Source organism: Microbacterium sp. Root280D1 (assembly GCF_001428975.1).
Lineage (GTDB): Bacteria > Actinomycetota > Actinomycetes > Actinomycetales > Microbacteriaceae > Microbacterium.
Window position 1 is genome coordinate 110,065 of sequence record NZ_LMJK01000001.1, and the last position, 55,261, is coordinate 165,325.

General features: G+C 68.3%; 58 protein-coding genes (2 of these 58 running past the window's edge). 32 read left to right on the forward strand and 26 right to left on the reverse strand.

Annotated features, from left to right (window positions below):
- Positions 1-577, reverse strand: partial view of an ABC transporter substrate-binding protein gene (locus tag ASE34_RS00580; protein WP_056275420.1) — the 5' end (the start) only. 767 nt of this gene lie to the left of the window's left edge; the window shows 577 of its 1,344 coding nt (coding positions 1-577); it begins with the start codon at positions 575-577; its stop codon lies off the left edge, out of view.
- Between the two features lie 101 nt (positions 578-678).
- On the opposite strand from ASE34_RS00580, the gene ASE34_RS00585 reads away from it, so the two are divergent.
- Together ASE34_RS00585 and ASE34_RS00590 are read left to right on the forward strand one after the other, a co-directional pair.
- The gene (locus tag ASE34_RS00585) at positions 679-1,899 is read left to right on the forward strand and encodes an ROK family protein (RefSeq protein ID WP_056275423.1); all 1,221 of its coding nucleotides are present in this window, start codon (positions 679-681) and stop codon (positions 1,897-1,899) included.
- Positions 1,900-1,903: 4 nt separating this feature from the next.
- Positions 1,904-2,443 carry a 2'-5' RNA ligase family protein gene (locus tag ASE34_RS00590; RefSeq protein WP_056275426.1) on the forward strand — a complete coding sequence of 180 codons (540 nt, stop codon included), beginning with the start codon at positions 1,904-1,906 and terminating at the stop codon, positions 2,441-2,443.
- Here ASE34_RS00590 and ASE34_RS00595 read toward each other — a convergent pair.
- The 5 genes from ASE34_RS00595 to ASE34_RS00615 form a co-directional block, all read right to left on the reverse strand.
- Complete coding sequence (locus ASE34_RS00595; RefSeq protein WP_056275429.1) at positions 2,434-3,348, reverse strand: aldo/keto reductase; 915 nt, start codon at positions 3,346-3,348, stop codon at positions 2,434-2,436. The two genes, ASE34_RS00590 and ASE34_RS00595, sit on opposite strands and share 10 nt — an antisense overlap.
- A 67-nt stretch (positions 3,349-3,415) precedes the next feature.
- Positions 3,416-4,771: a dihydrolipoamide acetyltransferase family protein gene (locus ASE34_RS00600; protein ID WP_053098139.1), complete on the reverse strand. Its 1,356-nt coding sequence runs from the start codon at positions 4,769-4,771 to the stop codon at positions 3,416-3,418.
- A gap of 36 nt (positions 4,772-4,807) precedes the next feature.
- Positions 4,808-5,788, reverse strand: a complete 981-nt coding sequence (locus tag ASE34_RS00605; RefSeq protein WP_056277558.1) for an alpha-ketoacid dehydrogenase subunit beta — start codon at positions 5,786-5,788, stop codon at positions 4,808-4,810.
- Positions 5,789-5,903: 115 nt separating this feature from the next.
- Positions 5,904-7,031 carry a pyruvate dehydrogenase (acetyl-transferring) E1 component subunit alpha gene (gene pdhA / locus ASE34_RS00610; protein WP_053099303.1) on the reverse strand — a complete coding sequence of 376 codons (1,128 nt, stop codon included), beginning with the start codon at positions 7,029-7,031 and terminating at the stop codon, positions 5,904-5,906.
- Positions 7,032-7,127: 96 nt separating this feature from the next.
- Entirely contained in the window at positions 7,128-8,201 is a 1,074-nt protein-coding gene (locus ASE34_RS00615) for a histidinol-phosphate transaminase (protein WP_171821958.1), read from the reverse strand.
- A 52-nt stretch (positions 8,202-8,253) separates the two neighbouring features.
- On the opposite strand from ASE34_RS00615, the gene ASE34_RS00620 reads away from it, so the two are divergent.
- Positions 8,254-8,658 carry a phage holin family protein gene (locus tag ASE34_RS00620; RefSeq protein WP_053098140.1) on the forward strand — a complete coding sequence of 135 codons (405 nt, stop codon included), beginning with the start codon at positions 8,254-8,256 and terminating at the stop codon, positions 8,656-8,658.
- Positions 8,659-8,685: 27 nt separating this feature from the next.
- Here the strand turns inward: ASE34_RS00620 and ASE34_RS00625 are convergent, their stop codons facing one another.
- Entirely contained in the window at positions 8,686-9,963 is a 1,278-nt protein-coding gene (locus ASE34_RS00625) for a hypothetical protein (protein ID WP_056275433.1), read from the reverse strand.
- Positions 9,960-10,223: a hypothetical protein gene (locus ASE34_RS00630; RefSeq protein WP_056275436.1), complete on the reverse strand. Its 264-nt coding sequence runs from the start codon at positions 10,221-10,223 to the stop codon at positions 9,960-9,962. Before ASE34_RS00630 ends, ASE34_RS00625 begins: the two co-directional genes overlap by 4 nt.
- A 230-nt stretch (positions 10,224-10,453) precedes the next feature.
- Here ASE34_RS00630 and ASE34_RS00635 point away from each other — a divergent pair, with 230 nt between their 5' ends.
- Positions 10,454-10,930, forward strand: coding sequence for a low molecular weight protein-tyrosine-phosphatase (locus ASE34_RS00635; protein WP_230100954.1), 477 nt, complete (start codon positions 10,454-10,456; stop codon positions 10,928-10,930).
- Positions 10,927-12,309: an adenylosuccinate lyase gene (gene purB, locus ASE34_RS00640; protein ID WP_056275439.1), complete on the forward strand. Its 1,383-nt coding sequence runs from the start codon at positions 10,927-10,929 to the stop codon at positions 12,307-12,309. The genes ASE34_RS00635 and purB overlap by 4 nt, the downstream gene beginning before the upstream one ends.
- A 197-nt stretch (positions 12,310-12,506) precedes the next feature.
- On the opposite strand, the gene ASE34_RS00645 is transcribed toward purB, so the two are convergent.
- The 3 genes from ASE34_RS00645 to ASE34_RS00655 all read right to left on the reverse strand — a co-directional run bounded on the left by ASE34_RS00645 (position 12,507) and on the right by ASE34_RS00655 (position 15,026).
- Positions 12,507-13,940 carry an MFS transporter gene (locus tag ASE34_RS00645; RefSeq protein WP_056275442.1) on the reverse strand — a complete coding sequence of 478 codons (1,434 nt, stop codon included), beginning with the start codon at positions 13,938-13,940 and terminating at the stop codon, positions 12,507-12,509.
- Between the two features lie 85 nt (positions 13,941-14,025).
- A complete protein-coding gene (locus ASE34_RS00650; protein ID WP_053098147.1) occupies positions 14,026-14,379 on the reverse strand; it encodes a hypothetical protein in 354 nt (117 codons plus the stop codon).
- Positions 14,376-15,026, reverse strand: a complete 651-nt coding sequence (locus ASE34_RS00655) for a hypothetical protein (RefSeq protein WP_053098148.1) — start codon at positions 15,024-15,026, stop codon at positions 14,376-14,378. The genes ASE34_RS00650 and ASE34_RS00655 overlap by 4 nt, the downstream gene beginning before the upstream one ends.
- A gap of 304 nt (positions 15,027-15,330) precedes the next feature.
- On the opposite strand from ASE34_RS00655, the gene ASE34_RS00660 reads away from it, so the two are divergent.
- A complete protein-coding gene (locus tag ASE34_RS00660; RefSeq protein WP_056275446.1) occupies positions 15,331-16,239 on the forward strand; it encodes a hypothetical protein in 909 nt (302 codons plus the stop codon).
- Positions 16,240-16,272: 33 nt separating this feature from the next.
- On the opposite strand, the gene ASE34_RS00665 is transcribed toward ASE34_RS00660, so the two are convergent.
- Positions 16,273-17,109: a sulfurtransferase gene (locus ASE34_RS00665; protein WP_056275449.1), complete on the reverse strand. Its 837-nt coding sequence runs from the start codon at positions 17,107-17,109 to the stop codon at positions 16,273-16,275.
- Between the two features lie 134 nt (positions 17,110-17,243).
- On the opposite strand from ASE34_RS00665, the gene ASE34_RS00670 reads away from it, so the two are divergent.
- The 3 genes from ASE34_RS00670 to ASE34_RS00680 are packed head-to-tail and all read left to right on the forward strand — an operon-like array spanning position 17,244 to position 19,308.
- On the forward strand, positions 17,244-18,131 hold the full coding sequence (locus tag ASE34_RS00670) for a DMT family transporter (protein ID WP_056275452.1): 888 nt from the start codon (positions 17,244-17,246) through the stop codon (positions 18,129-18,131).
- A 44-nt stretch (positions 18,132-18,175) separates the two neighbouring features.
- Positions 18,176-18,835 carry a GTP cyclohydrolase II gene (locus ASE34_RS00675; RefSeq protein WP_053098152.1) on the forward strand — a complete coding sequence of 220 codons (660 nt, stop codon included), beginning with the start codon at positions 18,176-18,178 and terminating at the stop codon, positions 18,833-18,835.
- Positions 18,835-19,308, forward strand: a complete 474-nt coding sequence (locus tag ASE34_RS00680; protein WP_053098153.1) for a MarR family winged helix-turn-helix transcriptional regulator — start codon at positions 18,835-18,837, stop codon at positions 19,306-19,308. The genes ASE34_RS00675 and ASE34_RS00680 overlap by 1 nt, the downstream gene beginning before the upstream one ends.
- Before the next feature lies 1 nt (position 19,309).
- On the opposite strand, the gene ASE34_RS00685 is transcribed toward ASE34_RS00680, so the two are convergent.
- The gene (locus ASE34_RS00685) at positions 19,310-20,182 is read right to left on the reverse strand and encodes an aldo/keto reductase (protein ID WP_198032420.1); all 873 of its coding nucleotides are present in this window, start codon (positions 20,180-20,182) and stop codon (positions 19,310-19,312) included.
- A gap of 92 nt (positions 20,183-20,274) precedes the next feature.
- On the opposite strand from ASE34_RS00685, the gene ASE34_RS00690 reads away from it, so the two are divergent.
- Both ASE34_RS00690 and ASE34_RS00695 read left to right on the forward strand, forming a co-directional pair.
- Positions 20,275-21,162, forward strand: coding sequence for a helix-turn-helix transcriptional regulator (locus ASE34_RS00690; protein ID WP_053098155.1), 888 nt, complete (start codon positions 20,275-20,277; stop codon positions 21,160-21,162).
- 57 nt (positions 21,163-21,219) lie between these two features.
- On the forward strand, positions 21,220-21,576 hold the full coding sequence (locus tag ASE34_RS00695; protein WP_056275455.1) for a helix-turn-helix domain-containing protein: 357 nt from the start codon (positions 21,220-21,222) through the stop codon (positions 21,574-21,576).
- 178 nt (positions 21,577-21,754) lie between these two features.
- On the opposite strand, the gene ASE34_RS00700 is transcribed toward ASE34_RS00695, so the two are convergent.
- Both ASE34_RS00700 and ASE34_RS00705 read right to left on the reverse strand, forming a co-directional pair.
- Positions 21,755-22,348, reverse strand: a complete 594-nt coding sequence (locus ASE34_RS00700) for a ClpP family protease (protein WP_056275458.1) — start codon at positions 22,346-22,348, stop codon at positions 21,755-21,757.
- Complete coding sequence (locus tag ASE34_RS00705; protein ID WP_056275461.1) at positions 22,345-22,959, reverse strand: ClpP family protease; 615 nt, start codon at positions 22,957-22,959, stop codon at positions 22,345-22,347. The genes ASE34_RS00700 and ASE34_RS00705 overlap by 4 nt, the downstream gene beginning before the upstream one ends.
- A gap of 169 nt (positions 22,960-23,128) precedes the next feature.
- Between ASE34_RS00705 and ASE34_RS00710 the strand changes: the two genes are divergently transcribed.
- Positions 23,129-23,596 (forward strand): acyl-CoA thioesterase, encoded by a 468-nt coding sequence (locus tag ASE34_RS00710; protein WP_072592111.1) that lies wholly within the window; start codon positions 23,129-23,131, stop codon positions 23,594-23,596.
- Between the two features lie 191 nt (positions 23,597-23,787).
- The gene (locus ASE34_RS00715) at positions 23,788-25,497 is read left to right on the forward strand and encodes an AMP-binding protein (RefSeq protein WP_056275464.1); all 1,710 of its coding nucleotides are present in this window, start codon (positions 23,788-23,790) and stop codon (positions 25,495-25,497) included.
- Positions 25,498-25,504: 7 nt separating this feature from the next.
- Here the strand turns inward: ASE34_RS00715 and ASE34_RS00720 are convergent, their stop codons facing one another.
- Positions 25,505-25,897 carry a hypothetical protein gene (locus ASE34_RS00720; RefSeq protein ID WP_157538028.1) on the reverse strand — a complete coding sequence of 131 codons (393 nt, stop codon included), beginning with the start codon at positions 25,895-25,897 and terminating at the stop codon, positions 25,505-25,507.
- A gap of 119 nt (positions 25,898-26,016) precedes the next feature.
- A complete protein-coding gene (locus tag ASE34_RS00725) occupies positions 26,017-27,489 on the reverse strand; it encodes an MATE family efflux transporter (protein ID WP_056275468.1) in 1,473 nt (490 codons plus the stop codon).
- A 146-nt stretch (positions 27,490-27,635) separates the two neighbouring features.
- On the opposite strand from ASE34_RS00725, the gene cycA reads away from it, so the two are divergent.
- Both cycA and ASE34_RS00735 read left to right on the forward strand, forming a co-directional pair.
- Complete coding sequence (cycA, locus tag ASE34_RS00730; RefSeq protein ID WP_056275470.1) at positions 27,636-29,096, forward strand: D-serine/D-alanine/glycine transporter; 1,461 nt, start codon at positions 27,636-27,638, stop codon at positions 29,094-29,096.
- Positions 29,097-29,280: 184 nt separating this feature from the next.
- Entirely contained in the window at positions 29,281-30,267 is a 987-nt protein-coding gene (locus tag ASE34_RS00735; protein WP_056275472.1) for an aldo/keto reductase, read from the forward strand.
- Positions 30,268-30,277: 10 nt separating this feature from the next.
- Here the strand turns inward: ASE34_RS00735 and ASE34_RS00740 are convergent, their stop codons facing one another.
- The 6 genes from ASE34_RS00740 to ASE34_RS00765 form a co-directional block, all read right to left on the reverse strand.
- A complete protein-coding gene (locus ASE34_RS00740) occupies positions 30,278-31,156 on the reverse strand; it encodes a hypothetical protein (RefSeq protein ID WP_056275475.1) in 879 nt (292 codons plus the stop codon).
- Between the two features lie 2 nt (positions 31,157-31,158).
- A complete protein-coding gene (locus ASE34_RS00745; RefSeq protein WP_235567397.1) occupies positions 31,159-32,202 on the reverse strand; it encodes an arginase family protein in 1,044 nt (347 codons plus the stop codon).
- 146 nt (positions 32,203-32,348) lie between these two features.
- Positions 32,349-34,097 carry an ABC transporter ATP-binding protein gene (locus ASE34_RS00750; RefSeq protein WP_056275479.1) on the reverse strand — a complete coding sequence of 583 codons (1,749 nt, stop codon included), beginning with the start codon at positions 34,095-34,097 and terminating at the stop codon, positions 32,349-32,351.
- Entirely contained in the window at positions 34,094-35,593 is a 1,500-nt protein-coding gene (locus ASE34_RS00755) for an ABC transporter transmembrane domain-containing protein (RefSeq protein WP_056275481.1), read from the reverse strand. Before ASE34_RS00755 ends, ASE34_RS00750 begins: the two co-directional genes overlap by 4 nt.
- A gap of 222 nt (positions 35,594-35,815) precedes the next feature.
- Positions 35,816-35,983, reverse strand: a complete 168-nt coding sequence (locus tag ASE34_RS17700; protein WP_157538030.1) for a hypothetical protein — start codon at positions 35,981-35,983, stop codon at positions 35,816-35,818.
- A gap of 56 nt (positions 35,984-36,039) precedes the next feature.
- A complete protein-coding gene (locus ASE34_RS00765; protein WP_056275485.1) occupies positions 36,040-37,158 on the reverse strand; it encodes a hypothetical protein in 1,119 nt (372 codons plus the stop codon).
- 477 nt (positions 37,159-37,635) lie between these two features.
- Here ASE34_RS00765 and ASE34_RS00775 point away from each other — a divergent pair, with 477 nt between their 5' ends.
- The 9 genes from ASE34_RS00775 to ASE34_RS00815 all read left to right on the forward strand — a co-directional run bounded on the left by ASE34_RS00775 (position 37,636) and on the right by ASE34_RS00815 (position 47,291).
- Positions 37,636-38,289: an IMPACT family protein gene (locus ASE34_RS00775; RefSeq protein WP_056275489.1), complete on the forward strand. Its 654-nt coding sequence runs from the start codon at positions 37,636-37,638 to the stop codon at positions 38,287-38,289.
- Between the two features lie 51 nt (positions 38,290-38,340).
- On the forward strand, positions 38,341-39,270 hold the full coding sequence (locus tag ASE34_RS00780; protein ID WP_053098165.1) for a J domain-containing protein: 930 nt from the start codon (positions 38,341-38,343) through the stop codon (positions 39,268-39,270).
- A 150-nt stretch (positions 39,271-39,420) separates the two neighbouring features.
- Positions 39,421-40,413, forward strand: a complete 993-nt coding sequence (locus ASE34_RS00785; protein ID WP_056275491.1) for a LacI family DNA-binding transcriptional regulator — start codon at positions 39,421-39,423, stop codon at positions 40,411-40,413.
- Between the two features lie 35 nt (positions 40,414-40,448).
- Positions 40,449-41,717 (forward strand): extracellular solute-binding protein, encoded by a 1,269-nt coding sequence (locus ASE34_RS00790; protein ID WP_056275494.1) that lies wholly within the window; start codon positions 40,449-40,451, stop codon positions 41,715-41,717.
- Between the two features lie 10 nt (positions 41,718-41,727).
- On the forward strand, positions 41,728-42,693 hold the full coding sequence (locus tag ASE34_RS00795; RefSeq protein ID WP_082586444.1) for a carbohydrate ABC transporter permease: 966 nt from the start codon (positions 41,728-41,730) through the stop codon (positions 42,691-42,693).
- Between the two features lie 2 nt (positions 42,694-42,695).
- Positions 42,696-43,535, forward strand: a complete 840-nt coding sequence (locus ASE34_RS00800; protein ID WP_053098169.1) for a carbohydrate ABC transporter permease — start codon at positions 42,696-42,698, stop codon at positions 43,533-43,535.
- A 15-nt stretch (positions 43,536-43,550) separates the two neighbouring features.
- Entirely contained in the window at positions 43,551-44,534 is a 984-nt protein-coding gene (locus ASE34_RS00805) for a glycoside hydrolase family 130 protein (RefSeq protein WP_053098170.1), read from the forward strand.
- A 4-nt stretch (positions 44,535-44,538) separates the two neighbouring features.
- Positions 44,539-46,578, forward strand: a complete 2,040-nt coding sequence (locus tag ASE34_RS00810; protein ID WP_056275498.1) for a hypothetical protein — start codon at positions 44,539-44,541, stop codon at positions 46,576-46,578.
- Between the two features lie 47 nt (positions 46,579-46,625).
- A complete protein-coding gene (locus ASE34_RS00815; protein WP_082298058.1) occupies positions 46,626-47,291 on the forward strand; it encodes a histidine phosphatase family protein in 666 nt (221 codons plus the stop codon).
- Positions 47,292-47,321: 30 nt separating this feature from the next.
- Here the strand turns inward: ASE34_RS00815 and ASE34_RS00820 are convergent, their stop codons facing one another.
- A complete protein-coding gene (locus ASE34_RS00820; RefSeq protein ID WP_056275501.1) occupies positions 47,322-47,852 on the reverse strand; it encodes a hypothetical protein in 531 nt (176 codons plus the stop codon).
- 94 nt (positions 47,853-47,946) lie between these two features.
- On the opposite strand from ASE34_RS00820, the gene ASE34_RS00825 reads away from it, so the two are divergent.
- The 3 genes from ASE34_RS00825 (at position 47,947) to ASE34_RS00835 (ending at position 50,777) form a co-directional block, all read left to right on the forward strand.
- A complete protein-coding gene (locus ASE34_RS00825) occupies positions 47,947-48,369 on the forward strand; it encodes a Fur family transcriptional regulator (RefSeq protein ID WP_053098173.1) in 423 nt (140 codons plus the stop codon).
- 63 nt (positions 48,370-48,432) lie between these two features.
- A complete protein-coding gene (locus ASE34_RS00830; RefSeq protein WP_053098174.1) occupies positions 48,433-49,884 on the forward strand; it encodes a catalase in 1,452 nt (483 codons plus the stop codon).
- A gap of 83 nt (positions 49,885-49,967) precedes the next feature.
- Complete coding sequence (locus tag ASE34_RS00835) at positions 49,968-50,777, forward strand: alpha/beta fold hydrolase (protein WP_056275504.1); 810 nt, start codon at positions 49,968-49,970, stop codon at positions 50,775-50,777.
- 190 nt (positions 50,778-50,967) lie between these two features.
- Here the strand turns inward: ASE34_RS00835 and msrA are convergent, their stop codons facing one another.
- Both msrA and msrB read right to left on the reverse strand, forming a co-directional pair.
- Entirely contained in the window at positions 50,968-51,513 is a 546-nt protein-coding gene (msrA, locus tag ASE34_RS00840) for a peptide-methionine (S)-S-oxide reductase MsrA (RefSeq protein WP_053098176.1), read from the reverse strand.
- Entirely contained in the window at positions 51,510-51,977 is a 468-nt protein-coding gene (gene msrB / locus ASE34_RS00845) for a peptide-methionine (R)-S-oxide reductase MsrB (RefSeq protein ID WP_053098177.1), read from the reverse strand. Before msrB ends, msrA begins: the two co-directional genes overlap by 4 nt.
- A gap of 151 nt (positions 51,978-52,128) precedes the next feature.
- On the opposite strand from msrB, the gene ASE34_RS00850 reads away from it, so the two are divergent.
- From ASE34_RS00850 to ASE34_RS00870, 5 genes are all read left to right on the forward strand, one after another.
- Positions 52,129-53,046, forward strand: a complete 918-nt coding sequence (locus tag ASE34_RS00850; RefSeq protein WP_053098178.1) for a DUF808 domain-containing protein — start codon at positions 52,129-52,131, stop codon at positions 53,044-53,046.
- Positions 53,047-53,077: 31 nt separating this feature from the next.
- The gene (locus ASE34_RS00855; RefSeq protein WP_056275508.1) at positions 53,078-53,482 is read left to right on the forward strand and encodes a hypothetical protein; all 405 of its coding nucleotides are present in this window, start codon (positions 53,078-53,080) and stop codon (positions 53,480-53,482) included.
- Positions 53,479-54,006, forward strand: a complete 528-nt coding sequence (locus ASE34_RS00860; protein ID WP_056275511.1) for a GNAT family N-acetyltransferase — start codon at positions 53,479-53,481, stop codon at positions 54,004-54,006. Before ASE34_RS00855 ends, ASE34_RS00860 begins: the two co-directional genes overlap by 4 nt.
- On the forward strand, positions 54,003-54,734 hold the full coding sequence (pnuC, locus tag ASE34_RS00865; RefSeq protein ID WP_187249190.1) for a nicotinamide riboside transporter PnuC: 732 nt from the start codon (positions 54,003-54,005) through the stop codon (positions 54,732-54,734). The genes ASE34_RS00860 and pnuC overlap by 4 nt, the downstream gene beginning before the upstream one ends.
- An 80-nt stretch (positions 54,735-54,814) precedes the next feature.
- On the forward strand, positions 54,815-55,261 hold the start of the coding sequence (locus ASE34_RS00870) for an LLM class flavin-dependent oxidoreductase (protein ID WP_056275515.1). Its footprint extends 939 nt past the window's final position; only the first 447 of its 1,386 coding nucleotides appear in the window; it begins with the start codon at positions 54,815-54,817; the stop codon falls past the right edge of the window.

Here is a 55,261-nt window from a genome sequence, read left to right on the forward strand (position 1 = left end):
TCCAGTCGTCCTTGAAGGTGGCGTAGAAGGGGTCGATCCCCGCCTGCTTCAGCTGATCGCACACGGCGAGCAGCTCGTCCCACGTCTGCGGGACCTCGAGGCCCTGCTCGTCGAAGATCTGCTTGTTGTAGATGACCGACGCGCCCATCACCGAGTACGGCAGCGCGCTCGTGCGCCCCTCGCACGAGCCGTACTGCTCCATGAGCGGCTGCAGGTCGTCGCGGATGGTCGAGGCGGCCTCGGTGTCGGAGAGATCCGTGAGCGCGCAGCGCTGCACGAACCGGGCGATCTCGTAGTTGTAGTTGGCCAGCATGATGTCCGGCGGGTTGCCGCGCACGAAGCTCGCCGACACGACGTCGACACCCGAGGTGTCGATCTCGACGCGCACCTTGTCCTGCGAGGAGTTGTACTCGGCGACGAGCTCTGTCATGAACTCGATCGCCTCGCGTTTGCTGAACGTGAAGCGGATGGTCTCGGTTCCGCCGGCCGTCGAGCAGCCGGTCAGAGCCGCTCCGACCAGGGCGAGCGCGGCCGCACCGGCCACCAGCTGCGCCGGGCGTGGGGGTTTCACAGACACCGTCGTCCTTTCGTCCTGTAGATCCGCAGACTAAATCTAGTGAGCGAATTTACTTCGATGAACGGTACTCTCTCATCTGGACGAGAGTGAGGTCAAGGCCCGTGACAGAAGTCTCCGCAGGTCTCGGCACCGGACGAGCCAGCGTCGGCGCCATCCTCGACTTCGCCTGGGCGGCCGGGGAGTTCACCGCGACCGAGGCGATGGCGAGCACCTCGCTGACCCGTTCGACAGCGATCGACGGGATCGACACCCTCGTCGATGCCGGGGTGCTGCGCGAGCTGCCCAACGCCCGCGCCGCCGGAAGCTACCGCGCAGGACGCCCGGCGCGACGTTTCGTGCTGGCATCCGACCTGGGCGTCGTCATCGGGGTGGATGCCGGAGACACCCACCTCGCGGTGACCGTCGCCGACCCCACCGACCACACTCTCGTGCACCACCGCACCGACCTCGACCCGACGCAGACCGCGGCGGCACGCCGCGCCACGATCCTCGACCAGATGCAGCACGCGCTCGCCGAGGCCGAGGTCTCGCGCGAGGCGGTGCTCGCGATCTGCGTCGGCGTCGCCGCGCCCGTCGACCGGGCGGGCATCTCTCCGCCGCATCCCGAGGGCTTCTGGGAGCGCACGAACCCCGGTCTCGCCGAGGCGCTCGCCGACTGGGCCCCCGTCGTGGAGATCAAGAACGACGCACAGCTCGCCGCGATCGCCGAGGGCTCGGCCGGCGCAGCCATCGGATGCCGTGACTACGTCGCCCTGCTCGCGAGCGAACGCTTCGGCGGCGGCGTCGTGGTCGACGGGCACGTGCTGCACGGCGCTCACGGCGGAGTCGGCGAGGGTGTCGTGTTCGACCACATCATCGGCGTCGGCTCGGCCTTCGGTCTGCGCTACGCCCTGCAGGATCAGGTGCGGGCGGCGGTCGAGAGCGGCGAGATCTCCTCCGAATCCCCGATCGGGCGGCTCGCACGCGAGGAGCGCATCGACCCCCGCGCCGTGCTGACGGCGGCGGCAGCCGGCGATGCCGATGCGCTCCTGGCCACCTCCCGCGTCGGCGCGACGCTCGCCCGTGTGGTCGGCGTGCTCGGCAGCATGTACGACCCGTCCCGCGTGATCGTGTGCGGGGCGGTGGCCGAGAGCATCGCCCCCGTTCTCACGGCTGCGCGCGAGGTGCTGCCTGCCCAGCTGCACCTGCCGGCACCCGAGATCCTCGCCTCGACGCTGGGCGCCGAGGTCGTCTCGATCGGCGCCGTCGCGACCGCGCGCAGGGCGGCGCGCGAGGTGGCCGTGCCGCTGCTCGCGGAGCGGCGGCTCAGCGCGGTGAGCTGACGTCGTGCGAGAACCAGAGCCGCAGCGCTCCCCGTCATCGATCGAACTGCTCCTCGACGCAGAGGCCGAGGCCGCGGTCCGGGCCGAATGGAATGCTCTCGCGGCGCGCGGCCTGTCGAGCCTCGCGGGGCACACGTCGGCGAGCAACCGCCCTCACATCACGCTGGTCGCACGCGTCGACCTGTCACCGCCCGGACCAGATGTCTTCGCCGGCATCCCGTCGTTCCCGATCACGCTGGGCGCTCCCCTGCTCTTCGGCTCCGGAGATCGCCGTGTGCTGGCGCGGAGCATCGTTCCCCGTGCGGAGTTGATCCACCTCCGCGAGACGATCCTCGCCGCCGTCGGGCCGGGTGACGATGCCCCGCATACCGCGCCGGGCGAGTGGATGCCGCACGTCGCCCTCGCCCGCCGGTTGCGGATCACCGATCTGGCGGACGCGCTGGATCTCATCGGCGGCGACATCCACGCTCACGCGCGCAGTGTGCGGCACTGGGACCCCGGCGCCGCGCAGATCACTGCTCTCGCGGAGCTGCGTCAGGCGTAGTCGCCGTCGTCCACCGGGGAAGGCGCCGACCCCAGGCTCGCGATGGCGCCCCACAGCGCCTCCGGGACCTCCGCCTGCTCCAGCTCGTCGAGCTGCTCACGACGATGCGGTCTCGACACCCCGACGACTGTGGAGTCGACCAGCGGGGACCGCAGCGAGTAGTGCAGCGCTGCGGCAGCCATCGACGTTCCATGGTCGGCGCAGACGCGCTGCAGACGCTCGGTCCACCTCAGCAGCTCCTCGCCGGCAGGTCGATAGGCGTACTGCGCACCGGAATGCGGCCCCTTGACGAGCAGTCCCGAACCGAAGGGCGCAGCGTTGAACACGGCCATGCCGCGTGCCTTGGCGTCGGCGAACACACTCTCAGCCGAGTGATCCACGAGCGTGAATCGGTTGTGGATCAGCACGGCGTCGAACACCCCCGTCTCGACGTACTTCGCCATCAGCGGGACCGGAGCCGCCGCCACACCGATCGCGTCCACCACGCCGGCGCTCCGCAGTTCGATGAGCCCCTGCACCGCGCCGCCGATCGAGATCGTGTCCTCGAACGACACCGAATACGGGTCGTGCAGGTGCAACAGTGGAAGCCGGTCGACCCCGAGCCGCGCGGTCGTCTCCTCGAACGAGCGGAGGACGCGGTCTCGGTCGAACACGCCCGTCTCAGGGTCCTGATCCACCTTCGAGATGACTCGCGAACCGTCCATCCCCAGCTCGCGCAGCGCGATGCCGATGACGGCTTCGGATCGACCGGCCGAGTAGTTGTTCGACGTGTCCACGAACCCGTGCCTGCTCGTGAGCAGGTCGATGGCGACATCGACGGCCGCTCTCTCCTCGGCGGATCCCGGCTCCGAATGCCGGCCGAGGCCGGAGGTTCCGAGGGTGATGGCAGTCGGTTCGATCCTCATCCGCGTTGAGTCCGTTCTGTCGGGGCGGTCATCACGGTTCTCCGCCACTGTATCCCCGCTGTCCGCCTCACTCCACGAGCAGTGCGGGCTCCTCGAGCACGGATGCCACGTCGGCGATGAAGCGGCTCATTCCGTCGCCGTCGATCACGCGGTGGTCGAACGAGCCTGCGACCGTGGTCACCCAGCGGGGGCGCACCTCGCCGTCGACGACCCACGGCTTCTGGCTGATCGTGCCCATGGCCACGATGCCCGCCTCGCCGGGGTTGATGATCGGGGTACCGGCATCCATCCCGAACACACCGATGTTGGTGATCGTGATCGTGCCACCCTGCTGGTCGGCGGGGCTGGTCTTGCCCTCGCGCGCCGTCAGGGTGAGCCTGTTCAGAGCGCGGGCGAGGTCCTTCATGCTGAGGTCCTGCGCGTCCTTGATGTTCGGCACGAGCAGACCGCGAGGCGTCGCCGCGGCGATGCCGAGGTTCACGTAGTGGCGCACCGCGATCTCCGCGCCGCCCTCGGTCTCGATCCACGCGGCATTCACCATCGGGGTGCGGCGGGCAGCCCAGATGACGGCGCGGGCCATGATCAGCAACGGCGAGACGCGGATGTCGGCATAGTCGGGCGATGCCTTGAGCCTCTTGACGAGCTCCATCGTGCGGCTCGCGTCGATCTCCTTCCACACGGTGACGTGCGGAGCGGAGTACGCGCTCTGCACCATCGCCGACGAGGTCGCCTTGCGCACGCCCTTCACAGGGATCGACTCGGTGCGGTCGTCGGACACCGGGGCGGATGCCGGCGCTGCCGACACTCCACGGGCGAGGCCCGCCGGCGTGCTCTGCGGTGCGGGCACGGTCTCTTCGCGCACGGCGCCCCACTCGGGCGTCTCGATGTTGCGGAAGACGCTGGCCTGCGAGGCGTGGGTCATCACGTCGTCGCGGGTCACCTCGCCGTCGGCTCCGGTGGGCGTGACCGTGGTGAGGTCGACGCCCAGGTCGCGGGCGAGCTTGCGGATCGGCGGCTTCGCGATCACGCCGACAGACGAGCGCACCGGGCGCTCCGCCGGACGCTTGCGCCGCGACGTCGCACCGCCGCCCGTGCCGTAGCCGACGAGAACCGACCCGCCGCCCTCTTCCGGCGCGGGGGCCTCCGCGGTGGCGATCTTGCCGGGTCCGGCGTCGTCGCGCGCATCGGTCACGAAGGTGATGATCGGCGAGCCGACCTCGACGGTCGCGCCCTCGGCGGCGAGCAGCTCGCCGACGACTCCGGCGTGCGGCGACGGCAGCTCGACGAGCGACTTGGCGGTCTCGATCTCGCAGATGACGTCGTTGATGGCGACGGAGTCACCCGGCGCGACCTTCCATGCCACGATCTCGGCCTCGGTCAGGCCCTCGCCCACATCGGGGAGGTTGAAGTTCTGCGTGCTCATGTGCGGTCCTTTCGGAACGGTGAGATCAGGGTGAGATCAGTAGGCGAGCGAACGGTCGACGGCCTCGAGGATGCGGTCGGCGTCGGGGAGGTAGGTGCCCTCGAGCTTCGCGGGCGGGAACGGAGTGTCGTATCCCGAGACGCGGAGCACGGGAGCTTCGAGCGCATAGAAGGCGCGCTCCATGACGGTCGCGGCGATCTCGCTGCCGATGCTGACGAAGCCCTGGGCCTCCTGGGCGTAGACCATGCGTCCGGTCTTGCGCACCGAGCTCAGGATGGGCTCGTAGTCGACCGGAGACAGCGACCGCACGTCGACGACCTCGCAGCTGGTGCCCTCGGCCTCGGCGAGCGCGGCCGCCTGCAGCAGGGTCGTGACCATGGCTCCGTGTCCGACGAGCGTGACGTCGGATCCCGTGCGCACGACGCGAGACGAGTGCAGCGGGGCGGCGGACGCGTCGAGCTCGACCTCGCCCTTCTGCCAGTAGCGGCTCTTCGGCTCCATGAAGATCACCGGGTCGTTCGACGCGATGGCCTCCTGGATCATCCAGTAGGCGTCGTTGGGCGTCGACGGCGAGACCACGCGAAGACCGGGGGTGTGCGCGAAGTACGCCTCCGGGCTCTCCTGGTGGTGCTCGACGGCGCCGATGTGCCCGCCATACGGGATGCGGATCACGATCGGCAGGCTCAGCCTGCCCTCGTGCCGGTTGGTGAGCTTGGCGAGCTGCGTCGTGATCTGGTCGAAGGCCGGGAACACGAAGCCGTCGAACTGGATCTCGATGACCGGGCGGAACCCTGCCATCGCGAGTCCGATCGCGGTGCCCACGATGCCGGACTCGGCGAGGGGCGTGTCGAGCACTCGCTTGTCGCCGAAATCGCGCTGCAGGTGCTCGGTGACGCGGAAGACACCGCCGAGCTTGCCGATGTCCTCGCCCATGAGCAGGACCTTGGAGTCGTCTTCGAGCGCCCGGCGCAAACCTGAGTTCAGCGCCTTGCTGAGGGGCATCGTCTCGAGGGTCATGCGTGCACCGTCCTCGACGTCGTGAACTTCTGCGGCCATACGCACGTTCGGCGGCCACTGCGCGCAGCGCGGGCCGCGAAAGTCGCTCCTGGCCGAGAATCCTGAAGGCAGTCCATCACTTGCCGTCTCCTTCGAACGATGCCTCGTAGCGCGTGTGCCAGGCCTTCTGCTCCGCCACGAGCGGATGCGGGTCGCTGTACACGTGATCGAAGATCTTGTCTGCGGTCGGCGATCCGAGCTCGACGCTGCGTGAACGCAGGTCCTCGGCGGCGTCGGCCGCCTCGGCATCCACGTCGGCGAAGAACTGCCCCGCCGCTCCCCTGTTCTCGAGGAAGGCGCGCATGCGGTCGATCGGGTCTCGCAGCGCCCACGACTGCTCTTCGTCGGAGCCGCGGTACTTCGTGGGATCGTCGCTGGTGGTGTGCGCGCCGAGACGGTACGTGACCGCCTCGATCGCCCGGGGACCCTGGCCGCTGCGGGCTTCATCGAGAGCGACGCGCGACACGGCGTAGCTGGCGAGGACGTCGTTGCCGTCGACGCGGACGCTGGGGATGCCGTAGCCGGCGCTGCGCTCGACCAGCGGCACCCGCGACTGCGTCGCGACCGGCACCGAGATCGCCCAGTGGTTGTTCTGCAGGAAGAAGACGGTGGGAGCCTGGTAGCTCGCGGCGAAGACCATCGCCTCGTGCACGTCGCCCTGGCTCGACGCCCCGTCGCCGTAGTAGACGATGACGGCTTCGTCCTTGTCGACGTCGCCGGTGCCGGATCGACCGTCGAAGTTCAACGCCATCGCGTAGCCGGCTGCATGCAGCACCTGCGAGCCGAGAACCAGGGTGTAGAGGCGGGTGTTGCCGTTCTTGGGGTCTGTCGGATCCCAGCCGCCGTGCGAGACACCGCGCATCAGCTTGATGATGTCGACGGGGTCGACGCCGCGGATGCGCGTCACGGCGTGCTCGCGGTACGACGGGAAGAGCGTGTCCTGGGCGCGGGCGGCGCGGGCGGACCCGACCTGGGCGGCCTCCTGCCCACGGCTCGGCGGCCACAGCGCCAGCTGTCCCTGTCGCTGCAGGTTGGTGGCCTGGGTGTCGATCGCGCGGATGACCACCATGTCCCGGTAGAACTGCTCGAGCTCGGCGTCGCTGATCGCCTCGATCAACGACAGATACTGCTCAGCAGCCGGACTCGGCGTGAAGCGGCCATCCTGATCCAGGACGCGGACGAGTTCAGTCTCTGACGAGGTCACGACCCCCACGCTACCCGCGCGCGCATGCCCGGTCACGCATACCTAGGACGTCCTCGCATCTGCCGGGAACCCGGAGAAACGGCGGAACGGCGCGGATCAGCGCAGTGACGATGCGACCTCGAGCACGCGCGCCACGGACGCCTCCTCGCCCACGGAGATGCGGATGCCGTCACCCGGGAACGGGCGCACGATGAGGTCGGCGGCGACGAATGCGGCGGCGACCTCGTCGGTGCGCTCGCCGGTGGGCAGCCAGATGAAGTTGGCCTGCGAGTCGGGCACGTCCCAGCCCTGCCGACGCAGCCCCTCGAGCAGGCGCGTGCGGCGCTCGACGATCACCGCGACGCGCTCGAGCAGCTCGGACTCGGCGTCGAGGCTCGCGATCGCGGCGTTCTCGGCTGCCGACGTGACAGAGAGCGGGATGCCGGTGGTGCGCGCGGCATCGAGGACCTTCTCGTTGCCGATCGCGTATCCGATGCGCAGGCCCGCGAGTCCGTAGGCCTTCGAGAAGGTGCGCAGCACGACGACGTTCGGATGCCGCTCGAACACCCGCTCGGCGAGACCGTCGACCGCCCCGGGCACCGTCACGAACTCGGCGTAGGCCTCGTCGAGGACGATCAGCACATCGGCGGGGACGCGCTCGACGAACGTCGCGAACTCGTCGCTCGTGATGATCGGACCGGTCGGATTGTTCGGGGTGCAGAGGATGACGGCACGCGTGCGCTCGGTGACCGCCTCAGCCATCGCGTCGAGGTCGTGACGGGAGTCGGGCGTGAGAGGCACCTGCACCCCGGTCGCGCCCGCGACGAGCGGCAGGCTCGGATAGGCCTCGAACGAGCGCCAGGCGTAGACGACCTCGTCACCCACGGAGGCGGTCGCGAGGATCAGCTGGTGGAGGATCGAGACGCTGCCCGCAGCCACGTGCACCTGGTCGGGCTCGACGGCGTACCGTGCACCGAGTCGTACGCGAAGGCGGCCGGCGGTGGCATCCGGGTATCGGTTGATGGGCGTCGTGTGCTGCAGCGCCGCGGCGACCGACGGAAGCGGCTCGAACGGGTTCTCGTTGCTCGAGAGCTTGAATGCGTCGGGGCCCGCCTGCTTGCCCTGTCGGTACGGCGCCAGGGCGGCGATGGCGGGACGGATGCGCGGAAGGATCGGGTCGGTCACAGTCATGAGTCTAGATTCCGCGGCGCTCCCGCGCCCCACATGGAAGACTGGACGGACTATGCGCTTCATCATCCGAGTCGTCGTCAACGCGTTCGCCCTCTGGGTCGTGACGCTGATCCCCGCCCTGCAGGTGCAGATCAGGGCGTTCGCGCCGGGCGAGACCCTGCAGCTCGTGCTGACCCTGCTCGCGGTGGCCGCGATCTTCGCGCTCGTGAACACCGTCATCGGCACGGTGGTGAAGATCGTCGCGTTCCCGCTGTACATCATCACCCTCGGACTGATCGGCTTCGTGATCAACGGCTTCCTGCTGTGGCTCACGGCGTGGATCACGAGCGGGTTCGGCTGGGGTCTCACGGTCGGCAGCTTCTGGTGGGGCGTGCTCGCCGCGCTCATCATCTCGCTGATCAACGGTGTCTTCGGCTTCATCCTGCGTCCGCAGAGCAAGAAGCAGCGTCGGGACTGACGCCTGCCTGCGCACCTCGCGCGGCCGTCATCCGACACGCTCGGCCTGATACTCGGTGCGCTCGACCACCTCGGCGGTGTCGAGCTCGCGCCAGAACTCGTGCATCGCATCGATTCGCTGGTCGCTGAGCTCATCGGCCATCTCCGCGGTGTCGATGTACGTGTCGAGGTGGTGCGCATCGACCGTCAGGTCCCCGAGGGTGTCCTGCGGGGTTCCTTCAGTGAGCAGGGTGATGCTGTCATCCGACCCGGTCCCCTCGGGCGATCCTCCGCCGGCCAGCCCGGAGACCATGTCGTCGGAATGACGCAGCTGGATGATGGTCTGGTCGTCATCCAGGGTCGGCTCGACCGGGCTTCCCGCCGTGATCTGCATCTGCACGTCGAACGGACTCTCCATCGCGAGGTGAGCGGCGACCATGGCCGATTGCGAATGGGCGACGACATCGACCTCATCGCCCGGCTGCGCCCCCGCCGCCTCGAGCGCCTCGATCGTCGCCTGATACGACGCGGATCTCTTCCCGGTGTAGAGCTCGGCGTTGGACTTGGAGTCCCACGGCTGCGCACCTCCCCACGCGACGCTCTGCGTTCCTTCCAGGTAGGCGACGAACTTCGTGGTGCCGTCGGCGAAGGAGTACTTCTCTACGGCGACCTGCGCTCCGACGGCGACCGGCATGCGCCTCAAGGCTCCCGCCAGGCCCGAGGGCGCCCCCTGGGGCGACGACGTCTTCACCGGCGAGACCGTGACGGGGTCGGCCGTGCCCTGCAGCCTCTCGCCGGGGAGCACCTTGCCGAACCCCGAGAACGCCCCGACGAGCGCCGCGGTCCCGAAGACGTGGTCGTACAGGGCGGGCGTCACGAGGTTGCCCGTGAGGCCTTCGAATCGTCTGGCGCGCCACTGAGCGACGAGGTCGTCGGCCATCTTCGAGATGCGTTCGTCCGACGCAGCAAGACGATCGGCTCGTCGTGTCAGCCGCTGCGCCGTGCTCGGATCGGTCTGCGCGAGCATCTCGGCCTCCGCTCGCAGCTCGACGTATTCGTAGGCATCGGCCATGAGAAGGGTGGACTCGGCGGTCTCCTGGCACTCGGAGTGGAGTCGAGCTACGCGCTCGCCCGACGCCCACAGCCCCACCGTGTCGACGTGCTCGCTGAAGCCCGGTGTGTCGACGATGATCCGATGCGCTCGCATGATGGCCGAACGCGCATCGTCATAACGGGAGGCGACGGCATCGATGCGGTGAGCGACATCGCGCAGCACGTCGGGGTCGACGGCGATCGCTCCCCCGTGGTCGATCGTCAGCCCTGTCATGAGACGTCGATCCGTTCGGCCTCTGACTCACGGCTGCGCATCTCGGATGCCTCGACGCGTGTCCTCCGTCGGAGATCGTCGAGCGAGTGCTCCATCGCGCGCACCCCGTCGGAGTGCCAGTCGGTGTCGGCGGTGAGGACGGCGAGCGATGCGCGCACGTCGTCGAGCGCCTCGACGGCGCTGCGAAGCGCTGCCACGGCGCGGGACTGGGCCCAGGCGGTGTCTGCGGTGCCGGTCTGTGCGAGTGCGAAGGAGTACATGCGCCCAGCATCCGCGATCCACTGCCGCTGCGATGTGCGGACGACCCTCGGATCTCGGGCCTCGTGAGCAGTTGGCTCGGTCGCGGCACCGGTGCAGAACGGGTGCGCCCGACCGGCCCCGGATCTCCGGCATCGCGCGATCGGGCTGCGACCGGCAGAATAGGACGGTGACATCCCCGGATCCCTTCCGCGTGATCTTCGTGTGCACGGGGAACATCTGCCGCTCTCCGATGGCGGAGGTGGTGTTCCGCGATCTCGCGGAACGTCAGGGTCTCGGCTCGCGGATCGTCTCCCGCAGCGCGGGAACAGGCGATTGGCACCTCGGCGAACGGGCCGACCACCGCACTCTCGATTCCCTCAGCCGCCGCGGCTACGACGGCTCACTCCACCGCGCGAAGCAGTTCACCTTCTCCTCCTTCTCGGAGAACGACCTCGTCGTCGCCCTCGACCGCACTCATGAGCGCATCCTGCGCGAGTGGGCCGCCAACGAGGACGAGGAGGGCAAGGTCACCCTGCTGCTCGCCTTCGACCCCGACGCGCACAGCCAGGATGTCCCCGACCCCTACTACGCCGGCGCCGAGATGTTCGATTCGGTGCTCGGTATGATTGAGACCGCGACTCGCGGGCTGTTCCGCCAGCTCGAGCCGGCTCTCCGCCAGCCCCGCACGCCCCGCACTCCCGGGGCCCGATCAGGAGGACTCCCCTGACTTTCCAGCCTTCGCTCCCGCCCCAGCCGCTGAGCCCCCTCGACGGTCGCTACCGCGGCGCCGTCACCGGCCTCGCCGACTTCCTCTCGGAGGCCGGCCTCAACCGCGCCCGTGTCGAGGTAGAGGTGGAGTGGCTGATCGCGCTCACCGACCGCTCGCTCTTCGAGACGAGCCCCCTGTCGGATGCCGACAAGGAGCGCCTGCGCGCCCTCTACCGCGACTTCGGCCAGGCCGAGATCGACTGGCTCGCCGAGAAGGAAGCCGTCACGCAGCACGACGTGAAGGCGATCGAGTACCTCGTGCGCGACCGCCTGTCGGCCCTCGGCCTCGACGCGATCGCCGAGCTCACCCACTTCGCCTGCACAAGCGAGGACATCAACTCCGCGTCCTACGCCCTGACCGTCAAGCGCGCGGTCGAGGAGGTCTGGCTGCCGGGTCTCGACGTCGTGATCGCGAAGCTCCGCGAGCTGGCCGCCGAGCACGCCGACGCCGCGATGCTCTCCCGCACCCACGGTCAGCCGGCCACTCCGTCGACCATGGGCAAGGAGCTCGCCGTCTTCGCGTGGCGTCTCGAGCGCGTGCGCGCGCAGATCGCAGCATCCGACTACCTCGCCAAGTTCTCGGGCGCGACCGGCACCTGGTCGGCGCACATCGCCGCCGACCCCGACGCCGACTGGCCCACCATCTCGCGCGAGTACATCGAGGGCCTGGGTCTGGGTTTCAACCTGCTGACGACGCAGATCGAGTCGCACGACTGGCAGGTCGAGCTCTACGATCGCGTGCGTCACGCCGGCGGGATCCTGCACAATCTCGCCACCGACATCTGGACGTACATCTCGCTCGGCTACTTCGCGCAGATCCCCGTCGCGGGCGCGACCGGATCGTCGACGATGCCGCACAAGATCAACCCGATCCGGTTCGAGAACGCCGAGGCCAACCTCGAGATCTCCGGCGCCCTGCTGGCATCCCTCGGACAGACCCTCGTCACCAGCCGACTGCAGCGCGACCTCACCGACTCGACGACGCAGCGCAACATCGGCGTCGCGTTCGGCCACTCGCTGCTCGCGATCGACAACCTGCGTCGCGGTCTGAACGCCATCTCGCTCTCGCGCGACGTGCTGCTCGCCGACCTCGACGTGAACTGGGAAGTCCTCGCCGAAGCAATCCAGACCGTCATCCGCGCGGAGGTCGTCGCCGGCCGCTCGTCGATCAGCGACCCCTACGCGCTGCTGAAGGAGCTCACCCGCGGTCACCGCGTGGGCGCCGCGGACCTGGCGGAGTTCGTCGAGGGACTCGAGATCGGGGATGCCGCGAAGCAGCGTCTGCTCGCCCTGACCCCCGCCTCGTACACCGGCATCGCCGAGCAGCTCGCGAAGTAGGCGCGAACGCGCGGGTGCCGCTGAAGCATCCGCGCGTTCGGTGCGGGGCCAGAAACGCACCGCGCGCGCGATGCGGGTCCAGAAACGCACCGCAATCGGCCGAATCGGATGCGAAAGTGACCCCGCAGCCAAGCGACCCGCAGCGAAGCGACCCCGCACGAATCTGACCCGGCGCCGGGTCACGAACGCCGTGCGGGCTAGGGGCGGGGCTCTCCGGAGTGCGCGCCCGCCGGATCCCGCGGCATGAACGCCGCGGCGATCAAGGTGAGCACGGCCACGACGGCGGCAGCGATGAACACCCAGACGGATGCCGAGATGATGGTTGCCGGGTCCTCGGGCCCCGCGCCCTGCGCGATCACCGAGTTCGAGATCGCGCCGAACACGGCCACCCCGAGCGCGCTGCCGGCCGAGCGGGCGAAGGCGTTCATGCCGGTCACGGCACCGCGCTCGCCCCAGCCGACCGAGGCCTGAGCCGCGATCAGCGTCGGGGCGGCGCTCCAGCCGAGGCCGAAGCCCAGGACGAATGCCACGGCGGCGATCGAGAACGGATTGGGCCAGGGAGAGACCACCGCCAGAGCGATCGCCGCGACCGCGGTGATCGACATGCCGGTGAGCGCTGTGCGTCGGAAACCGATCCGTATGTACAGCCGGCCCGCGTTCGCGGCGGCGAGCGGCCAGCCGAGGGTGAGCGCCGCGACGGCCAACCCCGACAGCAGCGGCGCGATGCCGATGGACCCTTCCAGATATGCGGGTGCGAAGCTCGTCACGCCGGTCATCAGGGCGCCGATGCCCAGGGAGACGATCGTGGTCGTGAGGATCAGCGGCCGCGCCGCCAGGCGCAGGTCCACGATCGGCTCGGCTGCGCGACGCTCAACGAGGCCGAAGGCCACGAGCGCCGCGGCGCCGAGTCCGAAGCAGACGGCACTGGGGATCGACAGCCACGCCCAGGCGTTGCCGCCCTCCAGCATCCCGAGGATCAAGCCCGTGAGTCCGACCGTGAGCAGCACGGCACCGGCGTAGTCGATGCGATGACGCTGCGTCTGCTTCTCTTCGTGATATCGCCGCAGCAGCATCCATCCCGCGATCAGACACAGCGGGATGTTGACCCAGAAGATCCACCGCCAGGCGTCGAGCTGGGCGAAGATGCCGCCGAGCGCCGGCCCGACGACAGAGGAGATCGCCCACACCGAGGCGATGTACCCCTGCACCTTGGCGCGCTCGGCGACCGTGTAGATGTCGCCGACGATCGTCATCGACATCGGCGCGACGGCACCGGCGCCGAGGCCCTGGATGATGCGGAACACGATCAGGGCGGTCATGCTCCAGGCGAAGCCGGAGAGGACCGACCCGAGCAGGAACAGCGCGATGCCGAGCAGGATGATCGGCTTGCGGCCGACGGTATCGGCGAAGCGCGAGTAGATCGGCACGCTGACCGCCTGTGCGAGCAGATAGACCGAGAAGAGCCAGGGGAACTGCTGGTAGCTGCCCAGATCGCGCACGATGCTGGGCACCGCGGTCGCGAGGATCGTCGCGTCGATCGCGATCAGCCCCGTGGCGAGCATGAGGGCCCCGAGCACCGGGCCTCGTTCCGACCTGAGTCCGATGGAGGCGCGGTCGATCGAGGCAGTCACTACAGGGACAAGCCGTCGCAGCCCGGGACTATTCCGGTCGCGATGGCGAACCTTGCGATCCGGTCAGGAGGAGCTTGCGATCCGGTCAGGAGGAGGACGTGCGGCCCGGCTTGTCGGCGCCCGGCTCGTCGGGAGTCTCGGGGTCGAACAGCACGGGGCGGTCGACCTTCTTGGTGACCTCGGCCGGGTCGACCACGAGGATCAGCATCGCGAGGAACAGCAGCGTGACGATGAATGCGCCGCCGCCGACCACCAGGCCGAGAGCGATCGGCGTGAGGCCGTCGTAGGTGCCGTTCGCGATGGCGTTGTTCACCCGGGCGGTGAAGGCGCCGGTCGACACGAGCGTCACCACCGCGGCGAAGACACCGCAGCCGAGAGCGATGCCCAGCAGGTGCAGCGGGCGCAGAATGTCGCGTCGGGTGGGCTTCTCGTCGCTCATCGCTCTCCTCCGTGCCCGGCGGGGGCGGGGTCGTTCTCGATCGTGGTCCCGGCGGCGACAGCATCCGCTCGCTTCGGGGTCAGACCGGCGATGCCGAGGAAGACCGCGACGATGGCCGCGTATCCGCCGAACATCCCGACGCCGAGGATGATGCCGGTGAGCTCGAACGCACCGGCTCCCTCGATGGCGTACGGCTGCACGAAGCCCGCCGGGATCGCGATCAGGAGCACGGCCAGCAGCAGGCCGAACGCGCCGAGGGTGATCGAGTCCCGTGCGGTCGCATCGCCGGCTTTGCGAGCACGGAGTCCGACGACGAGCTCGAGGATGCCGGTCGAGACCGCCCAGGCGATCACGACGACGAAGAAGAGGTCTTCGGTACGCCATGCGGGCACACCGGCGGTCATCCCGGCGACGAAGCTCAGCAGGGCGAACACGACGGACGGCCAGCGCTGACCGGCCGGGTAGACGAGCCATGCGGCGACGATCATCACGAGGCCGGTGGTGAGCACGAAGCCGCTGAAGACGGAGAGACCGACGGCCGCCGAGTGATCGGGCGAGAAGGTGATCATCACTGCAGCGGCGGCGGCGAAGAGCGCGCGCAGCAGCTGAAGATGACGCACGGTGAACGCGCGGGCGGTGGCAGACATGAAGATCGAGGGTCCTCCGGGGGTGTTCCCCCCAGTCTACGCGGGGGCGCTGAGTGGGCGCCGACACCGGAGAGGTGTTCGCGGGGCCCGATGGATCTCCCCAGATCGATCATCAGGCCCCGCGACAGAACGCAGCGACGGGGGCGACACTGCGTCAGGCCGAGTGGTCGCGAGGTCGGGCACCCTGCTCACGACTGCTCAGCCGATAGACCCCAGAAATAGCACCTCGTCCCCTACGCGATGCTGGTGTGGTCGTATGCTCACTCTAGGGCTCGATTCTTCACATACCGGAGGGGGTGCTGTGATGAGCATGGAAAGTGGTCTGCGCCGATATGCCGATGTATTCGCAGCGTCCTTCCGCGACGCGATCAACGCGCGTGGATTGACTCTGGCGCGGCTGCACGAGCAGCTGCGCGCCCGCGGCAACAGCGTGTCCATGGCGACGCTCAGCTACTGGCGGTCCGGAGCTCGGCGCCCCGAGGGTGCCCAGTCGATGGCCGCGCTCGGCGACATCGAGCAGCTGCTGCACCTCGAGCCCGGCTCTCTCACCGCCCTGCTCGGCACCACGAACCGCACCGGTCCGCTCGGACCCAACCTCTTCCCGCTCGACGAGCAGGAGCTCGAGGACGCCGTCAAAGAGGCGTTCGCCGCTCTCGGCGCGGAGTACCCCGACACGTCGCGCGAACTCACGACCCACTCGGTGACGGACGTGGATGCCGCGGGCAACGTCTCGTACTCGATCACGCGCAGCATCGTGCAGTCGACCGTCGGCACCGTCGCGTCGATCCCGTTCCTCGAGATGACACCGGGCATCAGCACTCCCGCCCCGTTCATCGAGGCGGTGGCGGGAGGACGCATCGCTGCCCGGTACTCGCACCCGAACGGCGAGGTGCACGGCGTCCTGTTCGAACTCGACGTTCCTCTGACCGCTCCGAGCACCGCGATGGTCGAGTGGTCGGTCGCCTACCCCCCGGACTATCCGCCCCAGCGCGAGACGGGTCATGCCGTCGCCCGGCAGACCAGGGAGCTGCTGGTGTGGACGCGATTCCACCCCGACGCGCTGCCCGACCGGATCGAAGAGCGCGTCGAGACGCCGGACGGCTCGAAGATCACCGAGCTGTCTCTCGAGGGCCGCAATTCGGTGCACCAGGTGCGACGCGCATTCGGACCCGGACTGCTCGGCGTCGCCTGGAGCTACGCCGACGGGCGCTGACCGCGCCCGTTCGCGGGCTCAGAGTCGACCGACTCACCCGGGCTGATCGCCGACCGCGACCGGACGCCCCGGAGTGTTCGACCACTGGCTCCACGAGCCGGGGAAGACCTTCGCCTCGATGCCGATCTCATCCAGCACCAGCGCGGTGTGCGCCGCCGTGATGCCCGAGCCGCAGTAGGCCGCGACGAGCGTCCCCTCGGTCACCCCGAGGGCGGCGAAGGTCGCCTGAAGGGTATGAGTGTCGAGGATCCGGCCCTCGGCATCCAGATGGGCGGCCATCGGGACGTTGAGCGCGCCCGGAATGTGCCCGGCGATCGGATCGAAAGGCTCGTGCTCTCCCCGATAGCGATCCGGCGCGCGCGCGTCGAGCAGCACACCGGTGTCGACGAACGAGGCGGCCTCGTCGATCGAGATCGCATCGCCGCCGATCTCGTCGAGGACGACGTCGCCGGGCTCGGCCTGCACGTCATCGTCGGCGACCGGAAGGCCGGCGGCCGTCCACGCGCGGATGCCGCCGTCGAGGACGCGCACGTCGACACCGCCCTGACGCAGCAGCCACCATGCTCGTGACGCGCTGACTCCCTTGGCGTCGTCATAGGCGACGACGACGTCACCCCGGTTCACACCCCACCGCCGGGCGGCATCCTGGAGCGTCGCCGTGGAGGGCAGGGGGTGCCGGCCGTCCGAGGGTTCGCCGTGGGTGGCGAGCTCGGTCGCGAGCGGCACGAAGACCGCCCCCGGGATGTGGCCCGCGAGGTAGTCCTCTCGGCCGTCGGGCCGGTCGAGTCGCCAGCGCACGTCGATCACACGCACGGGGGTCTCGGACGTCAGCAGATCGTGCAGTTCGGTGGCGCTCACGAAGTTGCTCATGATCCGAGGCTAGCGAGACGCCGTCCGGATCGCGCACCCGGCCGTATTCCGTCGACATATCGGGCCGATCGGCGATTCGAGACGGCGGTCGGCGCGGCGCTAGGCTCGTCCCGGCCGCGTCGAGAAAGGACAGCATGTCCACTCGATTCCGCTTCATGAGCCTGCGCCGACAGGAGGTCGCCCTCATCGCCGTGACGGCGGTCTGGGGCAGCACATTCCTCCTGGTGCACTGGGCGATGCAGCACTCGGGGCCGTGGTTCTTCGTCGGCATCCGGTTCCTGGTCGCCGGCGCGATCAGCATCGTCATCTTCCGCCGGGCGCTGCGCGGCATCCGCTGGCGCGACATCGGCGCCGGGGTCGCGATCGGCGTGATGATCTATCTCGGATACGGATTGCAGACCGTCGGGCTGCAGACCATCGATTCGAGCACCTCGGCGTTCATCACCGCGATGTACATCCCTCTCGTGCCGCTCGCGCAGTGGGCCGTCTTCCGCAAGCGCCCACCGGCCATGGCGTTCGTGGGCGCCGCGCTCGCTTTCCTCGGACTGCTGCTCATCGCGGGACCCGATGCGTTCGCCCTGACCCTCGGGGCGGGCGAGATCCTGACGCTCATCAGCACCCTGCCCATCGCGGCCGAGATCATCCTGATCAGCGTGTTCGCCGGCCGGATCGACCTCGGCAGGATCACGATCATCCAGCTCCTCACCGCCGGAGTGCTCGGCATCCTCACCATGCCGATCGTCGGCGAGGGCCTGCCCGAGTTCTCGTGGATCTGGGTCGGCTGCGCAGTCGGACTCGGAGCGGCGAGCTGCGTCATCCAGCTCACGATGAACTGGGCCCAGAAGTCCGTGTCCCCGACCCGCGCGACGATCATCTATGCGGGCGAACCGGTCTGGGCGGCCGTGATCGGGCGCATCGCCGGTGAACGCCTGCCCGTCGCCGCGCTGATCGGCGGAGCGCTCGTGGTGCTCGGCATCCTCGCCAGCGAGCTCAAGCCCGTGCGTCGTCGTTCCGGCGAGTAGTGCGCCAGCGGGAATATCGGGGGCGTCGGCGCGTTGCACCCGACATGATTGAAACTTCAACCGTCGTTCCGGTCGCCACAGAGCGGACGCGGGTGCGCGTGCCGATGCGCTTCGCCGACGGGTTCTCGACCACGGCGGATGTCGTCACGTTCGACGGACTGATCGACGGCCGCGAGCACCTGCTGCTCGGGCTCGGCGACTGGCGGGCCGCCCTGGAGCGCGCGGCCGACGGCGGCGACGCACCCCTCGTGCGTCCGCACAGCGAATGCCTGACCGGTGACGTGTTCGGTTCTGAGCGCTGCGACTGCGGCCCGCAGCTGCGTGAAGCCGTCGAGCGCATCGCCGAAGACGGCGGGTTCCTGCTCTACCTGCGCCAGGAGGGTCGGGGCATCGGCCTCTACGCCAAGCTCGACGCGTACGCGCTGCAGGATGCCGGCCTCGACACGTACGAGGCGAACGTCGCACTCGGCCGCGGCGAAGACGAGCGCGACTACACGATCGCCGCGCAGATGCTGCAGGCGGTGGGCGTCGACAGCATCCGTCTGCTGAGCAACAATCCCGACAAGGCGGCACAGCTCGACGCCCTCGGCATCCGCGTCACCGAGCAGGTGGCGACCGGCGTGCACCTGTCGGACGCGAACCACCGCTACCTCGAGGCCAAGCGCGACCACACCTCGCACACGCTCGACCTGTCAGCCGCCTGATGAACGCGCAGCTGGCGAGCGAGCGGAGGCTCGACGATGCGGAGATGCAGACGTGGCTGCCGACCATCCGGTTCGTGCAGCTGCTGCCGCAGGTCCTCGATCGCACGCTCAAGGCCGAGACCGGACTCAAGCACTCGCACTACGCGATCCTGGTGACCCTCGCAGGTCAGGGTGATCGCGCGATCCCGATGACCGAGCTCGCGCAGATCGCCGGGCTCAGCCGCTCACGACTCAGCCACGCGATCGACTCGCTCGAAGACCGCGGCTGGGTGACGCGCACCTCGTGCAGCAGCGACAAGCGCACGCTGACCGCTGCGCTGACGGATGCCGGTCGTGACCTGCTGCGGGCGGCGGCGCCCGTTCATGTGGCGCAGATCCGCGAACTGATCCTCGACCCTCTGACCGCAGAGGAGAGGGAGCAGCTCGGCACGATCTCGGCCAAGCTGCTCCCCGGCGTCGCCGCCGCTCTCTAGGTCACGCCTCGGGGATCTCGCGGCCGAAGGTCTCGAGCGTGACGTCCTCGGGCTCAGGGCCACGGCGCACACCGGTGTCGAGCGCATCGATCGCGTCGAGCTGGTCGGCGGTGAGCTCGAAGTCGAAGACGTCGAAGTTCTCGGCGATGCGGGCGGGACGCACCGACTTCGGCAGCGCGGAGCGCCCCTGCTGCAGGTGCCAGCGCAGCATCACCTGTGCCGGCGACTTGCCGTGCTCTGCGGCGATGGCCGTGAGCGTCTCGTCGTCGAAGACGGATGCGCCGTTGGGGCGGTAGGCCGTGATGCCGCCGATGGGCGACCACGCCTGGGTGACGATGCCGGCCGCGGCATCCGCCTGCTGCACCTCGCGCTGCTGGAAGTAGGGGTGCACCTCGATCTGGTTGAGCGCGGGGACGATGCTCGTCTCCGCCGCCAGCTTGTCGAGGTGCTCCACCATGAAGTTGCTGACGCCGATGGCGCGCACCCGACCGTCGGCGAGCAGGGTCTCGAGCGCCTTATAGGCACCCAGGGTGAGGTCGAAGCGGGTCGGCAGGGCCTGGTGCAGGATCAGCAGGTCGAGCTGATCGACCCCGAGCTTGCCCGTCGACTTCTCGAACGCGTGCAGGGTCTCGTCGTAGCCGAAATCGCTGATCCAGACCTTGGTCTCGATGAAGACCTCGTCGCGCGCGATACCGGTGCGGCGGATCGCCTCGCCCACCTCGCGCTCGTTGCCGTACGCAGCGGCGGTGTCGATCAGGCGGTAGCCGGTCTCGAGAGCGGTGCTGACGGCATCGACCGTCTCGTCCGGAGCGGCCTGGAACACTCCGAAGCCGAGGGCGGGCATCTCGATGCCGGTGTTGAGCGTGATGTTCATCGTCATACCTCCAGTGTGCGCGTCCGCTCACACGCGAGGGAGAGTCCACCAGTACCTCCCTTCGTCGCGACAGGGGGCGTACCGTCGCATACATGGACACCCGCAGCGAGGTGCGCGAATTCCTCTCGTCGAGGCGCGACCGCATCACCCCCGACCAGGCCGGCCTCCCCGCATTCGGCGGCAACCGGCGTGTGCCGGGGCTGCGCCGTGAAGAGGTGTCGCTGCTCGCCGGCGTCAGCGTCGACTATTACACCCGACTCGAACGGGGCGATCTGTCCGGCGTCTCCGACAGCGTGCTCGATGCGCTCGCCCGTGCTCTTCAGCTCGACGAGGCCGAGACCGCGCATCTGTTCGATCTCGCCCGCACCGCGAACGCCTCACCCGTCGCCCGCAAGCCGCGCAAGAAGGTCGAGACGCTGCGCCCCAGCATCCTGCGCCTGCTCGACGCGATGACCGAGGCGCCGGCGATCGTGCGCAACAACTACTTCGACTACCTCGCGGCGAACGCGCTCGGCCGCGCGCTCTATGCGCCCCTGTTCACGACCCCGGTGCCGAACAGCGCCCGCTTCGCCTTCCTCGACCCGGCCGCACAGACGTTCTACCCCGAATGGGAGCGAAACACCCAGGAGCTCGTGGCCGCGATGCGCGGCGAAGCGGGGCGCAACCCGTTCGACCGCAAGCTCACCGACCTCGTGGGCGAGCTGTCGACGCGCAGTGAGCGGTTCCGCACCCTGTGGGCGGCGCACAACGTGCGCTTTCACCGCAGCGGTGTCAAGCGCATCAACCACCCGGTCGTCGGCGAGATGGAACTCACCTACGAGGCGTTCGAGCTGCCGGCTGACCCGGGCCTGCAGATGTCGACGTACACGGCCGAGCCGGGAACGGCATCCGCCGACAAACTGCGGATGCTCGCGAGCTGGGCGGCGACCGACGCTGCCGATGGGACCATCGATGCGCCTTCAGAGCGCACCGAGGCCTGATTTCTGCTCTGAGCAGAACCGCTCGAATCGTGCGCTGACGGCGGATTATCGTGAGGCATGGCCGACCTCGTCCCGTTCCCTCGCGCACCTCTCTCTGCCCGCCCTCGTCCCAGTGAGCCCGAGCCCCTATGGCGCCAGATGGTCGGCGATCAGCTGCGCCGTCGACGACACGACCGGGACGAGACCCTGACCGAGACGGCAGGGAACGCCGGAGTCTCGTCGCAATACCTCTCCGAGGTCGAACGGGGACTCAAGGAGCCGTCGAGCGAGATGATCGCGGCGATCGCCGGGGCCCTCGACACCTCGCTGATCGAACTGACGAGCGCCGTGGCCGACGAGCTGCGCCAGGCGACGATGGCTCCGGCATCCGCTGCGGTGTCCGCCACCCGCGGGGCCTTCGCCCTCGCCGCCTGACGGCTCGTCTCGTCTGCCCGCCCCGTCTGCAGGTCCGTCCGTCTGAAGGTCCGTCCGTCTGCAGGTCCGTCCGTCTGCAGGTCCGTCCGTCTGCAGGACTTCGGCACGGATGAAGGACCAGAACGGCAGAATCATCCTGCATCCGTGCCCCGATCCTGCAGACGAACGCCGTGGCCCCTCAGTCCGCCCGCTCCCCCAGCACGGTGTCGACCAGACCGTAGTCCCGGGCGGCGGATGCCGTGAAGACGCGATCCCGGTCGGTGTCGGCGCGCAGCTCGCTCAGCGAGCGTCCGCTGTGCCTGGCGAGGATCGACTCCATGTCGGAACGCACCCGCACGACCTCGTCCGCCGCGAGGATGAGGTCGGGGATCGCTCCCCGCGACTGGCCCGCCGGCTGATGCAGCACGATGCGGGCGTGCGCGAGAGCTGCCCGCTGTCCCGGAGCCCCTGCCGCGACCAGCAGCGCCGCCGGCCCGATTGCCTGACCCACACACGTCGTCGCGATCGCCGGACGCACGTGCTGCATGGTGTCGTAGATCGCGAGCGCCGCCCCCGGGTCGCCACCTTCGCTGTTGATGTAGAACTGGATGCCGGAATCCTGGCTGTCGGCATCGAGGTGCAGCAGCTGCGCGATCAACGCGTTGGCGACTCCGGCGTCGACGCCGGTGCCGAGATAGATGACCCGCTCGGCGAGCAGGTGCGAGTAGACGTCCATGACGCGTTCACCGCGCGGATGCTGCGCGATGACGTTGGGGATCGTGTAGCCGCTCATGCGCCCGCACCCAGCCCGACCCGGGCCCGACGACGCGGCATGAGATCCGCGAGCGAGGCGACGATCTCGTCGATGAAGCCATAGTCCTTCGCCTGCTCCGCCGTGTACCAGCGGTCGCGCAGCGAGTCCTCGAAGATGCGCTCCACGGGCTGTCCGGTGTCGGCCGCGATCAGCCCGAGCACGGTGTCGCGCATGTGCCTCAGGTCGTCGGCCTGCGTCTCGAGCTCGCCCGCCGAGCCGCCGATCCCGGCAGAGCCCTGATGCATGAGGATGCGCGCGTGCGGGAGCGCCCTGCGCTTGCCCCTCGCCCCGGCTGAGAGGAGGAACTGCCCGGCGCTGCACGCGAGCCCGAGTGCGAGGGTCGACACGTCGTTCGGCACGAGGGTCATGAGGTCGCGGATCGCGAGCATCGCCGGCACGGAACCACCGGGCGAATGGATCCACAGGGCGATGTCGGTCGTCGGATCCTCCGCCGAGAGGGTGAGCAGCTGCGTCATGAGCAGCGTGCCGTTGTCGTCGTCGAGGGCGCCGTCGAGCACGAGCACTCGTTCGTGGAACAGTGCCCGGCGGGCCTCGGGGCCGAACTGCGGGATGGGGTTGTCTTCGCTCATGGCCCCAGCATCCGCCGCCGTGTCGGAGTGCGGGCGAGTATCCGCTCGCGGCAGATCGGCCCAGAGCAGATAGGCCCAGAGGAGATCGGCCCCAGCAGATCCACCCGTGCAGATCGGTTCGGCATCCTCGCGTAACACCCCCGACTCACGCGACTCCTACCCTCGAAGCATGGCGAAGCAGAAGACACCCGAGTGGCAGTGGTCCGAAGACGGCATCAACTTCCGCACCCGCAAATGGGTGAAGCCGGAAGACCTCAACGCGAACGGATCGCTGTTCGGCGGCAGCCTGCTGAAGTGGATCGACGAAGAGGCCGCGATCTACGCGATCGTGCAGCTGGGCAACTATCGGGCCGTGACGAAGCACATCTCCGAGATCAACTTCGAGGCCTCAGCCGTGCAGGGCGACCTGATCGAGATCGGCCTGCAGGCCACGCACTTCGGCACCACGTCTCTGACGATGCGCGCCGTCGCCCGCAACATGATCACGCGCAAGCGCATCCTCACGATCGAGAAGATCGTTTTCGTGAGCCTGGACGACGACGGGATGCCGACGCCGCACGGATACGACGAGATCACGTACAACCGCGATCGGATGCCGACCGAGCGCATCGCCACGGGGACGATCCGTCTGCCCTAGCCGCGGCTCCCGCCCGCTCGTCCGCCCGTGTGCGGGCCTCCGTTCAGGAGGCGATCTCTCGCACCGAAGGACCAGGCAGTGGATTCGGTCCTTCTGAGCGAGGGATCTCCTTCCGCACGTGCGGGGGTCAGAGGCCGGCGTCTGCGCTCGGTGCGAGGATGGAACACGTCTGCCGAGCAAAGGAGCCCAGAATGAGCCGCAGCGCCACCGCAGCCACGACCGCGATCAGAGAGATGCGCGACTTCCTGTTCGCAAACGCGACGGACTACGCCGCGGCACGCGAGGGGTTCGCCTGGCCTGCGCCCGCTGAGTTCAACTTCGCGCTCGAATGGTTCGACGTGATCGCCGGCGAGTCGCCCGACCGCCCGGCGGTGCAGATCGTGTCAGCCGACCTCAGCCTCGAGTCGTGGACCTACGGAGAGCTGTCGAGCCGCTCCGACCAGGTCGCCGCCTGGCTCACAGGACTCGGCATCGGGCGGGGCGACCACGTCATCGTGATGCTCGGCAACACCATCGAACTCTGGGAGGTGATGCTCGCGATCACCAAGGTCGGCGCGGTGTCGATCCCCACCTCGACGCTGCTCTCGGCATCCGACCTGGCCTACCGCGTCGACCACGGACGCGCCCGCGCCATCGTGACGCTCGGCGGCCTGGCCGAGCGCATCACCGACATCGACGGCGACGTCCTGCGCATCGGGGTGGGCGAGGGCATTCCGGCCGGGTGGACGCGCTTCGACGATTCCGCCGACGCTCCGACGACCTTCGAGCCCGACGCCGCGACCCCCGCCGATGACACGGCTCTGCTCTACTTCACGAGCGGCACGACCAACCGTCCGAAGCTCGTGCAGCACACCCACGTGTCGTACCCGATCGGGCATCTGTCGACCATGTGGTGGCTCGGTGTGCGCCCCGACGACGTGCACCTGAACATCTCGTCGCCGGGTTGGGCGAAGCATGCGTGGTCGAGCTTCTACTCGCCCTTTCTCGCCGAGGCGACCGTGTTCGTCTACAACTACGACCGCTTCGACGCGAACACCCTCATGCAGGTCATGGACACGCATCATGTCTCGACGTTCTGCGCGCCGCCCACCGTGTGGCGGATGCTGATCCAGGCCGACCTCGGGCGCTTGACCCACCCGCCGCGCGAGCTCGTCGGAGCCGGCGAACCGCTGAACCCCGAGGTCATCGACCGGGTGCAGGAGGCGTGGAGAGGCACGATCCGCGACGGCTTCGGCCAGACCGAGATGACGGCCTGCGTGGGCAACTCCCCCGGTCAGGTCGTCAAGATCGGATCGATGGGACGACCCCTGCCCGGATACCCCGTCGTGCTGCTCGACCCCGCGACCGGTGAGCTCGCCGAGCACGAGGGCGAGATCGCGCTCGACCTGGCGCATCCTCCGGTGGGGCTCATGGCCGGGTACTACGACGACCCCGAGAAGACGGCCGAGTCGCGCGTCGGCGGATACCACCACACGGGCGACATCGCCCAGCGGGATGCCGCCGGCTATCTGACCTACATCGGCCGGGCGGACGACGTGTTCAAGGCGTCCGACTACAAGATCTCGCCGTTCGAGCTCGAGTCGGTGCTGCTGGAGCACGACCTCGTGATCGAGGCGGCGGTGATCCCGAGCCCCGATCCGACGCGGCTCGCAGTCCCGAAGGCGTACGTGTGCCTGCGCCCCGACGCGGCCGGATCCGACGCCGAGGCCGCGCGATCGATCTTCGCCTACGCCCACGACCGGCTGTCCTCGCACCTCTGGGTGCGGATCATCGAGTTCGTGCCCGAGCTGCCCAAAACGATCTCCGGCAAGATCCGCCGGGTCGAACTGCGCGCCCGAGAGGCCGAGCGCGTGGCCTCAGGAGACGAGGCCGCGCAGCACCGGGATCGCGACTACCGCTGAGTGCGGCTCAGCCTGCGAGCGCGGGCTGACTGCCGGTGCTCGGCGCTTTCGTGGAGCGCGCCGGGACCGTCGGCTCGGGCGCGTCGACGACAGCCTGGATCCGCGCGGCGCGGGCGACCTCACGGGCAGGCTCGCCCGCGTTGACGATCCCGCGTGCGACGGCTCCGATCACCAGCATCGTGACGAGCACGATGCCGGACACGAGCAGCGGCGTCCACTGATTCGCGAACGATGCCGTGGTGCTGAGCATCGCGCTCGGGATCCACAGTCCTACCGCTCCGCCGGCGAGACCCGCCGCTCCGCGCATGATCGCGACTCCCGCCACGATCGCGCACAGCGCCGCGAGCACGGCCCCCACCACTCCGATCGGCACCAGTATCGATGCCAGTTCGCTTGCCACCCTTGACGATGTCATCACGACCCCCCGGTCCGCGGAACCTCCGCATCACCAACATTACGAAGTGTCGGCATTCTGGGCATCCATCTGAAGGATGATGTTCCTCAACCGTGACGCGTTGTTCAGCGGCGCTTCAACCGTGCGAACCGTGTCCTCTTGACCACTCGCACCGGCTGGGTGACGACCGCGTCGACGACCATCGAGCCGTCGGTCGGGCCGATGATCGCCATCGCCGACGTCTCGGTGGACTCGATCGGGTCGACCGGCATGCGGGCGAGCGACCGGTGAGCGCGCACGTACGCGGGCACCAGCAGCACGATCGCGCCGAGCCAGGCGAGAGGGTTGCTGAGCGCGACGCCCTCGAATCCGATGAGCGCGCCGAGCACGACCGCCGCTCCCACGCGCATCACCAGCTCGATCACGCCCGTGACGGTGGGGATGAGTGTGTGGCCGAGGCCCTGCAGCGCACCGCGGAGCACGAACAGCACACCGAGGGCCCAGTACCCGCATCCGTTGATGATCAGCATGAGGTGCGCGAGTCGCACGACCTCGTCGGACCCCTCACCGACGAACAGGCGCACCATCGGCGTGCCGAACGCGATGATGATGACGCCGAGTGCGATGCCGGCGGCGATCGCCATCCAGGTGCCCTCGACGACTCCTCGACGGATGCGGTCGGGGCGGCGCCCGCCCAGGTTCTGCGCCGTGTACATCGACGACGCGAGACCCAGCGACGAGAGGAAGGCGACCGCGAGGCCGTCGACGCGGGATGCCGTCGTGTAGGCCGCGACGGCATCCGAGCCGAGCGTGTTCAGCGCCACCTGCACGGTGAGCGTGCCGATCGCGATGATCGATGCCTGGAATCCCATCGGCAGACCGAGGTGCAGGTGCTCCCTGAAGTCGTCGCGGGTGACTCGCCAGTCGGCGCGACGCAGGTGCAGCATCGGCAGGCGACGGCGCACGAACTCGAGGCACAGTGCGACGGAGACGGCCTGGGCCACGACGGTCGCGAGGGCTGCGCCGCCGACTCCCCACTCGAGCGGACCGACCATCAGGATCACGAGGCCGACGTTGAGCGCGCACGAGACGGTCAGGAAGATGAGCGGTGTGCGCGAGTCGCCGATCGCCCGGATGATCGCCGAGAGGTAGTTGAAGAACATCGTCGCGCTCGCGCCGATGAAGCTGATCTGGGTGAAGACCGTCGCCTCGGGCATGAGCTCGGCCGGCGTCTGCAGCAGCTCGAGCACGGGCCGGGCGATCAGGGGCGCGACGATCGTGAGCACCACGCTCGTGATTCCGGTCAGGATCACGCCGGTCGCGACCGAGCGGCGCACGGCGGCACCGTCACCCGCTCCGAACGCCTGCGCGATGGGGATCGCGAAACCGCTGGTCAGACCCCAGGCGAAGCCGATGAGCAGGAACAGCAGGCTGCCGGTGGCGCCGACGGCGGCGAGGGACTCGACGCCGAGGTGCCGGCCGACGACGACGGCGTCGGCGAACTGGTACATCTGCTGCACGACGTTTCCGAGCAGCAGGGGAATGGAGAACGACAGGATGACACGCCACGGACGGCCCGTGGTCAGAGAGGTGGCCATGAGAGAAGAGGCTCGCAGAACTGGGGGATGATCGGGGGTCGTACCAGGATATCGAATCGATTCGGTTGGATGCCATCCCCGATCGCCAAGTACGGTCGGAAGGATGCCGCAGCGGGACGCGGCACGGAACACCGGAGGTTCGAGCGATGACGACAGAGAAGACAGGCGGATCCGTCGGGGTGGACGGGTCGGTCGACGGCGACGAGCAGCACCTGAAGCGGGCACTGAGCAACCGGCACATCCAGCTGCTCGCGATCGGCGGCGCGATCGGCACCGGCCTGTTCATGGGCAGCGGCAAGACCATCTCGGTCGCGGGCCCCTCGGTCATCTTCGTCTACATGATCATCGGCTTCATGCTGTTCTTCGTGATGCGGGCGATGGGCGAGCTGCTGCTCTCGAACCTCAAGTACAAGTCGTTCAGCGACTTCGCCAGCGACCTGCTCGGCCCGTGGGCGGGGTTCTTCACCGGATGGACGTACTGGTTCTGCTGGGTCGTCACCGGAGTCGCCGACGTGATCGCGATCGCCGGCTACACGGATGCGCTGTTCCCCGGCATCCCGTTGTGGATCCCCGGCGTGCTGGTGATCGTCATCCTGCTCGCGCTGAACCTGCCCACCGTCGCCGCCTTCGGCGAGATGGAGTTCTGGTTCGCGCTCATCAAGATCGTGGCGATCGTGGCGCTCATCATCACGGGTCTCGTGATGATCTTCACCGGCTTCCAGCACGATGCGGGCACGGCGAGCTTCGCGAATCTGTGGGATCACGGCGGCATGTTCCCGCACGGGTTCATGGGCTTCGTCGCCGGGTTCCAGATCGCTGTCTTCGCGTTCGTCGGCGTCGAGCTCGTCGGCACCGCCGCGGCCGAGACGAAGGACCCCGAGAAGAATCTGCCGAAGGCGATCAACGCGATCCCGATCCGCATCCTGCTCTTCTACGTCGGCGCCCTCGTCATCCTGATGGCCGTCACGCCGTGGACCGAGTACGTCGCGGGCGAGAGCCCCTTCATCGCGATGTTCGCTCTCGCGGGCCTCGGCATCGCCGCCACCGTCGTGAACCTCGTCGTGCTGACCTCTGCCATGTCGAGCGCCAACTCGGGCATCTACTCGACCTCGCGCATGGTGTTCGGGCTCGCACAGGACGGCGATGCGCCCCGGCTGTTCGGACGCCTGTCGAAGCGCCGCGTGCCGCAGAACGCGCTGTTCCTGTCGTGCATCCTGCTGCTGTCGGGTGTCGTGCTGCTCTACGCCGGCAAGGACATCGGCACCGCGTTCGACATGGTCACCACGGTCTCGGCGGTGTGCTTCATGTTCGTCTGGACGATCTTCCTGTGCAGCTACCTCGTCTACCGGCGCCGGCGGCCCGAGAAGGTCGCCGCATCGAGGTTCCGGATGCCGGGCGGCATCTTCATGGTCTACGTCGTGCTCGCGTTCTTCGTGTTCATCCTGTGGGCGTTGACGACACAGCCCGACACGCTGACCGCGCTGCTCGTGACTCCGATCTGGTTCGTGCTGCTGCTCGTCGCGTGGCTGTTCGTGCGGAAGTCGCAGAACCACCTGACCCGGCACGCCGCGCACATCGCCTACCTGCGCGACGACTCGGCGGAGTAGTCGCGACGGCTCGGCGTTCACAATTCAGCATGAGCCGGCCGATTCCTGACGAATCGGCCGGTTCTGCTGTGTCCGGGACTGCTCGTGCTGAATCGTGAACGGCGGCTGCCTGTGGGAGGTTCCGACAGGCCCTCCCTCGGGGCCGTCAGCGCGCGTAGCGTCGGCCCTGACGAAAGGACTCGACATGCACACTCGCACACTCGGACAGGGCCTCGAGGTCTCGGCAGTCGGACTCGGCTGCATGGGGATGTCGCAGAGCTACGGACCCAACCCCGGCAGCCGCGACGAGATGATCGGCGTGCTGCGGTCGGCTCTCGACCTCGGCGTCACGTTCTTCGACACCGCGGAGGTGTACGGGCCCTATGTCAACGAAGAGCTCGTCGGCGAGGCGCTCGAGCCGATCCGCGACCAGGTCGCCATCGCGACGAAGTTCGGGTGGCGCATCGAAGACGGCAAGAGCGTCGGGCTCGACAGCCGCCCCGAGCAGATCCGCCGCGTCGCGGAGGCATCGCTGCGGCGCCTGCGCACCGATGTGATCGACCTCTTCTACCAGCACCGCGTCGACCCGGACGTGCCGATCGAAGACGTCGCGGGCACGGTGTCGGAGCTGATCGCCGAAGGCAAGGTGCGTCATTTCGGGCTCTCCGAGGCCTCGGCATCCACCATCCGACGCGCGCATGCCGTGCAGCCGGTCACCGCGCTGCAGAGCGAGTACTCGCTGTGGACGCGCGATCCCGAGCGTGAGGTTCTGCCGGTGCTCGGTGAGCTCGGCATCGGCTTCGTACCCTTCAGCCCTCTGGGCAAGGGGTTCCTCACCGGCACCGTCGACCAGACCACCTCATTCGCAGACGGAGACATCCGCGGCACGATCCCCCGCTTCAGCGAGGAGAACCGGGCGGCGAACCAGGCCCTCGTGAGTCACGTCACGGCACTCGCCGAGGCGAAGGACGCATCGTCCGGCCAGATCGCGCTGGCCTGGCTGCTCGCCCGCGAACCGTGGATCGTGCCGATCCCCGGCACCCGCCGCACCTCGCGCATCGCCGAGAACGCGGGAGCGGCGGCCGTGGCGCTCTCGGCAGACGAGATGGCGGATCTCGACCAGCTCGCCGCTCGCGTCGGGGTGCAGGGCGACCGCTACAACCCGCAGCAGATGTCGTTCGTCGACCGGTGAGCCCGCGCTCCTACCCGGCCACGAAGACTTGGCGGAACCGGGCCCAGCGGCGCTGGACCTCAAAGCCTGACCTCTCATACTGCACCGATTTCGCGGCAGTCACCCCGGTGCTCACCGAACGGGTGCCGTCCCTCGTCGAGCGCAAGACGCTGAGCAGAGCGCGAGCGACTCGCGCACCGCCGTCACCGCCTCCAGGCCCGACAGAGAGGCACTCGATCCAGAGATCCTCCGGATCACCAGGCCAGCGGTAAGCGATGGCGAAGCCCTCCGGAAGTCCGTCTCGCCACGCCATCACGCTATCCCTCCGGCTGACGAACGGAGAGTTCCACACAGCGAGAAGATCACGCTCCGCATGGTCGACATCGACTCTGACGCCGTGCGCGCTGCCGTAGATGGCTGCAGCGAGCGGAAGATCTGACTCGTCCAGCAGGCTCAGCGCCACGCCATCCGGGAGGCTCACCCCGCCGAGCTCGCGTGTCGGCGCAGTCATCTCGACGAAGTCCTCGGCGACGAAGCCTCGCTCGCTCAGGATGTGACGCAACGCGTCATCGCCGACCCCGTCGTCGATGATCACCTCGATGATCCGGGCGTCCAACTCCTCGATCCCCGCGTCGCAGAACCAGTCGATCAGCGCTCTCCCCGCTCCGCGTCCTCGATCACCCACCAGAACTCCTCCCCGAAGATCGGCCACGAGGTGACCATCTCTCCTCTGCGGGCTGACCGCGACGCAACCCACCGGTCGCCGTCCGCAATACGCGACAGCGACGTCGACGTCGACCAGAGAGTCCAGCTGGCGCGACATGGCGCCCTCGCCGATGACGCCAGTCGTGCGAAGAAGTTCCTCATGCTCACCGAACTCGCGCGTGTCGAGAAGGCGCACCGAGAGCATGTTCAGCGCCTCCCACCCATGGCGGCGTCCACAGCGTGGACGAGCAGAGCAGAAATCTCGAGGCCCGGAGCGTCGTGTCCGTCCGGCAGGAACTCCACGACATCGATCCCCACGACTCTCCGCGATCCGAGTACCGCGACGAGCACGTCGATAAGCTCCCCCCATCGCACACCACCCGGTAGGGGTGTGCCCGTGGCCGGCATGTGTGCGGGATCGATGACATCGACATCGACCGTTACATACCACGGGATATCAGCGGCGATGGTGCGCAGCAGCGACTCCGCGCCCGCGTCGACCCATGTCCGGCCAGGCCACACGTGATGCGAATCGAGCGTCTCGGGATCGACTGAGGTGAGCTGGCGGATGCCGCACTGGACGATATGCGCGACCCTGTCATCCCCCGCGCTCCAGTTGAGGAAATTCCCGTGGTGCAGACCCTTCATGTCGCCCGACGCGGGATGGGAGAGATCGTGATGGGCATCGAAGTGCAGCACTCCGATGGAGCCGACGCTATCAGCCACCCCGGCGATGAGTGGCGCCGAGATCGAATGGTCTCCGCCGAGGGCGACGAGCAGTTTGCCCGCGCCGGCGATCCGCCCGGCCAATACCCGCGCGTCGTCAAGTTGCCTCCTGCCACCCCCGCCAGGGTCGGGCAGGATGTCGCCCACATCTCTCACCCGCACAGACTCCATCACACGCTTCCCGCGAACGGGGTCGTGCATACCCCTAGGCGGCTCGGCCGCCTGGAAGACGCTCCTGCTCACGCTCCGAATACCCTGAGGGCCGAATCTGGCTCCCGGCCTGTACGTGACTCCACCGTCAAAAGGGACCCCGACGACGATAACGTCGGCCTCACCGGCGAGCGCGGATCGCACCGAGACGACGGGGGCGCCGAACAGGCCGACCCGCGCGGCGGTCTCCCACTCGGCTCTCGACTCATCCACGAGCACTCCGGCATCGATCAGCCGCTCGATCGCGGCGACGATCACTTCCCGCTCGGCCGAGGCAGAGAACGCCTCGACCACATGTTCGACCAGCTGGGGCACCGCGAACTTCTCGACGGCACGCAAGGACGCTCCGCGGAGGGTCACTCGTGGTCCCGCGGTGCCCCAAGTGAAGTCCGCGCGGTCGAGCCCCTCGATGCGCACGACGGCGTCAGGACGCAGAACAAGGCGTCGTCCGTCAGAGCGATTCACGCCACGACCCCCTCCGAGATGCGCCAGAGATGCGCATAGCGTCCGTCCAGGCCGACGAGATCAGCATGGGTGCCGACCTCGACGATCCGCCCGCCCTCCATCACCACCACACGATCGGCATCTCGCGCTGTCGTCAAGTCGTGCGCGATCTGGAGCACCGCGGCTGCGGGGAGCGACGCAGCGACGCCGAGCTGGAGATCGCGCGCAGCGCCCGCCGACAACGCTGCTGTGACCTCGTCGAGTACGAGAAGCATCGGTCCCGCATAGAGCACCCGAGCAAGCGCGATCTGGCGTGCCTCGCTCGGGCTGAGCTCCCGCTCGCCATCCGAGAGTTCCGTATCGAGTCCGTCTTCCAAGCTGCGGGCCCACGACGCGCCGACGGCGTCCAGACTCGACCACACGCGCTCGTCGTCGACGTCCGCATCGGCGTCGCCCAGCGCGACGTTCACGCGAAGTGAGTCGGCGAACACGTAGTCTTCCTGGGCGACCATCGCCACCGTGCCGTCGCCGGGGATGATGGGCCTGCCGTCGAGAGCGATCGTCCCCGCGGACGGTTCGAGCGCACCGACGATCATCATCCCGAGCGTCGACTTGCCGGCGCCGGACGGGCCCACGATGCAGATGCGTTCCCCGGGATGGATCTCCAGGCTCACGCCGTCGACCGCGCGGTGGCCGCCGGGATACGTGTAGGTGACGTCGCGCATCTCGAGGAGCGGTTGCGCCGCGTCCCTCGCACCTCGTTCCTCCGTCCGCTCCTGGCCACGGGTTCCGGGGACACCGAGGATCCGTCCGAACGCCACCATCGCCGACTGCGCCTCTCCGAACCAGTAGATGACATCGTCCAGAGGGAGCACGATGGTCCGCATGAACAGGGCGATGGCCGCGACTTCTCCGATCTGCGCCGCTCCCGTTCCCACGAGTGGGATCCCTACGGCGAGCACGGTCACGACAGGCAGGTGATAGCCCAGCTGGACCGCGGGGAACCATCTCGCCTCCAACCGCAGCGGTCGGCGAGAGGTCGCGTCGGCACGATCGACGGCCCGCTGGAAGCGCCGTCGTCTCACGTCGGACAACCCAAGGAGTGAGACGGTCTTCGCGCCTCGTACAGTCTCGGTCGCTTCGGTGATCAGTGCGGCTTTGGCCTCTAGCTCCGCCTCATATACCTCGGGCGCCCGCCGCACATACCATCGCGTAGACAGAACGATCAGAGGGAGTCCGATCACCGTCCCGAGAGCCACCAAGGGGTTCACGATGAAAGCCACGGCGATCGTGACCACGGTGGTCACGACTCCCACGAGCGTTTCCGGCACGCCCGTGCGGGCCACCTCGTGCACCGCATCGAGATCCGAGGTCGTGCGCGACAGGATCTCGCCGGAGTCCAGCGCCTCGACCATAGTCAGCGGCAGGTCGAGCACATCGCGGAAGAAGCGTGATCTCAAGGTGGCGAAGACTTCCTCGCCGAAGGCGAAGGCGACCCGCGATGCGAAGAAGCCGACCATCCCACCCACGAGGAGCGCGGCGACCAGGAGCAGCACGACGTTCCAGAGCGGAAGCGGGTTCTGAGCCAAGTAGCCGTCGACCACCGCGCCCAGAAGCATTGGAGGAACGAGCCCGAGCACCACCGCCACCCCCTGAAGTGCGGTCGCACCGACGAGCATGAACCACCGCGGTCGCACGAGGTCCGCGAGTCCGTGCCGCAGCGCGGCTCCCCGCAGGCGAGGGAGATGGCGAATCACGTCGGTCACATCGTCCTCCCGAGTTCGGCCACAGCGGCGGCACTTTCGTCGAAGGCCGTGCTTTCCGTGATGACGATCGTCGTGTGCGCGCGTCGTCGGCTGGCCACGCGCTGCGCGGTCTCCGCCTCGGTGGCGACGTCGAGGGCCGACGTCGGTCGGACGAGAACGAGCGAGCAGGGATCTCCCAGCAGACTGCGCGCGAGTATCAGCCGCTGCCGCTGGCCCCCGGACAGACGTCGTCCTCCCTCGCCGATGACCTCATCGAGTCCGTCGTCGAGCCGCTCGACGACGTCGTCGGCCGCAGCCGCGTGGATCGCCGACACGATGGTCTCGTCGTTCGCCTCGCCTCGCGGATCGACGAGCTCGCGGATCGTTCCCGAGAAGATCGCAGGGTTCTCGTACTGGACGCGCGGCTTGCCGCCAGAGGTATCGACCTCGGCGCGGCGCGCGACTTCGTCGGCAGACATGTCGGCGAGATGATCGACGACGGCGTCCTCCCCGGGGTGGAGCACCGACAGCCGTCGCGCGGCGATGGCCGTGGGATCCAACCGGTCGGCGTCCACCGCGGCGATGACATTCGTGGGCTCCTCCGACGGCGCCGTCACCTCGGCACGACGCCGTTCGGCCACGCGCGCTGCTGAGCGCACCTGCAGGACTGTCGCGGTGGTGTGGATCGGCCCGACGAGATACGCCGACGCGGCGTAGAACGTCACGAGCGCGGACGGCTCGAGCGCTCCGGCCTCGAGAAGCGCTCCCCCTGCGGCGATCAGTCCCACCAGCATCACTCCGGGAAGGAGCACGCCGACCGAGAGCAGCACCGCTTCCGCTGTTGCCAGCCGGAGGCCCTCTGCCTGCGCTCGGCGATTCTCGCGTTGCAGACGCGCGAGGAAGGATGCCCTCGCACCGACCGCCCACAGCGAGCGCAACCCGAGCGCGATGTCAGAGCTCATGGCGGAGATACGACCGACGCGGTCCCTCAGCGCCTCCTGCCGCGCCTCCAACGGCGCGGAGGCCAGTTGCGTGATCCACATGAACAGCGGAACGCCGACGAGCACGATCAGCGCGAGCGGAATGGACAGCCACAGCAGGTAGACGGCGACGATGACGAGGCCGACCATCGCAGCCGCCCACCGCATCACGGCGATCGGGTAGCCCGCGATCCGCGAGATGTCCGAGCCGAGCACCGTTCCTACATGCGACGCGCCGACGGACCTCTGCGTCTCTGCGGTGATCGCCTCGCCGACCTCTGCGCGCATGGCCGTCTGCCGCTGGATCATCCACCGTCCGCCGACGACGTGGCGAGCGACGTTGCACGCGACAGCCAGGACGACGGCGACGGCGAGTGCGCCAGCGAAGAGCAAGCCAAGTCCCGTATCGGTGAGTGCGGCACCGAGCGCGGCACCGAGCAGAAGCGGCATCAGTGACTCGAGCACGGTACCCGTCAAGAGCAGGAACAGGAAGGCGAACCCGATTCCGGAGAGTCGGCTCTCTTTCGAAGATCTCACGTCAGAACGACTTCTTTCAGCGACGGCATCGCGCGACGCATCGCGGCGAACGAGGGGTAGGCGGAGAGGTGGCGCATGACGTCGACGAGCGCCCCGAGCGACGGGCCGCTCCGCGATCCGACGGCGACCTTGAACAGCCCGACGGCGTCAGCCGCACGGGGGATGATCGTCTCATAGCGTGTGCCTCGAAACCCGAAACTGGATCCGTGGGCAACCGCCGCGTCAGTTCCCTGACGGACGCGAACCAAGCATGCTCGAGATATCCGTACGGATGTCTCGGATGTCTGCGCTCTCTGCATCCGATTCGTGAACCACGATCCCGTCGTCCCATCCGGACGCAGTCTCGAACAGCTCAGCGAGACTCTGCTCCAAGTTGGCGATGTTGCTCATATTCCCCTCCCTCCTGTCATCTAGGGTCTCCGGTCGTCCCCCGCCAGGGACTCGATTCATTCGTGAACGGCGCCGCGATAGGAACTCAGCTGTCGGCCCGCGGGGAGGGTGATCTCACCCAGTCGGTCCACTACACCCCCCAGCCATGCGGAAAGTCGTCGCCCATCGTGTCCAAGCTCGCGATCCAGCTCTCCCGAGTCAATCGCCCGCGCGAACACATCAGCCCTCGCCCACGCCAGGGCCGCCCGCTCGATCGCCCGCTCCTCGTCCGCCAGACCGTGAAGATACATGCCGAGGTACAACAGCACCTGGTGCGTGTACACGTGAAAAGCCGCGAAACTGCGATCTGCGCCGAAACTGCGCACTTTGTCGGAACCAAAAGACCAGGGCACATGAACCTGGTCGCTTTGCGCGTCATCGTAGTCGGCGCGCACCAGAGTGCGCGCCAGACTAATGTCGTTGAGCTTCTGATGCAGGCTTTCGTGCAATAGAAATTCGGCGGCGGACTCCAAAACGCGTAACGCCTCTTGATTGATGAAGACGAAGAGGGCGGCCGAGCTTGCGTATCCGCTGCACAACGTCGCTTCGGTAGAGAACGCGCCGACGCGGGACACGCACGAGAACGCGTCACCGGCGATGCGGGGCGCCGCAGCCGTAGCCAATGAGGTCGCGCTGCGGACAGCTTCGGCGAGCGCGGGATCGTGCTCGGCATGACGAAGCGCGACCGGCTCCCCGTCGAGCACCGTGCTCGCAGTGAACCGCTCCAGCGCTCCCCCACTGGAGCCCGGAACTCCCCAGTCCTCTGCCAGCCGCGGGCCGTCAGCGGGACGAAGCTCTCCCCCGTGGACCTCTGCGCGTCGATCCGCATAGGACTCGAGCTCCGCCGCGCATCCAGCCAAATCGCCCGCGAATGCAGCTCTCAATCCCGTGTCGAGATGTGATCGTCGCAGAGATTCAGTCCCGGGCGCGAGCGACGGCAGAACGATCTCCGGGTCGATACCGGTCGCCTGGGCGCAGATTCTGCCCGCTCCGCGATAGTAGGCATCGGCGGTCCCGCTGATGTGGCTGCCCACGCCGAAGGTCCCGCTGGTTAAGACGCCCTCGCAGTGGTCGACCACGGTCGCGATGCGATCCCGAACGTCTAGGAGTGCGCTTCTCCCGGCCGCCGAGGTCACGCGACCAACCCCTTCAAGCGAAGCGAGTCGAGTCGATCACGGACGAATGACCGGGCTTCCTCGCCCTCGCCGATCCGACCGGATGAAACGTTCGTGACGTGCGTTGCGATCTCCACCTCGGAGCGACAATCTGCGAGCTCGTAGATCCACCAGCTCAGTCGATCAAGAACGCACACGCGAAAAGGATCGGAAGAGAAGAAGAATGCCGCCGACATATCGGAGAATGGTTCGATATACCAGTTCCCGATCCTGATGGGACTGTCGACGATGACCTCATTTGACACTAGACCCCCATTGGTCAATGCCGATCACGCTAACACGGATTCTTGTATTCCCATTCGCCGACCGGAATATAGCAGCCACCCGCCGACTCCCGAAGGTTTCGCCGGTCCAGTATCGTCCTGGGAGCAGCTGAAGCACCGGTCGGCGCGAGGGGACCGCGTAGGCGTGGCCGAGGGCAGCACTATCCTGGGGCGGATGATACCCGCGCGTTCCCATCCGGCCACGATCGCCGCGGGCGTCGCGAACGAGATCGTCATCAAGAAGTCGCGATTCATCGCGACCGTCGAGCCGGTCGCCTCAGTCGACGAGGCCGATGCCGTGATCGCCCGCCTCCGCAAGCAGTGGTGGGATGCCCGGCACAACTGCACCGCGATGGTGACGGGGCTTCTCGGCGACCAGGCGCGGTCATCGGATGACGGCGAACCCTCCGGCACTGCGGGCATCCCGATGCTCGACGTGTTGCGGCGTCGCGAGCTGACGGACGTCGTGGCCGTCGTGACCCGCTACTTCGGCGGGGTGAAGCTCGGAGCGGGCGGTCTGGTGCGCGCCTACTCCACGGCCGTGTCCGAGGCTCTCGATCTCGCAGCGCTCGTACGGCGGCAGTCACTCACGCAGGTGACGATCGATGTCGCCCATGCGGATGCCGGACGCTATGACAACCTGCTGCGCGACTGGGCGGGACATCACGGAGCTACCCTCGGGGATGCCCGTTACGGCGCCGTCGCGACGTTCGAGGTCTGGGCCCCGGCAGACGAGCTGCCCCGGCTCGCAGACGATCTCGCGGCGGCATCCGCCGGTTCCGTCGTGCCGGTGACCGGCGTGGAGCGCATCGTCGACGTCCCCGGCTGATCCACAACAGCGCCCGGATATTCTGGATGACGCGATCTCGGAAGGAGAGCGATGTTCGACAGCCCGCTCTCGGCTTCCGCCTACGAGATCCTCGGGGTGGACCCCACCGTCGACGACGGCGAGCTGCGGCGCGCCTATCGTCTGCGACTGCGCCAGACCCACCCCGACACCGGAGGGGACGCGGCCGTGTTCATCCAGGTGCAGCGCGCGTGGGAACTCGTCGGCACGCCCGAGGGCCGCGCCGCCTATGACCGTCGCTCCGGCGCCCACCCCGGCATCCCCGCCGAACCGGAGTGGAACGGCTGGCGGCCGCAGTCGGCGACCCGCACCGACACGCGTCCCCGGGCGCGGTCGTACGGCCACCCCGGCGGATGGCGTCGAGAGCGCTACCTCTCACTCATCCGCGAGTGGGCCGGCCGTGGCGTCGAGGTGCCCGATCCCTACGACCCGGCGCTCGTGCGATCAGCGCCGCGAGACCTGCGACGGCTGCTCGCCGATGCCCTCGCGGAAGAGGCGACGGCCCGCACCGTCAGCGCCCTCGGAATGGGATTCACGGTCTGGCACGACGTCGCGACCGGCGCCGACCCCGACGACAAGCTCGACCACGTCGTGCTCAGTCCGTCGGGTCTCTACGGCGTGATGTCGGAGGACTTCGGCGGCGTCGTCGGATTCCGCCGCGGCGAGATCACCGGCCCGAGCCTCGGCACACGCGCGCCCGTCACCGCGGCGCTCGGCCGCATGCGCACCGTCGCGAAGGCCGCCAAGGTGAAGTTCGGCGGTCTGATCATGGTGCTCCCCGACGACGACCTGGCACAGGCCGTCACGCCTCTGGGCAGCAGTCGCGGGGTGCCCGTCGTGGTCGTGCGGCGCAGCGCCCTGGCGATGGTGCTGCGCCAGGGAGTGCCCGGCGCACGAGCGATCGGCGGCAACGAACTGTTCGACGTCCGCACCCGACTGCAGCAGACCGTCACCTTCGTCTGACCCTGGTCGCGCCCTGTGGCATCCGTCCGGCCCTCTTGACGGGCGTCGTCAAACCGGTTTACACTCGCTGCACCCGCACCTGTCAAACCGGTTAAACCGACGCCTGGCGAAGATGCGGACGATCAGCCCGATGTTCCACGAGGAGGTGGCATGAGCCGCACGACGATCGCCGACGTCGCCCGCGAGGCGGGAGTCACCAAGGCCACCGTCTCTCACGCGATGAGCGGCAAGCGCCCCATCTCCGACGACACCAGGGCGAAAGTGCTCGCCGCCGCGGAGAAGCTGAACTGGGTGCCGAGCCAGAGCGCCCGCGCGCTGGCCACCCAGAAGGCCAACGCCCTCGCCGTCGTGCTGGCCCGCGACCCCGAGGTCATCGCGAACGACTCGTTCTTCCCCGCGTTCATCGCCGGCGTCGAGTCCGTGCTGGCCGAGACCGAGACTGCCCTGATCCTGCAGGTGGTTCCCGATCGGGCCGCAGAGGAACGCGCCTATCGCTCGCTCAGCCACGGGCGGGCCGACGGCGCCCTGCTCCTCGATCTTCGGAACGACGACTGGCGCGTGCCGCTGCTCGAAGAACTCGGCCTGCCGGCCGTGCTGGTCGGCGCCTACGAGCAGCCGACCCGCTTCTCGTGCGTACGCACCGATGACGACGCCCCGGTGCGCGAGATCATCGCCCACCTGCGCGCCGAGGGGCATGAGCGCATCGCGCACGTGGCCGGTCCTCTCGACTACGTGCACTCGCGGGTGCGGGCGGATGCCTACATCGACGCCGTGGGCGGAGACGCACTGCTGCGCGAGGGCGACTTCACGGCATCCAGCGGTCGTGAGCGCACCGCCGAGCTGCTCGCGCTTCCCGAGCGACCGACCGCGATCCTCTACTCCAACGACACGATGGCGATCGCCGGGTTGTCGTACGCCCGCTCGAGCGGACTCAGCATCCCCCGCGATCTCGCGATCGCCGGCTTCGATGACGACCACCTCTCGGCCCACCTCTCCCCTGCGCTCACGAGCGTCTCGTCGGGTCCTGCCGCACGTGGCCGCGCGGCAGCCCGCCTGCTGCAGGCCGACATCCTCGGCGCCGAACCGCGCACCGAGGTCGTCGACTGCAACGTCGTGCACTTCCGGGAGAGCACCACCCGCTAGACGATCACCCGAACCATCGCGTCAAGGAGGACAACATGAAGAAGAAGATCCGCGCAGCAGCGCTCTTGGGAGCCGTCGCACTGGTCGCCACCGGATGCTCGTCAGGAGGCCGGGGCGGCGACGCCTCGGCCGACGGCACCGGCTCCATCGACATCTGGCTGTCGAACAACGAGCAGGAGGTCGCCTGGGGCACCGCCGTCGTCGACGCCTGGAACGCCGAGCACCCCGACGAGAAGGTCAACGCCCAGGAGATCCCCGCGGGCTCGTCGTCGGAAGAGGCCATCACCGCCGCGATCACCGCCGGCACCGCACCCTGCCTCGTCTACAACGTGGCCCCGGCCGCCGTCTCGGGCTGGGTCAAGCAGGGCGGACTCGTCGACCTCAGCACCATGGAGGGCGGCAGCGACTACATCACCGAGCGCGGAGGAGAGGTCGACTCGTATGCGACCGACGGCAGCTTCTACCAGCTGCCCTGGAAGTCGAACCCCGTCATGGTCATGTACAACAAGGCGCTGTTCCAGGCCGCGGGCATCGATCCCGAGGACCCGCAGATGAACACGTACGACGCGTTCCTCGAGGGGTCCAAGGCGATCGTCGCCTCCGGTGTGCAGAGCGCCATCTGGCCGGCTCCGACGAGCGAGTTCTACCAGCCCTGGTTCGACTTCTACCCGCTCTACCTCGCCGAGACCGACGGCACCATGCTCGTCGAAGACGGCAAGGCGACGGTCGACTCGGATGCCGGCCGCGAGGTCGCCGAATTCTGGAAGACGTTCTATGACGAGAAGCTCTCGCCGAACGAGGCGTCGACCGACGATGCGATGTCCGCCGGCACCACCGCCATGCAGCTCGCCGGTCCGTGGGCGATCCCCTCGTACGCCGAGACCGTCGACGTCGGGTTCATGCCGGTCCCGACCAGCGACGGCCGCGAGAACCCGACGACCTTCGCCGACTCGAAGAGCGTCTCCATGTTCACCGCGTGCGAGAACCAGGGCACCGCATGGGAGTTCCTGAAGTTCTCGACGAGCGTCGACAGCGACGGACAGCTGCTCGAGGCCACCGGTCAGATGCCGATGCGCACCGACCTCACGGAGACCTACGCCGACTACTTCGATGCGAACCCGAACTACGTCGCGTTCGCCGAGCAGGCCGAGGCGACGGCCGATGTGCCCAGCATCCCGAACTCCGTGGAGGCCTGGCAGGCGTTCCGCGACGAGTACTCCGCCGCCGTGATCTTCGGCAAGGAGTCGATCGACGACTTCCTGAAGAACGCCACGACGAAGATCGACGACCTCGTCGCCGAGTGATGAGTCTGCGATGACGCTCCGAGACGACGCCGTCGCGGACGTGGCCGGGGGCACTTCAGCCCCGGCCCCGTCCGCGGGCCGGCCACCGAGGGCGCGGTTGCGCACCCGACTGCTGGGTGCGCAACCGATCGGCGGCCTGTTCGCCCTGCCGTACCTGGTCTTCGTGCTGGCGATCTTCGCGTTCCCGCTGGGATTCGCGGTCTACATCGCCTTCCACGACTACTTCTTCACCGCCCCCAACGTCGAGGTCGAGCGACCGTTCGTGGGCTTCGACAACTTCGTGACCGTGCTCACCGACCCGAGAGTGCTCGGTTCGTTCCGCAACACCCTGATCTTCCTCGTCATCAACGTGCCGCTCACCGCCGTGCTCTCGCTCGTGCTGGCCGCGGCGCTGAACACCGGCATCCGCTGGGTCGCCGCCTACCGCGTGGCGTTCTACGTGCCGTATCTGACGGCCAGTGTCTCGCTCGTCGGCGTGTGGATGCTGCTCTTCTCGGGCAACGGTCTGATCAACACGATCCTCGGCCCGCTCGCCCCCGATCCGTCGTGGCTCGTGAACAGCGGGCTGGCGATGCCGATGATCGCGCTCTACGTCACGTGGAAGCAGCTGGGCTTCTACATCCTGCTGTATCTCGCGGCGCTGCAGAACGTGCCGAAGGAGCTCTACGAATCGGCCGAGACCGACGGCGCGGGAGCATTCTCCCGATTCTGGAACGTCACGGTACCCGGCGTCCGTAGCGCCACCACGCTCGTGCTGATCCTGTCGATCATCACCGGAGCCAACCTCTTCACCGAGCCCTACCTGTTGACCAACGGCGGTGGCCCCGACGGCGCCTCGTCGACCCCCGTGCTGCTGATCTACCAGCTGGGCATCCAGCAGCAGAACCCCGACACCGCGGCAGCGATCGGCATGATCCTCGTGATCCTGGTCGGGATGCTGTCACTCGCCGCCAACCGCGCGACCAGGGAGCGATGACCATGAGACGCACGCGTTCACTGCCCCGCATCCTGAGCCTCATCCTGCTCACGGTCGCGGCCATCGGCTTCGCCTTCCCGTTCTACTTCATGCTGGTCGGGGCCTTCCAGGAGAATCCGACGAACTCGCCCAGCGAGCTCTTCCCGACGAGCGGGTGGACGGTCGACAACTTCCTCGCGATCGACTCCCGCATCGACCTCGCGGGCTCCCTGCTCAACTCGCTGATCTTCACGGCGGGTGTGCTGCTGGGCACCGTGGTGTTCGGGCTGCTCGCCGGATATGCGATCGCGAGGCTCGACTTCCGCGGCCGTGGCGTCATCTGGGTGCTCATGCTGCTCGTGCAGATGGTGCCGTTCCAGCTGCTGATGATCCCGCTCTACGTGCAGATCACCCGCAACTACGGGCTCGGCGATTCATACATGGGCATGATCCTGCCGTTCCTCATCAACACGACCGCGGTGTTCATCTTCGTGCAGTTCTTCAAGGCGCTGCCCGTCGAGATCTTCGAGGCGGCGCGCATCGACGGAGCCGGCGAGATCCGGCTGCTGACGTCCGTCGCGATCCCGCTGATCAAGCCGGTACTCGTCACGGTGGTGCTCGTCACGTTCATCGGCCCCTGGAACGAGTTCCTCTGGCCGTTCCTCATCACGAAGGACGCGTCGCTGCAGCCGCTCGCCGTATCGCTCGCCAACTACATCTCGAACGTCGCGCAGTCGACGGCGAATCCCAACGGGGCCATCCTCGCCGGCGCCACGGCGCTGGCGTTCCCCGTCGTCATCCTGTTCATCGTCTTCCAGCGGTTCTTCCGAGCCACCGACCTCGGCGCCGCCGTCAAAGGCTAGCCAGAAAGGCACCCCATGTTCACCGGAGCAACCTTCCCCCTGGGCCCCTTCGTCCCCTACGAGGCCAATCCCATCCTTCGACCGAAAGGCGACAGCTGGGAGTCGGCCAATCTCTACAACCCGGCCGCGATCGTCGACGGCGACGAGGTCGTGCTGCTCTATCGGGCGCACGCCGACGACATCGTCTCGCACATCGGCATCGCGCGATCGAGCGACGGCGTGAACTTCACCCGCGAGGACGCGCCGATCCTCTCCCCCTCAGAGGACTACGAGCGCTTCGGATGCGAGGACCCGCGCATCGCGCTGATCGACGGCACCTACTATCTGACCTACACGGGATGGGACCGACGCAGCGCCCAGCTCTGCCTCGCCACCTCGACCGACCTGCGCACCTGGACCAAGCACGGCCCGCTGTTCGACGACTTCGACACGTTCAAGACCATGGATCCGCGTGGGTTCAACTGGTCGAAGGCCGGCGTGATCGTGCCGCAGAAGATGCACGGCAAATGGTGGATGTACTTCGGCGAGGGGGCGATCTACTGGGCGACCAGCGACGACCTCATCCACTGGACGCCGGGCACGGCCGACACCGACCCGATGTACTCGCCGACCCCGGGCACCTGGGACGAAGCGCTCGTCGAGATCGGCACCTCGCCCGTGCTCGCCGACAACGGACTGCTGGTGTTCCTCACCAACGGCGCGACGAGGGTCGTGCATGACGACGGATCGGTCGACGTCGACTACCGGTGCGGGCAGATCGCGATCGACCCCGACGAGCCGACGAAGGTGATCGCCCGCCTGCAGGAGCCATGGCTGAGGCCGCAGACATTCGAGGACATGAACGGCCTGGTCTCGAACGTCACGTTCGTCGAAGGACTCGTGAAGTTCCGAGGCAAGTGGTTCGCCTACTACGGGCAGTCCGACACGACGCTGGCCGTCGCCATCCACGATCCCGCGCAGCCGTGGGGCCGGGCACTGAGAGACACGAACGAGGAATGAGAGCATGTCCATCTCCCGACGCACGTTCCTGACCGCCGCAGCCGCGACCTCTGCACTCGCGCTGCTTCCGCTCGACCCTGCCGGAGCGCACGCCTCGGCGCCCGCCGCACTGCCGCTCGGATCTCGACCGATCGGCGCGGGTGGAGGCGCGCGGCTCACGAACCTCGCACACCTGCGCTTCCTGCTCGCCGAGGTTCCCGTGGTGGCGAGTACCACGCACACCACGTTCGGCATCGACGCCTCACCCCGCGTGCTCGCACCGTGGACCTATGCCGACACCGACGGTGCGGGCGGATTCCGTCCGGTGGGTGGCGGCACTCGCGACGCCGTGACCGGGTACTGGACGCAGGGCGCCTACAACGCGGATGACATCGCGCGAGCGGCGATCGTGTTCCTGCGCGCGTGGAAGGCGACCGGCGACGCGCAGGCCCGCGACGAGGCACGCGATGTGCTGAGGTCGCTGGCGTTCCTGCAGACGACGAGCGGGCCGAATGCCGGCCGGGTGGTGCTGTGGCAGCAGGAGGACGGCACCCTGAACCCCAGCGCGATCCCCGTCGAACTGCCCGACCCGTCGGACTCCGCCGAGTCCTACTGGCTCGCTCGTTCGGTCTGGGCATTCGGCGAGGGCTATGCGGCGTTCCGGCGGGAGGATTCCGAGTTCGCGGCATTCCTGCTCGCACGGCTGCATCTCGCTCTCGACGCGCTCGGTCGCGAGTCTCTGTCGCGTGCCGGTCACTGGGTGCGCAGCGACGGACGGGATCTGCCCGCCTGGCTGATCGCCGGCGGCGCGGATGCGACGGCCGAGGCCATGCTCGGGCTCGCTGCGGCGACCGAGGCCGGAGATGCGCGCAGCCGTCAGGCTCTGCAGACCTACGGAGAAGGGGTGGCCGCGATGGCCACCGACCCGGCGAAGGGATGGCCGTTCGGCGCCGTTCTGCCGTGGACCGGGTCTCTCGGTTTCTGGCATGCCTGGGGCGCTGCCGCACCGGAGGCACTGGCTCGCGCGGGTGCGCTGCTGCGCCGCCGAGAATGGACCGCCGCGGCCGTGGCGGACGCGGGGACGTTCACCCCGCAGGTGCTCGCCTCGGGCGGACCGCACAACGCCTGGGCGCCGCTGCCCGCGGAGGCGCAGATCGCGTACGGCGCACACGGCCGCGTCGCGGGCGCCGTACAGGCGGCGTCCGTCGGCGGAGACGGTATGCGCGTGCTCGCCGGGCTGACTGCCAGCTGGTTCTTCGGGGCGAACACCGCAGGCGTCCCGGTGTACGACCCGGCCACCGGCGTGACGTTCGACGGCGTGGAGACCGACGGGCGCGTGAATCGTAACTCGGGGGCTGAGTCCACGATCCACGGGCTGCTCACGATGCTGCTGCTCGACGCGAACCGCGACATCGCACGCATCGCGACATCGATCACCGGCCTGTCCTCGTTCTCGGGACTTCGGGTGATCGATGCCGAGGGCGCTCGGCTCTCGGCGGGCTGCGAAGTCGTGCGGCCAGAGGGCGGCGCGTGGATCGGCGAGGGCAACCTCTCGGGAGCCGCGTATGTGCGGGTTCCCGCGGGCGAGTCGGTCGAGTTCGATGTGACAGAGGCCGGCGGCATCCTGCACGGTCTCGTCTGGAGACAGAAGGCGGATGCCGGAGAGGCGGTGTGGGAGGTGTTCCGCGGTGGCAGGCGGCTCTGGAGCACGCGAACCCCTGCCGGAGGAACGGGCGATCGCGGCCTCACGGAGGCCGACGGGATGCTCGTTCCCCAGCTGCTCGGTGGCGATCTTCCCGCCGATGCGGTGACCGTCCGGTGCACGAGCACCGGCGATCTGCGGCTCGACGCTCTCGTCATCCAGCCGGCGGTGTCCACGGCCGTGTATGCCATGGCATCCGGTTCCGCGGTGCTGTACGCGAACGGCGCTCGGCGCGATCAGCGAGTCTCGCCCCTCGCTGCGGGATCGGGCCGAGCCTACGAGGCCGACGGGTCGCAGCGTGGCCAAGCTGTACAGGGCGGCAGGGTTCGCGTGCGCGGCGGAGGTTTCACCATCACGCGGTGAGGGTGCGGGGCTGTGCCGTCGGCACGCGTGCGGACTACGGTTGCGGTGTGCCTGCGCTTCCCGAGTACGACCCGCTGCCCGATCGCCCCGCCCCCGACAATCCCTCGGGAAAGCTCGTCCTCCTGCGCCACGGCGAGACGGAGTGGTCGAGGGCCGGCCGCCACACCGGCCTCACCGACATCCCGCTCACGGCGCGGGGTGAAGACCTCGCTCGCGCTGCCGGGAGGCTGGTCGCCGACTACGACTTCTCGCTCGTCCTGTCGTCACCCCTCGAGCGCTCTCGGCGCACGGCCGAGCTCGCGGGGCTTCACGCCGAGGTCGATCCGCTGCTCGTCGAGTGGGACTACGGCGGATACGAGGGTCGCACGACGAAGGACATCCGCGAGGAGCTCGGCTACGACTGGAGCGCCTTCACCCACGGTGTGATCCGGGGCGCGACGCCGGGCGAGACCGTGGAGGAGGTCGCCGCCCGCGCGTCCCGCGTGCTCACACGGGTGCTGCCGGCGCTGACCGAGGGCGATGTGGCACTCGTCGCGCACGGCCACTTCCTCCGCATCCTCACCGCCGTCTACCTGCGCCTCGCTCCGCGCTTCGGCGCGCAGATCACGCTGGATGCCGGATCGGTGTCGGTGCTGAGCTTCTATCGCGAGCAGCCGGCGATCCTGACGTGGAACTACGGCCTCGAGTTGCCCCTCGCACCGTCGGAGTCCTGACCCCCGCAGCGGAACGAGAGCACTGGAAACTCACGGCACGGTGACGAGCGAGATCGCATTGATCGTGGGAGCGCCGTCGAGAGCGAGCTCGAACCTCACCCCGGTCCGGGCATTCGTGACGTCGAACGCGATCGTCTCGTTCGTGCACGCGATCGGCTCCGACGGCGATCCCTCATCGAGTTCACTGACGGTGAGCACGATCGTCCCCTCGCCTCGGCATGCGATTTGCGCCTGATAGGTCCCCGGTTCGAGCGATGTGAAGCTGGTGACGTCGTTGGCCGAGCTGTTCTCGCTCATCCATCCGGAGAAGCCGAAGACGTATCCGGGCGAGTCCGACCCCGGTACCGCCGTCTGCGCCCACTCGGCGATCTCGTCCACGGGCAGCGGAAGCTGCGCCTCGTCGGAGTCGGCATCCGGAGTCGCCGTCGACGCGGAGCCGCTCGGAGATGGCGAGGGAGACGTCGATCCGGTCGCCGACCCCGACGGCTCTCCCGTGCATCCGGCGAGCGCGATGCCCGCCATCAGGACCAGTCCGATCGTCGCCGCTCGTTTCCTGAACATCCCTCCACGCTACGGATGAGCCAGGATGATGCAACCGCCGCGCCCGACACGCCATTCTTTTGAGTTACTCAAAATAAACGGTAGAGTCGGGGCCATGGAGACAGAACTCGACTCGGCACTTCGCGGTGCCGGGCTGCGTGCGACCGCGGGCCGCGTCGCCGTGCTCGAGGCACTGGAATCCATGGCCCACACGGATGCGGAGCGGATCTTCCGCACCGTGTCCGACGTGCTTCCGACGACGTCGATCCAGTCGGTGCACAACATCCTCGCGGACCTGACGACGGCGGGCCTCATCCGCCGGATCGAACCGGCAGGCTCCGCGGCGCTCTACGAGAGGCGCATCGACGACAACCATCACCACATCGTGTGCACCCAGTGCGGTGCGATCGGCGATGTGGACTGCGTCGTCGGCGAAGCGCCGTGCCTCACCCCGTCTTCGGCGGGGGGATTCACCGTCCAGACAGCCGAAGTGACCTTCTGGGGCCTGTGCCCCAGTTGCCAGAACGCCGCGCAGTAGCATCCGACGCCGTTCCCGGGCACCCGGGATGATCGTCGTGTCTGCGTGCAGAAGGAGAAGAACATGACCGACCCATCGACCACCACCCAGACGGGCACCCCCGTCGCGAGCGACGCGCACTCGCTCACCGTCGGAGCTGACGGCCCCACCGTTCTGCACGATCGCTACCTCGTCGAGAAGCTCGCGTCGTTCAACCGCGAGCGCGTGCCGGAGCGCAACCCCCACGCCAAGGGCGGCGGAGCCTTCGGAACGTTCACCGTCACCGAGGACGTGTCGGCCTACACCCGTGCCGCGGCCTTCCAGCCGGGCGCTCAGAGCGAGACGCTGCTGCGTTTCTCGTCGGTCGCCGGCGAGCAGGGTTCGCCCGACACCTGGCGCGACGTGCGCGGTTTCGCGCTGCGTTTCTACACGCCCGAGGGCAACCTCGACATCGTCGGCAACAACACTCCGACCTTCTTCCTGCGCGACGCCATGAAGTTCCCCGACTTCATCCACTCGCAGAAGCGTCTCGGCGACTCGGGTCTGCGCGACGCCGACATGCAGTGGGACTTCTGGACCCTCTCCCCCGAGTCCGCCCACCAGGTCACCTACCTCATGGGTGACCGCGGCCTGCCGCGCAGCTGGCGCCACATGAACGGCTACGGATCGCACACCTACCAGTGGGTCAACGCCGCCGGCGAGCGCTTCTGGGTGCAGTACCACTTCCTGTCGAAGCAGGGCGTCGAGGCGATGAGCGCCGAAGAGGCCGAGAAGCTCGCCGGATCGGATGCCGACTACTACCGTCGCGACCTGTTCGACGCGATCGCTCGCGGCGACGCCCCCTCGTGGGACGTCTACGTGCAGGTCATGCCCTACGAAGAGGGCAAGACCTACCGCTTCAACCCGTTCGACCTGACGAAGACCTGGTCGAAGAAGGACTACCCGCGCATCAAGGTCGGCACGTTCACGCTCGACCGCAACCCGCAGAACTTCTTCGCCGAGATCGAGCAGGCCGCCTTCTCGCCCGGCAACCAGGTTCCCGGCACGGGCATCTCGCCCGACAAGATGCTCATGGCTCGCGTGTTCGCATACTCGGATGCTCAGCGCTACCGCATCGGTGCGAACTACAACCAGCTGCCAGTCAACCAGCCGCACGCGGCCGAGGTGCGCAACTACATGCACGAAGGCCAGATGCAGTACAAGTTCAACCCGGCCGAGCACCGCGTCTACACGCCGAACTCCTACGGCCCCGCCGGCGGACCCACGGCTGACCCCGCTGCCGGTGTCGAGGCGAGCTGGGAGTCGGACGGCGAGCTGATCCGCGCCGCCGCGACCCTGCACCTCGACGACGACGACTTCGGTCAGGCGGGCACGCTCTACCGCACGGTCTTCGACGACGAGCAGCGCGCGCGCTTCCTCGACACGCTGACCGGCCAGGGACAGGGCATCACGATCGACGCGATCCGCGAGCGGTTCTTCCAGTACTGGACGAACGTCGACGCCTCGCTGGGCGACGCTCTGCGCGCTCGCTTCTGAGCCGCCTCCGCTGAGGACCGAGACCCACCGTCCGTTCGGGGCCGGTGGGTCTCGGCGTCTCCGGGCATCGCAGGGGGAGCACAATGGATGCCGTGGCTGTTCCTCTCTCCGACCTGACCCAGATGCCCGAACCCCAGCAGGTGCACGCCGCCGATGGCACTCGCCTCGCGACCTACACCTGGGGTGATGTGGATGCTCCCGTGGCGGTGATCGTGCACGGGTTCGCGTCGAGCGCCCGCGACACCTGGGTGCTCACGGGGTGGGTGCGCGAGCTCACGAAGGCGGGGTATCGGGTGCTCGCGCTCGATCAGCGGGGCCATGGGCTCAGCGAGAAGCCGCACCAGGCCGACGCCTACGGCATCCGCACTCTCGCGACCGACGTCGAGACGGTCATGGACATGTATCTCGTCGACGAGGCCGTCTACGTCGGATACTCGCTCGGGGCCCGGGTCGGCTGGGAGGTCGTGCGCGATCTGCCCCACCGGATCGGCCGCGCCGTGCTCGGAGGGGTGCCGGACGGCATCCCTCTCGCGCGGCTCGATCTCGACCAGGTGCGCGCGTATCTCGCCGACGGGACGCCCGTCGCGGATCCGACGACGCAGAACTACATCGCGCTGACCGAGCGCGTGCCCGGCAACGACCTCGGCGCACTCGTGGCGCTGGCCGAGGGGATGCGGTCGTCTCGGACGATCGATCCCGACCCGTCGAACGCGCCGGCGAGCCCGATCCTGTTCGCGACGGGGTCGAAGGATGCCATCATCGAGGGCTCTCGCGCCCTGGCGTCAGCTGCCCCGCAGGGACGGTTCTTCGAGATCCCCGATCGCAACCACTTCAACGCACCGGGATCGCGCGCTTTCAAGGAAGCCGCGCTCGCTTTCCTGTCGGAGACCTGACCGCGGGCGGCCACGCCTGCCCACTCGTAGCGGAGGAGATCTCAGGCAACGAAGGATGCTTCTCCGCATCCGCTCCTCGATCCGCGAGATCTCCTTCATTGCCGGAGCGGCAGCCGTCTGCCCGAGCACTGACCGCGGGCACGAGAAGAGCCCTCCGTCTCGGCGAGACGAAGGGCTCTCGGGGTGACGGTCAGACCGTCGCGTTCTCTTCGCGCTTCGGCAGCACCCATCCCGCACGCGGGAAGTGGCAGGTGTAGCCGTTGGGGTACTTGATCAGGTAGTCCTGGTGCTCCTCTTCGGCCTGCCAGAACGGGCCGACGGGCTCGATCGTGGTCACGGCCTTGCCCGGCCACAGACCCGAGGCGTCGACGTCGGCGATGGTGTCGCGCGCGACGGCCTCCTGCTCGGGGCTGAGCGGGAAGATCGCCGAGCGGTAGCTCGAGCCGATGTCGTTGCCCTGGCGATCCTTGGTCGACGGGTCGTGGATCTGGAAGAAGAAAGCGAGGATGTCGCGGTACGTCGTCTTCGTGGGATCGAAGACGATCTCCACAGCCTCGGCATGACCCGGGTGGTTGCGGTAGGTCGCGTGGTCGTTGCTGCCGCCGGTGTAGCCGACGCGGGTGTCTAGCACGCCGGGCTGGCGGCGGATGAGGTCTTCCATGCCCCAGAAGCAGCCGCCGGCGAGCACGGCGGTCTCGGTCCCGGGGGTGCGGGTGATTGTTCCGGTGTCGGTCATGAGTTCTCCTCGGAGTTGGGGGTGGGGAAGAGGTGACGGTAGCGACCGTACCCCTCATCTTCCAGGCTGTCAGCCGGGATGAAGCGCAGGGCGGCGGAGTTCATGCAGTACCGGAGTCCTCCTGCGTCTCGGGGTCCATCGTCGAAGACGTGCCCGAGATGGCTGTCCGCGCCGCTGGAACGCGCCTCGGTGCGCTTCATCCACAGCGTGCGGTCGGTGCGCGTGGTCACGGCGTCGGCCTCGATGGGCTTGGTGAAGCTCGGCCATCCGGTGCCGCTGTCGAACTTGTCGGTCGACGCGAAGAGCGGCTGGCCCGAGACGACGTCGACGTAGATGCCGTCGTCGTGGGTGTTCCAGTACGCGTTGCGGAAGGGCGGCTCGGTCGCATCCTCCTGCGTGACCTCGTACTGCAGGTGCGTGAGGTCGCTGACGGCCTCGGGGGTCTTGCTGTACTCGTTCGACATGGTCTGTCTCCTTGTCCGACGCGGCTGGCTGCAGCGTCATAGAAGAGAACCAGGAGGATGCCGGTTTTGGTCCCGCGGGACTGTGAGCGCGCTGTGAGTTTGTGCGCAGTCGATAGAGTTGCTCCGCTACATACACACCAGGGAGACACACATGTCGGTAGGACTGCTCGCCGTCGTCGATGACATTCTCAGCGCGGCGATGAAGGCTTCGGCCAAGGCCGCCGGCGTCGTGATCGATGACGCCGCCGTGACCCCGCAGTACGTGCAGGGCATCACGCCCGCGCGCGAGCTGCCGGTCGTGGCGAAGATCGCCCTCGGATCTCTCGCGAACAAGTTCGTCATCATCATCCCCATCGCGCTGCTGCTCACCGCCTTCGCGCCGTGGGTGCTGCCGTATCTGCTGATCCTCGGTGGCGCCTACCTCTGCTTCGAGGGGGCCGAGAAGGTGCTCGAATGGTTCGGCGTGCAGCACGGCCATGCCGATGAGAGCGCCCGCAACGAGAACAAGCTCGTGTGGGGCGCGGTGCGCACCGACCTGATCCTGTCGACGGAGATCATGCTGATCTCGCTCGCCAACCTCGAGGCCGGCCTCGACATCTGGACGACCCTCGCGATCCTCGCCGTGATCGCGCTGCTCATGACCGGCGTCGTCTACGGTGCAGTCGCCCTGCTCGTGAAGATCGACGACATCGGTCTGAAGATGGCGAAGAACCCGTCCCAGCGAGTTCGCCACACGGGCACGCGCATCGTGCGCTCGATGCCGGCGGTCTTCCGCTTCATCAGCATCCTCGGCACCGTCGCGATGCTGTGGGTCGGCGGGCACCTGCTGCTCGTGAACCTCGGCGAGGTCGGCGTGCACTTCGGCGCCGACATCCTGCACGGCATCGAGCACTTCCTCGAGCCGGCCGGCGGTGTCATCGTCTGGATCGGCGACACGCTGTTCTCGGCCATCGCGGGTCTGATCGCGGGTCTGATCATCGTGGGGATCATCCTCGGGATCGGTCGCCTGATCGGCAAGAAGCCGAGCTTCCACGAGGGCGAGGAATCGCCCGCCGACGTGCACGTCTGACACCGACGCCGCTGTTCGAATCTCAGTCGGTATGCCGACATGCGATCCGGGGCGCGACTCACTCGCCGCGCACGTGATCCTCGGTGCGCAGCCATTCGTCGAACGTGATCGCTCCCTGCAGAGCATCGGCGTCGCCGCGCAGCGACCCCGATGCCAGCCCCTTCCCGTACGCGCCGGCGCCGACAATGTCGCGCGCTTCCTGCTCGGAATCGCAGCCAAGAACCCGCACTTCACCGTCGAGGAGAGGCAGTTCGGCGAGGGTCTCGGCCTGGTGTTCCGCGACGGAGGGAGGGTGCACTCGGTCATGAACCTGCACGTCGAAGACGGCGCGGCACAGGAGGGAAGCCGCGGCGAGCCCTCGGAGACCGACCCCACCCCGGCATCCTGCTACCGTCGTCCCGTGCGCACCCGAGCGCAGATGCAGGAGACCCGATGAGCGACCACCAGATCCGGGATGCCGAGACCGCCGACGTCGAGGCGATCACCGCCATCTACAACGACGCGGTGCTGACCACGACCGCCATCTGGAACGAAGAGGCCGTCACGGTCGATGACCGCACCGCCTGGCTCGCCGAGCGCACCGAGCGCGGCTACCCCGTGATCGTCGCCGTCGACGACACCGGCGTCCTCGGCTACGCGACATTCGGCGACTGGCGCCCGCACAGCGGCTACCGCCATACGGTCGAGCACTCCGTCTATGTGCGCGAGGGGCAGCGCGGGCGCGGCATCGGCAAGGCGCTCATGATCGAGCTCATCGACCGCGCGCGACGCCTCGGCAAGCACGTCATGGTCGCGGCGATCGAGAGCAGCAACACGGGGTCGATCATCATGCACAAGCGCCTCGACTTCATGCAGGTCGGACGGATGCCGCAGGTCGGCGCCAAGTTCGATCGCTGGCTCGATCTCACCTTCCTGCAGCTGGTGCTCGATGAGCGGCCGTTCCCGGACGAGCGCCCGTGAACCCGCTGCTCTGGCTCGCTGACGCCTTCAACTCGCAGTGGGTGCTCCCCGGCGGTCAGGTGCTGCTGATCCGCGAAGTGGTCGGCAACGCGTTCGGCCTGGCGAGCGCCCTCGGCGGCATGCAGCGCAAGATCTGGGCGTGGCCGGTCGGCATCGTCGGCAATCTGCTGCTGCTCACGGTCTTCCTCGGGTCGATCCTGAATCCCGACCACGAGCTGCCGCATCTGCTCGGCCAGGCCGGGCGTCAGATCATGTTCATCATCGTCGCGATCTACGGCTGGGTGCGCTGGCGCCAGGCCGCCTCGAACGGTGGGCGCGTGACCCCGCGATGGGCGCCCAACAGTGCCCGCATCGGCCTGGTGCTCGTGATGGTGATCGGCACGATCGCCCTCACTCCCCTGTTCCGCGCGCTCGGCTCGTGGGAGCCCGTGTGGGCGGATGCCTGGACCTTCGTCGGCTCGCTGCTCGCCACCTATGGCATGGCCAAGGGCTGGACCGAGTTCTGGCTCATCTGGATAGCCGTCGACATCGTGGGCGTGCCGCTGCTGTTCAGCTCCGGCTTCTACGCCACGGGCCTGATGTACGTGTTCTACGGCGTCTTCACCGCGGTCGGATTCGTCGTGTGGTGCCGCGCGCAGGCGAATGCCAAACCGCAGGTCGACACGATCATGCCGGATCCCCGACCCATCACGTCGACCATGAAGACCGTCGACCGCGACCGCGACTGACCGCCCCGACCACTCGGCGAATGTGTCGGCGCATGTCACCGGGGTGGCCGAGAGGTCGATCGACGGGTTTGCTGGTCCCCATGACCCGTCAGATCCGTTTCAACGCCTTCGACATGAACTGCGTCGCCCACCAGTCGTCCGGCCTGTGGCGGCATCCTGACGATCGATCGCGCCAGTACAACACCATCTCGTACTGGACCGACCTCGCGAAGCTGCTCGAGAGCGCGACCTTCGACGGCATCTTCATCGCCGACGTCCTCGGCACCTACGACGTCTACGGCGGGACGAACGAGGCGGCGATCCGCAACGGCGCCCAGGTGCCGGTCAACGATCCGATCCTGCTCGTCAGCGCGATGGCCGCCGTCACCGAGCACCTCGGATTCGGCATCACCGCCGGCACCGCCTTCGAGCACCCGTACCCGTTCGCGCGCCGTCTGAGCACCCTCGACCACCTGACCAACGGACGCGTCGGCTGGAACGTCGTCACCGGCTACCTGCCCAGCGCCGCGCGCAACATGGGCCAGGAG

Bases quoted from the DNA above. Each gene is read 5' to 3' on its own strand.
- ASE34_RS00595 (WP_056275429.1), bottom strand. From the start codon at position 3,348: ATGAGGATCGAACCGACTGCCATCACCCTCGGAACCTCCGGCCTCGGC.
- ASE34_RS00600 (WP_053098139.1), bottom strand. From the start codon at position 4,771: ATGAGCACGCAGAACTTCAACCTCCCCGATGTGGGCGAGGGCCTGACC.
- ASE34_RS00605 (WP_056277558.1), bottom strand. From the start codon at position 5,788: ATGACCCTCGAGACGATGCCCCTCAGCAAGGCGCTGAACTCAGGTTTG.
- ASE34_RS00615 (WP_171821958.1), bottom strand. From the start codon at position 8,201: ATGACTGTGACCGACCCGATCCTTCCGCGCATCCGTCCCGCCATCGCC.
- ASE34_RS00620 (WP_053098140.1), top strand. From the start codon at position 8,254: ATGCGCTTCATCATCCGAGTCGTCGTCAACGCGTTCGCCCTCTGGGTC.
- ASE34_RS00625 (WP_056275433.1), bottom strand. From the start codon at position 9,963: ATGACAGGGCTGACGATCGACCACGGGGGAGCGATCGCCGTCGACCCC.
- ASE34_RS00630 (WP_056275436.1), bottom strand. From the start codon at position 10,223: ATGTACTCCTTCGCACTCGCACAGACCGGCACCGCAGACACCGCCTGG.
- ASE34_RS00635 (WP_230100954.1), top strand. From the start codon at position 10,454: ATGGCGGAGGTGGTGTTCCGCGATCTCGCGGAACGTCAGGGTCTCGGC.
- ASE34_RS00650 (WP_053098147.1), bottom strand. From the start codon at position 14,379: ATGAGCGACGAGAAGCCCACCCGACGCGACATTCTGCGCCCGCTGCAC.
- ASE34_RS00655 (WP_053098148.1), bottom strand. From the start codon at position 15,026: ATGTCTGCCACCGCCCGCGCGTTCACCGTGCGTCATCTTCAGCTGCTG.
- ASE34_RS00660 (WP_056275446.1), top strand. From the start codon at position 15,331: ATGAGCATGGAAAGTGGTCTGCGCCGATATGCCGATGTATTCGCAGCG.
- ASE34_RS00665 (WP_056275449.1), bottom strand. From the start codon at position 17,109: ATGAGCAACTTCGTGAGCGCCACCGAACTGCACGATCTGCTGACGTCC.
- ASE34_RS00670 (WP_056275452.1), top strand. From the start codon at position 17,244: ATGTCCACTCGATTCCGCTTCATGAGCCTGCGCCGACAGGAGGTCGCC.
- ASE34_RS00675 (WP_053098152.1), top strand. From the start codon at position 18,176: ATGATTGAAACTTCAACCGTCGTTCCGGTCGCCACAGAGCGGACGCGG.
- ASE34_RS00680 (WP_053098153.1), top strand. From the start codon at position 18,835: ATGAACGCGCAGCTGGCGAGCGAGCGGAGGCTCGACGATGCGGAGATG.
- ASE34_RS00685 (WP_198032420.1), bottom strand. From the start codon at position 20,182: ATGAACATCACGCTCAACACCGGCATCGAGATGCCCGCCCTCGGCTTC.
- ASE34_RS00690 (WP_053098155.1), top strand. From the start codon at position 20,275: ATGGACACCCGCAGCGAGGTGCGCGAATTCCTCTCGTCGAGGCGCGAC.
- ASE34_RS00695 (WP_056275455.1), top strand. From the start codon at position 21,220: ATGGCCGACCTCGTCCCGTTCCCTCGCGCACCTCTCTCTGCCCGCCCT.
- ASE34_RS00700 (WP_056275458.1), bottom strand. From the start codon at position 22,348: ATGAGCGGCTACACGATCCCCAACGTCATCGCGCAGCATCCGCGCGGT.
- ASE34_RS00705 (WP_056275461.1), bottom strand. From the start codon at position 22,959: ATGAGCGAAGACAACCCCATCCCGCAGTTCGGCCCCGAGGCCCGCCGG.
- ASE34_RS00710 (WP_072592111.1), top strand. From the start codon at position 23,129: ATGGCGAAGCAGAAGACACCCGAGTGGCAGTGGTCCGAAGACGGCATC.
- ASE34_RS00715 (WP_056275464.1), top strand. From the start codon at position 23,788: ATGAGCCGCAGCGCCACCGCAGCCACGACCGCGATCAGAGAGATGCGC.
- ASE34_RS00725 (WP_056275468.1), bottom strand. From the start codon at position 27,489: ATGGCCACCTCTCTGACCACGGGCCGTCCGTGGCGTGTCATCCTGTCG.
- cycA (WP_056275470.1), top strand. From the start codon at position 27,636: ATGACGACAGAGAAGACAGGCGGATCCGTCGGGGTGGACGGGTCGGTC.
- ASE34_RS00735 (WP_056275472.1), top strand. From the start codon at position 29,281: ATGCACACTCGCACACTCGGACAGGGCCTCGAGGTCTCGGCAGTCGGA.
- ASE34_RS00740 (WP_056275475.1), bottom strand. From the start codon at position 31,156: ATGCTCTCGGTGCGCCTTCTCGACACGCGCGAGTTCGGTGAGCATGAG.
- ASE34_RS17700 (WP_157538030.1), bottom strand. From the start codon at position 35,983: ATGAGCAACATCGCCAACTTGGAGCAGAGTCTCGCTGAGCTGTTCGAG.
- ASE34_RS00775 (WP_056275489.1), top strand. From the start codon at position 37,636: ATGATACCCGCGCGTTCCCATCCGGCCACGATCGCCGCGGGCGTCGCG.
- ASE34_RS00780 (WP_053098165.1), top strand. From the start codon at position 38,341: ATGTTCGACAGCCCGCTCTCGGCTTCCGCCTACGAGATCCTCGGGGTG.
- ASE34_RS00785 (WP_056275491.1), top strand. From the start codon at position 39,421: ATGAGCCGCACGACGATCGCCGACGTCGCCCGCGAGGCGGGAGTCACC.
- ASE34_RS00790 (WP_056275494.1), top strand. From the start codon at position 40,449: ATGAAGAAGAAGATCCGCGCAGCAGCGCTCTTGGGAGCCGTCGCACTG.
- ASE34_RS00795 (WP_082586444.1), top strand. From the start codon at position 41,728: ATGACGCTCCGAGACGACGCCGTCGCGGACGTGGCCGGGGGCACTTCA.
- ASE34_RS00800 (WP_053098169.1), top strand. From the start codon at position 42,696: ATGAGACGCACGCGTTCACTGCCCCGCATCCTGAGCCTCATCCTGCTC.
- ASE34_RS00805 (WP_053098170.1), top strand. From the start codon at position 43,551: ATGTTCACCGGAGCAACCTTCCCCCTGGGCCCCTTCGTCCCCTACGAG.
- ASE34_RS00810 (WP_056275498.1), top strand. From the start codon at position 44,539: ATGTCCATCTCCCGACGCACGTTCCTGACCGCCGCAGCCGCGACCTCT.
- ASE34_RS00820 (WP_056275501.1), bottom strand. From the start codon at position 47,852: ATGTTCAGGAAACGAGCGGCGACGATCGGACTGGTCCTGATGGCGGGC.
- ASE34_RS00825 (WP_053098173.1), top strand. From the start codon at position 47,947: ATGGAGACAGAACTCGACTCGGCACTTCGCGGTGCCGGGCTGCGTGCG.
- ASE34_RS00830 (WP_053098174.1), top strand. From the start codon at position 48,433: ATGACCGACCCATCGACCACCACCCAGACGGGCACCCCCGTCGCGAGC.
- ASE34_RS00835 (WP_056275504.1), top strand. From the start codon at position 49,968: ATGGATGCCGTGGCTGTTCCTCTCTCCGACCTGACCCAGATGCCCGAA.
- msrA (WP_053098176.1), bottom strand. From the start codon at position 51,513: ATGACCGACACCGGAACAATCACCCGCACCCCCGGGACCGAGACCGCC.
- msrB (WP_053098177.1), bottom strand. From the start codon at position 51,977: ATGTCGAACGAGTACAGCAAGACCCCCGAGGCCGTCAGCGACCTCACG.
- ASE34_RS00850 (WP_053098178.1), top strand. From the start codon at position 52,129: ATGTCGGTAGGACTGCTCGCCGTCGTCGATGACATTCTCAGCGCGGCG.
- ASE34_RS00855 (WP_056275508.1), top strand. From the start codon at position 53,078: ATGCCGACATGCGATCCGGGGCGCGACTCACTCGCCGCGCACGTGATC.
- ASE34_RS00860 (WP_056275511.1), top strand. From the start codon at position 53,479: ATGAGCGACCACCAGATCCGGGATGCCGAGACCGCCGACGTCGAGGCG.